Annotated in this window: 48 protein-coding genes (1 of these 48 only partly in view); 24 read left to right on the top strand and 24 right to left on the bottom strand. The window is 72.7% G+C overall.

Annotated features, from left to right (window positions below):
* The 3 genes in view from AB0F88_RS32765 to AB0F88_RS32755 are tightly spaced (at most 30 nt apart) and all read right to left on the bottom strand, a layout consistent with a single transcriptional unit that may run on beyond the window.
* Positions 1-397, bottom strand: partial view of a magnesium and cobalt transport protein CorA gene (locus AB0F88_RS32765; protein ID WP_362692983.1) — the 5' portion only. Its footprint begins 749 nt before the window's first position; 397 of the gene's 1,146 nt are visible here — the first part of the coding sequence; its start codon is at positions 395-397; its stop codon lies beyond the left edge, outside the window.
* Between the two features lie 30 nt (positions 398-427).
* Positions 428-904: a nuclear transport factor 2 family protein gene (locus tag AB0F88_RS32760; protein ID WP_362692980.1), complete on the bottom strand. Its 477-nt coding sequence runs from the start codon at positions 902-904 to the stop codon at positions 428-430.
* A 16-nt stretch (positions 905-920) separates the two neighbouring features.
* Positions 921-1,838 (bottom strand): amidohydrolase family protein, encoded by a 918-nt coding sequence (locus tag AB0F88_RS32755; protein ID WP_362693284.1) that lies wholly within the window; start codon positions 1,836-1,838, stop codon positions 921-923.
* 83 nt (positions 1,839-1,921) lie between these two features.
* Between AB0F88_RS32755 and AB0F88_RS32750 the strand changes: the two genes are divergently transcribed.
* The 12 genes from AB0F88_RS32750 (at position 1,922) to AB0F88_RS32695 (ending at position 15,337) form a co-directional block, all read left to right on the top strand.
* Complete coding sequence (locus AB0F88_RS32750) at positions 1,922-2,635, top strand: M50 family metallopeptidase (protein ID WP_362692978.1); 714 nt, start codon at positions 1,922-1,924, stop codon at positions 2,633-2,635.
* Between the two features lie 224 nt (positions 2,636-2,859).
* Positions 2,860-3,561, top strand: coding sequence for a histidine kinase (locus AB0F88_RS32745; protein ID WP_362692975.1), 702 nt, complete (start codon positions 2,860-2,862; stop codon positions 3,559-3,561).
* A 148-nt stretch (positions 3,562-3,709) separates the two neighbouring features.
* Entirely contained in the window at positions 3,710-6,358 is a 2,649-nt protein-coding gene (lanKC, locus tag AB0F88_RS32740) for a class III lanthionine synthetase LanKC (RefSeq protein WP_362692972.1), read from the top strand.
* A 4-nt stretch (positions 6,359-6,362) separates the two neighbouring features.
* On the top strand, positions 6,363-6,494 hold the full coding sequence (locus AB0F88_RS32735; RefSeq protein ID WP_350967049.1) for a SapB/AmfS family lanthipeptide: 132 nt from the start codon (positions 6,363-6,365) through the stop codon (positions 6,492-6,494).
* 74 nt (positions 6,495-6,568) lie between these two features.
* Complete coding sequence (locus AB0F88_RS32730; protein WP_362692965.1) at positions 6,569-6,703, top strand: SapB/AmfS family lanthipeptide; 135 nt, start codon at positions 6,569-6,571, stop codon at positions 6,701-6,703.
* Positions 6,704-6,761: 58 nt separating this feature from the next.
* Positions 6,762-6,893 carry a SapB/AmfS family lanthipeptide gene (locus AB0F88_RS32725; protein ID WP_362692968.1) on the top strand — a complete coding sequence of 44 codons (132 nt, stop codon included), beginning with the start codon at positions 6,762-6,764 and terminating at the stop codon, positions 6,891-6,893.
* Between the two features lie 74 nt (positions 6,894-6,967).
* Entirely contained in the window at positions 6,968-7,102 is a 135-nt protein-coding gene (locus AB0F88_RS32720; RefSeq protein ID WP_362692965.1) for a SapB/AmfS family lanthipeptide, read from the top strand.
* A 261-nt stretch (positions 7,103-7,363) separates the two neighbouring features.
* The gene (locus tag AB0F88_RS32715) at positions 7,364-9,256 is read left to right on the top strand and encodes an ABC transporter ATP-binding protein (RefSeq protein ID WP_362692962.1); all 1,893 of its coding nucleotides are present in this window, start codon (positions 7,364-7,366) and stop codon (positions 9,254-9,256) included.
* Positions 9,253-10,986, top strand: coding sequence for an ABC transporter ATP-binding protein (locus AB0F88_RS32710; RefSeq protein ID WP_362692959.1), 1,734 nt, complete (start codon positions 9,253-9,255; stop codon positions 10,984-10,986). Before AB0F88_RS32715 ends, AB0F88_RS32710 begins: the two co-directional genes overlap by 4 nt.
* A gap of 47 nt (positions 10,987-11,033) precedes the next feature.
* Positions 11,034-13,028 carry a prolyl oligopeptidase family serine peptidase gene (locus AB0F88_RS32705; protein ID WP_362692956.1) on the top strand — a complete coding sequence of 665 codons (1,995 nt, stop codon included), beginning with the start codon at positions 11,034-11,036 and terminating at the stop codon, positions 13,026-13,028.
* 336 nt (positions 13,029-13,364) lie between these two features.
* Positions 13,365-14,582, top strand: a complete 1,218-nt coding sequence (locus AB0F88_RS32700) for an FAD-dependent monooxygenase (protein WP_362692953.1) — start codon at positions 13,365-13,367, stop codon at positions 14,580-14,582.
* 35 nt (positions 14,583-14,617) lie between these two features.
* A complete protein-coding gene (locus tag AB0F88_RS32695) occupies positions 14,618-15,337 on the top strand; it encodes a helix-turn-helix domain-containing protein (protein WP_362692950.1) in 720 nt (239 codons plus the stop codon).
* A gap of 104 nt (positions 15,338-15,441) precedes the next feature.
* Here the strand turns inward: AB0F88_RS32695 and AB0F88_RS32690 are convergent, their stop codons facing one another.
* The 5 genes from AB0F88_RS32690 to AB0F88_RS32670 form a co-directional block, all read right to left on the bottom strand.
* Entirely contained in the window at positions 15,442-16,197 is a 756-nt protein-coding gene (locus AB0F88_RS32690; protein WP_362692946.1) for a GntR family transcriptional regulator, read from the bottom strand.
* Positions 16,194-16,376 carry a tryptophan synthase subunit alpha gene (locus AB0F88_RS32685; protein WP_362692943.1) on the bottom strand — a complete coding sequence of 61 codons (183 nt, stop codon included), beginning with the start codon at positions 16,374-16,376 and terminating at the stop codon, positions 16,194-16,196. The genes AB0F88_RS32690 and AB0F88_RS32685 overlap by 4 nt, the downstream gene beginning before the upstream one ends.
* A 259-nt stretch (positions 16,377-16,635) precedes the next feature.
* The gene (locus tag AB0F88_RS32680) at positions 16,636-17,118 is read right to left on the bottom strand and encodes a hypothetical protein (protein ID WP_362692940.1); all 483 of its coding nucleotides are present in this window, start codon (positions 17,116-17,118) and stop codon (positions 16,636-16,638) included.
* 260 nt (positions 17,119-17,378) lie between these two features.
* Positions 17,379-20,846, bottom strand: a complete 3,468-nt coding sequence (rpoB, locus tag AB0F88_RS32675; protein WP_362692937.1) for a DNA-directed RNA polymerase subunit beta — start codon at positions 20,844-20,846, stop codon at positions 17,379-17,381.
* Positions 20,847-21,079: 233 nt separating this feature from the next.
* Entirely contained in the window at positions 21,080-21,436 is a 357-nt protein-coding gene (locus tag AB0F88_RS32670) for an STAS domain-containing protein (RefSeq protein ID WP_362692934.1), read from the bottom strand.
* 279 nt (positions 21,437-21,715) lie between these two features.
* Between AB0F88_RS32670 and AB0F88_RS32665 the strand changes: the two genes are divergently transcribed.
* Together AB0F88_RS32665 and AB0F88_RS32660 are read left to right on the top strand one after the other, a co-directional pair.
* Positions 21,716-22,093 carry a helix-turn-helix domain-containing protein gene (locus AB0F88_RS32665; RefSeq protein WP_362692932.1) on the top strand — a complete coding sequence of 126 codons (378 nt, stop codon included), beginning with the start codon at positions 21,716-21,718 and terminating at the stop codon, positions 22,091-22,093.
* A gap of 354 nt (positions 22,094-22,447) precedes the next feature.
* A complete protein-coding gene (locus AB0F88_RS32660) occupies positions 22,448-24,037 on the top strand; it encodes a carboxylesterase family protein (RefSeq protein WP_362692929.1) in 1,590 nt (529 codons plus the stop codon).
* A gap of 33 nt (positions 24,038-24,070) precedes the next feature.
* Here AB0F88_RS32660 and AB0F88_RS32655 read toward each other — a convergent pair whose 3' ends face one another.
* Positions 24,071-25,093 carry a helix-turn-helix domain-containing protein gene (locus AB0F88_RS32655; protein ID WP_362692926.1) on the bottom strand — a complete coding sequence of 341 codons (1,023 nt, stop codon included), beginning with the start codon at positions 25,091-25,093 and terminating at the stop codon, positions 24,071-24,073.
* A gap of 159 nt (positions 25,094-25,252) precedes the next feature.
* On the opposite strand from AB0F88_RS32655, the gene AB0F88_RS32650 reads away from it, so the two are divergent.
* The gene (locus tag AB0F88_RS32650; RefSeq protein WP_362692923.1) at positions 25,253-26,212 is read left to right on the top strand and encodes a proline dehydrogenase family protein; all 960 of its coding nucleotides are present in this window, start codon (positions 25,253-25,255) and stop codon (positions 26,210-26,212) included.
* Positions 26,213-26,245: 33 nt separating this feature from the next.
* Here AB0F88_RS32650 and AB0F88_RS32645 read toward each other — a convergent pair whose 3' ends face one another.
* The 3 genes from AB0F88_RS32645 to AB0F88_RS32635 form a co-directional block, all read right to left on the bottom strand.
* Positions 26,246-26,902, bottom strand: a complete 657-nt coding sequence (locus AB0F88_RS32645; protein ID WP_362692920.1) for a response regulator transcription factor — start codon at positions 26,900-26,902, stop codon at positions 26,246-26,248.
* A 416-nt stretch (positions 26,903-27,318) separates the two neighbouring features.
* Positions 27,319-27,702 (bottom strand): hypothetical protein, encoded by a 384-nt coding sequence (locus AB0F88_RS32640; protein ID WP_362692917.1) that lies wholly within the window; start codon positions 27,700-27,702, stop codon positions 27,319-27,321.
* Between the two features lie 126 nt (positions 27,703-27,828).
* Positions 27,829-28,683, bottom strand: a complete 855-nt coding sequence (locus tag AB0F88_RS32635; protein ID WP_362692914.1) for a helix-turn-helix transcriptional regulator — start codon at positions 28,681-28,683, stop codon at positions 27,829-27,831.
* Positions 28,684-29,256: 573 nt separating this feature from the next.
* On the opposite strand from AB0F88_RS32635, the gene AB0F88_RS32630 reads away from it, so the two are divergent.
* From AB0F88_RS32630 to AB0F88_RS32610, 5 genes are all read left to right on the top strand, one after another.
* Complete coding sequence (locus tag AB0F88_RS32630) at positions 29,257-29,598, top strand: metalloregulator ArsR/SmtB family transcription factor (RefSeq protein WP_329083654.1); 342 nt, start codon at positions 29,257-29,259, stop codon at positions 29,596-29,598.
* A gap of 68 nt (positions 29,599-29,666) precedes the next feature.
* On the top strand, positions 29,667-31,295 hold the full coding sequence (locus tag AB0F88_RS32625; protein WP_362693281.1) for a SulP family inorganic anion transporter: 1,629 nt from the start codon (positions 29,667-29,669) through the stop codon (positions 31,293-31,295).
* Between the two features lie 148 nt (positions 31,296-31,443).
* Positions 31,444-32,661: a hypothetical protein gene (locus AB0F88_RS32620; protein ID WP_362692909.1), complete on the top strand. Its 1,218-nt coding sequence runs from the start codon at positions 31,444-31,446 to the stop codon at positions 32,659-32,661.
* On the top strand, positions 32,651-34,171 hold the full coding sequence (locus AB0F88_RS32615) for a hypothetical protein (RefSeq protein WP_362692906.1): 1,521 nt from the start codon (positions 32,651-32,653) through the stop codon (positions 34,169-34,171). The genes AB0F88_RS32620 and AB0F88_RS32615 overlap by 11 nt, the downstream gene beginning before the upstream one ends.
* A gap of 182 nt (positions 34,172-34,353) precedes the next feature.
* Entirely contained in the window at positions 34,354-37,737 is a 3,384-nt protein-coding gene (locus AB0F88_RS32610) for a chromosome partitioning protein ParA (RefSeq protein WP_362692903.1), read from the top strand.
* Positions 37,738-37,781: 44 nt separating this feature from the next.
* Here AB0F88_RS32610 and AB0F88_RS32605 read toward each other — a convergent pair whose 3' ends face one another.
* The 3 genes from AB0F88_RS32605 to AB0F88_RS32595 all read right to left on the bottom strand — a co-directional run bounded on the left by AB0F88_RS32605 (position 37,782) and on the right by AB0F88_RS32595 (position 40,158).
* The gene (locus AB0F88_RS32605; protein WP_362692901.1) at positions 37,782-38,240 is read right to left on the bottom strand and encodes a nuclear transport factor 2 family protein; all 459 of its coding nucleotides are present in this window, start codon (positions 38,238-38,240) and stop codon (positions 37,782-37,784) included.
* Positions 38,241-38,393: 153 nt separating this feature from the next.
* Positions 38,394-39,158, bottom strand: coding sequence for an SDR family oxidoreductase (locus tag AB0F88_RS32600; protein ID WP_362692898.1), 765 nt, complete (start codon positions 39,156-39,158; stop codon positions 38,394-38,396).
* Positions 39,159-39,198: 40 nt separating this feature from the next.
* A complete protein-coding gene (locus AB0F88_RS32595) occupies positions 39,199-40,158 on the bottom strand; it encodes an NADP-dependent oxidoreductase (RefSeq protein ID WP_362692895.1) in 960 nt (319 codons plus the stop codon).
* 158 nt (positions 40,159-40,316) lie between these two features.
* Here AB0F88_RS32595 and AB0F88_RS32590 point away from each other — a divergent pair, with 158 nt between their 5' ends.
* Positions 40,317-40,703 carry a helix-turn-helix domain-containing protein gene (locus tag AB0F88_RS32590; protein WP_362692892.1) on the top strand — a complete coding sequence of 129 codons (387 nt, stop codon included), beginning with the start codon at positions 40,317-40,319 and terminating at the stop codon, positions 40,701-40,703.
* Positions 40,704-40,888: 185 nt separating this feature from the next.
* On the opposite strand, the gene AB0F88_RS32585 is transcribed toward AB0F88_RS32590, so the two are convergent.
* Positions 40,889-41,791, bottom strand: a complete 903-nt coding sequence (locus AB0F88_RS32585; RefSeq protein WP_362692889.1) for an AlkA N-terminal domain-containing protein — start codon at positions 41,789-41,791, stop codon at positions 40,889-40,891.
* Between the two features lie 163 nt (positions 41,792-41,954).
* Positions 41,955-42,551: a hypothetical protein gene (locus AB0F88_RS32580; protein WP_362692887.1), complete on the bottom strand. Its 597-nt coding sequence runs from the start codon at positions 42,549-42,551 to the stop codon at positions 41,955-41,957.
* Positions 42,552-42,769: 218 nt separating this feature from the next.
* Between AB0F88_RS32580 and AB0F88_RS32575 the strand changes: the two genes are divergently transcribed.
* Positions 42,770-43,150 (top strand): VOC family protein, encoded by a 381-nt coding sequence (locus AB0F88_RS32575; RefSeq protein ID WP_362692884.1) that lies wholly within the window; start codon positions 42,770-42,772, stop codon positions 43,148-43,150.
* 111 nt (positions 43,151-43,261) lie between these two features.
* Here AB0F88_RS32575 and AB0F88_RS32570 read toward each other — a convergent pair whose 3' ends face one another.
* From AB0F88_RS32570 to AB0F88_RS32560, 3 genes are all read right to left on the bottom strand, one after another.
* Entirely contained in the window at positions 43,262-44,695 is a 1,434-nt protein-coding gene (locus AB0F88_RS32570; protein ID WP_362692882.1) for a serine/threonine-protein kinase, read from the bottom strand.
* 73 nt (positions 44,696-44,768) lie between these two features.
* Positions 44,769-45,428, bottom strand: coding sequence for a response regulator transcription factor (locus AB0F88_RS32565; protein ID WP_362692879.1), 660 nt, complete (start codon positions 45,426-45,428; stop codon positions 44,769-44,771).
* 99 nt (positions 45,429-45,527) lie between these two features.
* The gene (locus AB0F88_RS32560; RefSeq protein ID WP_362692876.1) at positions 45,528-46,637 is read right to left on the bottom strand and encodes a sensor histidine kinase; all 1,110 of its coding nucleotides are present in this window, start codon (positions 46,635-46,637) and stop codon (positions 45,528-45,530) included.
* A gap of 111 nt (positions 46,638-46,748) precedes the next feature.
* Between AB0F88_RS32560 and AB0F88_RS32555 the strand changes: the two genes are divergently transcribed.
* Entirely contained in the window at positions 46,749-47,810 is a 1,062-nt protein-coding gene (locus AB0F88_RS32555) for a DUF418 domain-containing protein (protein ID WP_362692873.1), read from the top strand.
* Positions 47,811-47,983: 173 nt separating this feature from the next.
* On the opposite strand, the gene AB0F88_RS32550 is transcribed toward AB0F88_RS32555, so the two are convergent.
* The 3 genes from AB0F88_RS32550 to AB0F88_RS32540 all read right to left on the bottom strand — a co-directional run bounded on the left by AB0F88_RS32550 (position 47,984) and on the right by AB0F88_RS32540 (position 54,934).
* Positions 47,984-49,087, bottom strand: a complete 1,104-nt coding sequence (locus AB0F88_RS32550; RefSeq protein WP_362692870.1) for an ice-binding family protein — start codon at positions 49,085-49,087, stop codon at positions 47,984-47,986.
* A gap of 465 nt (positions 49,088-49,552) precedes the next feature.
* The gene (locus tag AB0F88_RS32545; protein WP_362692867.1) at positions 49,553-53,806 is read right to left on the bottom strand and encodes an AAA family ATPase; all 4,254 of its coding nucleotides are present in this window, start codon (positions 53,804-53,806) and stop codon (positions 49,553-49,555) included.
* Positions 53,807-54,934 (bottom strand): exonuclease SbcCD subunit D, encoded by a 1,128-nt coding sequence (locus AB0F88_RS32540; protein ID WP_362692864.1) that lies wholly within the window; start codon positions 54,932-54,934, stop codon positions 53,807-53,809.
* A gap of 142 nt (positions 54,935-55,076) precedes the next feature.
* Between AB0F88_RS32540 and AB0F88_RS32535 the strand changes: the two genes are divergently transcribed.
* The gene (locus AB0F88_RS32535) at positions 55,077-56,594 is read left to right on the top strand and encodes a prolyl oligopeptidase family serine peptidase (RefSeq protein ID WP_362692861.1); all 1,518 of its coding nucleotides are present in this window, start codon (positions 55,077-55,079) and stop codon (positions 56,592-56,594) included.
* A gap of 119 nt (positions 56,595-56,713) precedes the next feature.
* Here AB0F88_RS32535 and AB0F88_RS32530 read toward each other — a convergent pair whose 3' ends face one another.
* Positions 56,714-57,652, bottom strand: coding sequence for an alpha/beta hydrolase (locus AB0F88_RS32530; RefSeq protein ID WP_362692858.1), 939 nt, complete (start codon positions 57,650-57,652; stop codon positions 56,714-56,716).
* Positions 57,653-57,671 lie beyond the last annotated feature (19 nt).

Below are 57,671 nucleotides of genomic sequence, written 5' to 3'. Positions count from 1 at the left end.
GGTAGCGGGCCGGGCGGAGCACCACGAACAGGGTGTCGCCGTAGCGGTCGGCCTTGGGCCGCTGGTGGGCGACGATGGCGTCCTCGACCGCCAGCTCGTGCAGGTCGAACTCCTCGGCGACGTTGAGGATGACACCGTCCTCGGGCCGGTAGAAGCCGATCCAGGCCATGCTGCCGGGGGTGTTCTTCAGGCGTTCGAAGGCGTCGGGCAGCGACTCGGGGGTTGCGGCGCGACGGCCGTTGACGTAGATCGCGTTGTCGATGACACGCGAGCGGGGCGGGACCGGCCGCCCGTCGCCGACGGACCTGGGGTCCATCGACCGCTCGGGAGACTCCCGGCCGGTGCCGGGACGCCCGCGCACCAGGCTCCGCAGGCCCCGCATTCGCCGGTCGGTCACGCGTCTCTCCTCATCGGGCGCTCATGAACTTCATCGGGCGCTCATGAACTCCTGCAGCGACCGCATCGCGGTGGTGCGGATCTTCGCCCTGAGCATCGGGGTCCAGCCGAGGACGATACCGACCGGCCGGCCCATTGCCATCTTGGACCAGCGTTTGAGGTCGAACTCGTCGTGGTGGCGGACGATCAGCCCGTCCTCGAAGCGGAAGAGCGCGTCGACCTCGTTGACGACCTTCCTGCCCGTCTTGCCGAAGGTGTAACGGCCGGTCCAGTGCGCCGTGCCCTCGTGCGGGCGCGCGGTGATGTCGCGGACGGTCACGTCGAGGTCGGCGCTGCGGCCGAGCAGCATCCGCCACATGCCCATGACCCTGTCGCGTCCTTCCAGGTCCTGGAAGACGGGGTCACCGAAGGTGACGTCGGGGTGGTAGCAGAGCTCCATCGCATCGGCGTCGCGGCGCGCGAAGGCGTCGTAGAACGTCTTGATGAGCTCGGCGTTCCGATCGTTCACGAGTTTCTCCCGGTCATCAACATCCTGCCGACCGAGTGTAGTGCGCGGAAAGGTCGAGGAGATTGTCCGCGTTGTGCCAGCACACCGCACGGAGCCAGCCGTCGCCGAGGCCGAGGCGGTCGAGCGCGTGGAGCTGGTGGGCGTACGGGTGGGGGATGTTCGGGAAGTCGCTGCCGAGCAGGATCTTGCCGGCCAGGCCGAGGTCGCGCAGGCGCGGCAGGAGGCGTGCGGGGAACGGCATGCCGCGCTCGGCGAAGTCGGTGAAGGTCATCGTGGTGTCGAGCCGCACGTTCGGGAAGGTCTCGGCCAGCTCGAAGAACTCGTCGTACTCCGGCATGCCGAGGTGCGCGACGATCATCGGCAGGGCCGGGTGGCGGTCGAGCACCCCGCCGATCGGCCCCGGTCCCGTGTGACGGCCGGGCAGCGGGATCGAGCTGGCGTGCACGACGACGGGCACGCCCCGCTCTGCCAGCAGCCCCCACACCTCGTCGATCTCCTTGAACCGGGGGTCGAAGTCGCCGACCTGGAGGTGGACCTTGAAGATCCGCGCTCCTCGGCCGAGCGCGTCCCGGACGTAACCGAGAGCTCCAGGTTCGGGGTAGAAGGTGGCCGAGGGAAGACATCCCGGGGTACGGCCGGCGAAGTCGAGCGTCCATTCGTTGAGGCTCTCGGCCATGCCCGGCCGGTGCGCGTAGGCCAGCGCGGAGAAGACCTTCACCCCCAGTGCCCGCAGCCTGGCGACCCGTTCCCCGGCGGGCAGCCGGTAGTGGATCGGCCACCCTTTCCCCATCAGGGGGCTGCCGTGCTCGAAATGGTGCCAGACTCGGCGTTCCATCCGATCCGGCAGGAAGTGGACGTGCACGTCCGCCAGACCGGGCAGGCCCAGCTCTCGCCACCAGGCGGGGACACCTGCGTCCGCGAGTTCCGGAATCATGTTCGGCACGGTTCCGACTTTATCGCCAGCACACCGGCAGTCGTGGGACGCTTTGCTCTCACGCCGCGAAGGAGAAACGAGCGTTGTCCGACCTCTGGGTGACCCTGACCACGACCCGTTCCGGGCCGCCCCTGTGGGTCGTGCTGCTGTCCGCCCTGGCCGCGCTGGGCGTGGTGTCGTGGTCCACCTCGTGGCAGCTGTCACGAGGGCTGATCACCATCGCCCACGAGGGCGGGCACGCGCTGGTGGCCCTGCTCACCCGGCGCAAGCTGGAGGGCATCCGGCTGCACTCCGACACCTCGGGCGTGACCCTGACCAGGGGGAAGCCCCGGGGGTTCGGCATGATCCTGACCGCCGCCGCCGGATACGTCGCCCCCTCCCTGCTGGGACTGGGCGGGGCGTGGCTGACCGCCTCCGGCTACGTGGCGGTGCTGATCACGATCGTGATCGGCCTGCTGTTCTGCATGCTGCTGCTGATCCGCAACCTGTTCGGCGTGGTGAGCCTGCTGGCCACCGGGGGCGCCATCTTCGCCTTCACCTGGTACGCCGCGCCCGACATGGACGCGATCCTGGCCTACCTGGCTGTGTGGTTCCTGCTGCTGGGAGGCGTACGGCCGATCGTGGAGCTCCAGCGCAAACGGCGTCGCCACCAGGCGCCCGACTCCGACGCCGACCAGCTCGCCAGGCTGACCTTCCTGCCCGGCGGGTTCTGGGTGTTCCTGTTCCTGGTGGTGGCGGGCGCGTGCCTGGTGGCCGGGTCCTACCTGCTGCTCCCCCCGGCGTTCGCGCTGTTCTGAACCCTTGACCACCGGGCGGCGCCCGGAACGGCGGCGCGGCACCCCGCCCTGTCCGCCTCCCCGGAATCCGACTAATTACGCGATTCATATCATGATGTCGGGGTAATCATCCGACACTTAACCTTCATATCGCTACACCCCGTAACCACGCTTCTCGATCGGCAGCTCGGGTAATCTTTTAATTTCATTATCGGGAATATCATTTCTCCTGCGAGAGGCGTTCCATGCCCCACCCCGCTTACCTCGTCGGAGCGGCCGGGGCGGGCGTCCTGGCGGTCTCGCTGGGCGTGACGTTCGTCCTCCTCCGGCGGCTCAGGCGGCTTCGCGCCGAGCGGGAGAGGGCGCTCACCAGAGCGTACGAGGGGTTCGCCCGCGACATGCACGACATCGTGGGGCACTGGCTCTGGCTGGCGTCCATCAAGGGAGAGCTGGCCCACCGCAGGGCGAACGGCGACACGCGCCTGAGCAAGGACCTGGAAGAGGTGCTGCAGGCGGTGCGGCAGGCCGCGCACGCCGTGCGGAACGTGTCGGAGGCCCGTCACCGGCTGTCGTTCTCCGGCGAGGCCGCGCGGGCCAGGGCCCTGATGGAGGGCTTCGGGGCCTACTGCTCGGTCCGGGTGGACGTGGACGAGCTTCCCGAGGTCGTGAGCGCCACGCTGGGCGCCGTGGTCCGCGAGGGCGTGACGAACATGCTGCGGCACAGCCAGGTGAAGCGGTGCGCGATCGAGCTGGTCGAGCACGGCGGCCGGCTGCGCCTGACCGTCGTCAACGACGGGGCTCCCCGGCGGGAGGCGCACTCCACCGGCAGCGGCGTGGACAACCTGACCCACCGCGTGGGCGAGCTGGGCGGCACGGTGCGGGCGGTCGGCGGCGCGGACGGGTGGTTCACCCTGATAGCCGAGGTTCCTGGTAATTTTTCCGAATAACCTTCACGTCCGCCGCGAAAGCGCAGGTAGCGCGCACCTTCACGGTCGGCACTGTGAGTTTCGCATATACGAGTGGTTTAATTTGTAACTAGTGGTTTCTCGGGTTATCCGTAATTCTCTCTTCTGGAAGACAGCAGGGGAGAATGCCGTGGATGACCAGTATGAACTTTATTGCCTGGCGGACCCGCTTTTTTACGACACGCTTGACGGCCGCCGGGGAGATCACCCCGATTTCGCGCTCGCTGCCCGGGACGTCCCGGACGGCTGGCAGCACCAGGCGACCGACACCTGGATGCACTACGCGCCGCTCGCCGGCCGCACTCCCGCCCAGGGCTGGAAGATCCACGTCTCCGCCCGCGCCGAGGACGCCGACCGCGCCATAGAGGCGGTCTGGGATTACTGCGTCCCCCGCGACATCGCGTTCAAGTTCCTGCGCAGCCTGCCGGTCATGACCATGCTGAACTCCAAGGCCGCCCCCCGCGGTGCCAGCGGGAAGCTCGTGACGATCTACCCGGTGGACGAGGCGCAGCTGGAGCTCACGCTCAAGGAGCTCGACGAGCTGCTGCGGGGCGTCGAGGGGCCGTACATCCTCAGCGACCTGCGCTACGGCCAGGGCCCGCTCTTCGTGCGGTACGGCGGTTTCGCCGGACGGCGCTGCCTGGCCGACAACGGCGAGCTGGTGCTGGCCATCGAGGACGGTGAGGGACGGCTCGTCCCCGACGTGCGGGAGCCCGCCTTCGGCGTGCCGTCCTGGGTGACGCTGCCCGCCTTCCTCGAACCCCACGTGGCCGCCCGCAACGCTGTCACCACCGAGGGACTGCCGTACCGGGTCGAGAGCGTCATGCAGTTCTCCAACGGCGGTGGCGTCTACCTGGGAGAGGACCTTCGCACCGGGGGGCGGGTCGTGCTGAAGGAGGCCCGCCCGCACGCCGGGCTGGACGCCGCCGGCCGGGACGCGGTGGCACGGCTGGCGCACGAGCGCGACATGCTGGAGCGCCTGGCCGGGCTGGACGCGGTGCCCGCGCTGATCGACTACTTCACCCTGGGCGGGCACCACTTCCTGGTCGAGGAGTTCGTCGACGGTAACCCGCTCCAGCGGCAGCTCGTGCACAAGTACCCGCTGACCAGGGCGACCTGCGACGACGAGGCCATCGCCGAGTACACCGCCTGGGTGCTCGACACGCTCCCCAAGGTGCGCCGGGCGGTTGCGTCCCTGCACGAGCGCGGGGTGGTCTTCGGAGACCTGCACCCGAACAACATCCTGGTGACCGAGGACGGCCGGCTGGCACTGATCGACTACGAGGTGGCGACCCTCATCGAGGACCGCGGCCGCGCGGCGCTCGCCCACCCGGCGTTCGGCGCGCCGGCCGACCGGCAGGGGGTCGACGTCGACCTGTACGCCCTCGCCTGCCTCTGCCTCGGGCTGTTCGCCCCGCAGCTCACGATCATGCTGCCGCTCGACCGCGCCAAGGTGACCGACCTGGCCAGGCTCATCGGCGAGACCTTCCCCGTACCGCGCGAGGTGCTCGACGAGGCGGTCCTGACCGTCACGGGTCCCGCGCCCGCGGCGGCCACCCCGTACCCGAAGCCGGGGCTCGACGACTGGCCCCGGCTCAGGGAGGCGATGACCCGGGCCATCCTGGCGAGCGCCACCCCCGAGCGCGAGGACCGGCTCTTCCCCGGCGACGTCGCCCAGTTCCAGCCCGGCGGGGGCGTCAACCTCGCGTACGGCGCGGCGGGCGTGCTCTACGCGCTGGCCGCCACCGGCGCCGAGCGCCGTCCCGAGTACGAGGACTGGCTGCGCGCCAAGGCGCTGGCCCCCGACCCGGGGACGGGGATCGGGTTCTACGACGGCCTGCACGGCGTGGCCTACGTCCTCGACCTGCTCGGCCACCGCCAGGACGCGATCGACACCGCCGACCTGTGCCTGCGCCAGAAGTGGGAGGCGCTGGAGCTCGGGCTGTTCGGCGGCCTGGCCGGCATGGGCCTGAACCTTCTCCATCTGGGCGGCACCACCGGCGAGCGGACCTTCACCGAGGTGGCCCTGCAGATCACCGGCATCTGCTCCGACAGGCTGGGCGGGCCCGACGACGTGCCGGAGGTCAGCGGCGGCGCCAACCCCCGGGCCGGGCTGATGTACGGCTCCTCCGGGCCCGCCCTCCTCTTCCTGCACGCCTACGAGCGCACCGGCGACGCGTCGCTGCTCGAGCGGGCGGCCGTGGCGCTCCGGCAGGACCTGCGGCGCTGCGTCACCGGCGAGGACGGCACCCTCCAGGTCGACCAGGGCTGGCGCACGCTGCCCTACCTGGACGAGGGGTCGGTGGGCATCGGCCTGGTCCTCGCCCGCTACCTGGCCCATCGCGAGGACGAGGACTTCCGCGCCGCGCTCGACGGCTGCCGGCGCGTCACGCGAGGACGCTACTTCGTGCAGTCCGGCCTGTTCACCGGCCGGAGCGGCATGATCGGCGGACTCGGCTGGGGCCTGGGGCCCGAGCCGCACGCCCTCCACACCGGCCACACAGACCTGGCCGAGCAGCTCCGCGGGCTGGACTGGCACGCGCTGCCCCACGGCGGCGGGCTGGCCTTCCCCGGCAACCAGCTGCTCAGGCTTTCCATGGACTTCGCGACCGGTACGGCCGGAGTCCTGTTCGCGATGAGCGCCGTGCTGCACGACCGGCCGGTGTTCCTCCCCTTCATCGAGCCGCCCGGCGGCACGAGCACCCCGGCAGGGGTGTCCGCGCACGGATCCGCCGGGTGGTTTGGCCCCCACGGCACATCGACATCGAAGGAGGTGTAACGACATGGTTCTTCTCGACCTGCAGTCCCTGGAGGCCCCCACCGGCGGCGGTGGCGGCGGCGGTGGCAGCACCCTCACGGTTCTCGGCTGCAACTCCGGCAAGCCCAGCAACCTGAGCGTCGCCCTCTGCCACTAGGCACCCGCTTTCCCGGATTTTCCCCGATATCGGTTCGGTTCCCACCGAGTTCTCATCAGAAGTGAGGCAATCCCATGGTCCTTCTCGACCTGCAGTCCCTGGAGACCCCCGACGGCGGCGGCCACGGCGGCGGCGGCGGTAGCACCCTCACGGTCCTGGGCTGCCAGTCCGGCAAGCCCAGCAACCTGAGCCTCCTGCTCTGCCACTAGTTCCTCCCGTTCCACACATCCAGAACCCGTAGAACCCCGTAGAAACGGAGCACCTCCCATGGTCCTTCTCGACCTGCAGTCCCTGGAGACCCCCACCGGCGGCGGCGGTGGCGGCGGCGGCAGCACCCTCACCGTCCTGGGCTGCAACTCCGGCAAGCCCAGCAACCTGAGCGTCGCCCTCTGCCACTAGGCACCCGCTTTCCCGGATTTTCCCCGATATCGGTTCGGTTCCCACCGAGTTCTCATCAGAAGTGAGGCAATCCCATGGTCCTTCTCGACCTGCAGTCCCTGGAGACCCCCGACGGCGGCGGCCACGGCGGCGGCGGCGGTAGCACCCTCACGGTCCTGGGCTGCCAGTCCGGCAAGCCCAGCAACCTGAGCCTCCTGCTCTGCCACTAGTGAGACCCCGTGCCCGGGACGGCCAGCGACGGCGGCCGTCCCGGGCACTCCCGTTCCGGGAGGGTCCGGTACGCCGAGGACGCATCCGGTACGCCGAGGACGCAGAGGACGCCGGGAGACCGGGAGACCGGGGAGGCCCGCGGCGTCGAGGACGTCCGGGGCGCCGGGAACATCGGGGAAGTTCGCGAAGTCGGAGAAGCCCGGGAAGTCGTAGAAGTTCGAGAAGTCGGAGAAGTTCGGGAAGTCCGAGGAGGAGCCAACGTGCGGGCAGCGGACCGGCTGGTGGCCGACACCGTGCGGCGTGGCGGACCCTGGCTGGCCGTCCTCGCGGTCACCTCCGTCCTGGGCGCGTTCGCGCAGCTCGCGCTCCCGCTCGTGCTGGGCAGGACGGTCGACGAGCTCGTGGCCGGTACGGGTGGCGGCACCGGCGCGGCGACCTGGCTCGGCGCCTGCGCCGCCGCCGTGATCCTGACCGTGCTCTGCGACACCCTCGGCGTCTGGGCCGCCGGATCGAGCGGCGCGCGCTCCTCGGCCTGGCTCAGGAACCGGGTCGTGCGGAACGTGCTCGGTGTCGGGCCGGTGATCACCCGCCGGTTCCCCGAGGGAGACCTGGTCACCCGGATGGGCCTGAACACCGAGGAGATCGGGCGCGCCCCCGAGTCGATCGTCACCGGGGCCGCGCTGGTCATCCCCACCGCGGGTGGCGTGGTGGCCCTCACCCTCATCGATCCCCTGCTGACCGTGACGCTGGTCGCCGGGCTCGTCCTCATCGCGCTCGTCCTGCGGGCCTTCCTCACCGTGAGCACCTCCATAGCGGGCGACTACCAGGCGGCGCAGAGCGACATCGCCGCCCGCCTGGTCGACGCCCTCGCCGGGGCCCGTACGATCGCCGCGGCCGGCACCGCCGACCAGGAGCGGGCGCGGGTGCTCACCGCCCTGCCCCGGCTGCGCGGGCATGCCATGGACATGTGGCGGGCCAACGCGCGGGCCGGCGTGCAGGCGGGAGCGGTGGTCCCGCTGCTGGAGGTGGCCGTGCTCGGGGTAGGCGGGCTGCGCCTGGCCGCCGGCGACCTCACGGCCGGAGAGCTGTACGCCGCCGCCCGCTACGTCGTGCTCGGCGCCGGTCTCGGCTCGGCGCTGGGCTACGTCAGCCGCCTGGCCAGGGCGCGGGCCGCCGCGGCCAGGGTGGAGGAGCTGACCGCCGAGAGCCCGCGGGCCTACGGTACGCGCCCGCTGCCTCCCGGCCCCGGCACGCTCGAGCTTCGCGGCGTCGACGCGGGCGGCCTGCGCGACGTCGATCTCGTCATCCCCGGCGGGCAGGCGGTGGCCGTGGTCGGCCGCTCGGGGGCAGGCAAGTCCCTGCTCGCCGCGGTCGCCGGACGGCTGGTGGACCCGCGGCACGGCACGGTCCTCCTCGACGGCGTGCCGTTGCCCGACCTCTCCCGCGAGGCGCTGCGCCATGCCGTCGGATACGCCTTCGAGCGCCCCGCGCTGCTCGGCGACACCGTCGGCGACGCCGTCGCCCTGGGACTCGACGCTCCCGCCGCCGCCCCCGGCACCGGCCGTGGCCGTCGCACCCGTACCGGGTCCGGCCACCACGAGGACCGGGACGACCGGGCGGGCGGGAGGGGCGAGGTCGTGCGGGCGGCGGCGCGGGCGGCCCGCGCCGACGCCTTCGTCCGGCGGCTTCCCCTGGGGTACGACACGCCGCTGGAGGAGGCGCCCATGTCCGGCGGTGAGCGGCAGCGGCTCGGCCTGGCCCGCGCCTTCGCGCAGGGATGGCGCCTGCTCGTCCTGGACGACGCCACCTCCAGCCTGGACACCGTCACCGAGCGCCAGGTCGCCCGCGCGCTGTCCAGGGAGCTGCGCGACCGCACGCGCCTGATCGTGACCCACCGGGTGGCGACCGCCGCGGCGGCCGACAGGGTGATCTGGCTGGACGACGGCCGGGTGCGCGCGTGCGGCGGGCACCGCGCGCTCTGGGCCGACCCGGCCTACCGCGCCGTCTTCCAGACGGACACGTCCTCCCCGGACGACGCGTCCTTCCCGTCGGGCGCCTCCTCCCCGGCGGGCGCGTCCTTCCCGCCGGACGCCTCCTCCCCGGCGGACGCGTCGTTCCAGGCGGGCGCCTCCTTCCGGGCGGGCACGTCGTGAGCCCTCCGGACGTGCACGTCGTCAACAGACCCCTCCGCCGGGCGCTCAGGAGGGACCCGTACCAGCTGGTCAGGCTCGCGGGCTGGTCCGTCGCGGAGACGGCGCCCTCCCTGGTCATCGGCCTGGCCATCGCGCGGGCGATCGACGACGGCTTCGGCGCGGGACGCCCCGCGACCGGGTTCGCCTGGCTGGCGCTGCTCGGCGGCGCGTGGTTGCTGGCCGCGGTCGGTGCGCGGCAGGTGGTGATGGCCGTCGCCGCGATCGTGGAGCCGTTCCGCGAGGAACTGCTCGCGCACGTCGTCGACGACGCGCTGCGCCACTCGGTCATGTCCGGACGGGGACCGGGGGCGGCCGCGGTGGCCCGCTCCAACCTGCAGGTCGAGCTGGCCCGCGACGCCTTCGCCTCGGTCATCACGGTGGTCAGGTCGTTCGCGTTCACCGTGGTGAGCGTCATGCTCGGGCTGGCGACCCTCGTGCCCGAGGTGCTCGCGCTGGTGCTGCCCCCCTTCGTCGCCGGCCTCGTCGTCTTCCTGCTGTCGCTGCGCGCCCTGGCCAGGCGGCAGCGGGACTTCATCCTGGCCGACGAGCGCACCGCCGGGTCGCTGGCCACCATGGTGGGCGGGCTGCGCGACATCACCGCCTGCCGCGCCGAGGAGCGGGTGGCGGACGACGTCGGCCTGCGGGTGGCCGAACAGGCCCGCGCGGCCCGGTCGCTGGCGCGGGTGACCGCGCTGCGCACGCTGTCGCTGGCGGTGGGCGGCTGGCTGCCGGTCCTGCTGGTGCTGGCCGGGACCCCCTGGCTGGTGGGTGAGGGCGCGGGCGCCGGGGTGATCCTGGGCGCCCTGGCCTACGTCACGCAGTCGCTGACGCCCGCGCTCGGCAACCTCGTGGAGGGGCTGGGCATCAACGGGGTCCGGCTGCGGGTGGCGCTCGGCCGGCTGCTGCGCGACGGCGACCCGCCCGTACGGGCGCGCGGGCGGATCGCGGCACGGGACGGCGGCGACGGCAAGGCGAGAGCGGCCGAGCTGCGCGGCGTGACGTTCGCGTACGGCCCGCACGCGGAACCGGTGATCGACGGCCTGGACCTGTCGGTCCCCGAGGGGGACCACATCGCGGTCGTGGGCCCCAGCGGCATCGGCAAATCCACGCTCGCCGCGCTCCTGACCGGGGTGCTCGCGCCGGGGGCGGGCCAGGTCCTGGTGTGCGGGGTGCCCGCCGACCGGCTCGACCCCGCCGACCGGGTGCTCATCCCGCAGGAGGCGTACGTCTTCCGCGGCTCCCTGCTGGAGAACCTGACCTACCTGGCCGACGCCTCGCCGGAGGCGGTGGACGACGCGGTGGCCGCGGTCGGCCTGACGAACCTGGTGGCGCGGCTGGGCGGTTACTCCACCGAGATCCACTCGGGGCTGCTGTCGCCCGCCGAGCGGCAACTGGTCGCCCTGGCCCGCGCCTATCTCGCCCCGGCCCGGCTGGTGATCCTCGACGAGGCGACGTGTCACCTGGACCCGGCGGCCGAGGCCCGCGCCGAGGAGGCGTTCGCCCGCCGGGGCGGCACGCTGCTCGTCATCGCCCACCGGCTGACCTCCGCCCTGCGGGCCCGGCGGATCCTCGTCATGGACGGCACCAGCGTCCGGCTGGGCACGCACGAGGAGATGCTCGCCGCCTCCCCGCTCTACGCCGACCTGGCCGGGCAGTGGAACCCGTCGAGTGCGCAGGAGCTGGTGCCGTGACTCCCGTCCGAAGCCCGAGCCCGAGGTCCTCACCCAGGAGGAATCCGATGATCTACCCTCCCGCCGAGCGGCAACCGGTCGTCGACCACCTCCACGGCCACGCCGTGCCCGACCCGTACCGGTGGCTGGAGGATCCGGACAGCCCGGAGACCCGGAGCTGGACGGCCGCCCAGGAGGAGCTGTGGCGCGAGCACGCGGGCACGCTGCCGGGCCGCGACCTGTGGCGCTCGCGGGTGGCCGCGCTGACCGGGGCCGGAACGGTCGGCACGCCGATGTGGCGCGGCGGCAGCCGGTTCTTCCTGCGCCGTACGGCCTCGCAGGAGCACGCGGTCCTCTACCGCACCGGTCCCGACGGGGTGGAGGAGACGCTGCTCGACCCGATGGAGCTCGACCCGAGCGGGCTGACCACGCTCGATCACTGGCAGCCCGACCTGGACGGCAGGCTGGTGGCGTACCAGCTGTCCAGGAGCGGGGACGAGCGGTCGGAACTGCGGGTCATGGACGTCGCCACCCGCCGGGTGGTGGACGGCCCGATCGACCGCTGCCGGTACGCGCCCGTGGCGTGGCTGCCCGACGGGAAGGCGTTCTTCTACGTCCGCGGCCGCCAGGTACGCCTGCACCGTCTCGGCACCCCTGCCGGGGACGACGCCGTGATCATGGCTGAGGAGCGCTCGTACGGGCTGGGGATCAGCTACAACGGGCGCTGGCTGACGGTCTCGGCGATGGCGGGCGACGGCAACGACCTCTGGATCGCCGACCTGTCGTCCTCCTCCCCCGAGCGTCCCGACCTGCGGGTGATCCAACGGGGGGCGGGCGCGGTGACGGCGCCCGCCGTCGGCCGCGACGGGCGCCTGTACCTGCTCACCACCCTGGACGCGCCGCGGGGGCGGCTGTGCGTGGCCGACCCGGCGCGGCCGGGCCCCGAGCACTGGATCGGCCTGGTCGACGAGGACCCGGAGGCGGTGATCGGCGAGTTCGCGATCGCGGGGCAGACGCTCCTTGTCGGCTGGACCCGGCACGCGGTCGGCGAGATCAGCGTCCACGACCTGGCGACCGGGAGGCGGCGCGGTTCGGTGCCGCTGCCCGGCCTCGGTTCCGCCGGGGGGATGACCACCCGCCCCGAGGGCGGCCACGAGGTCTGGTTCACCTACACCGACAGCGTCACGCCCGCGGGGGTACACCGCTACGACACGCGCACCGGGGAGACGTCGCCGTGGAGCGCCGCGCCCGGCGCCGTGGAGGTGCCGGAGCTGGAGACCCGCCAGCTGGTCTTCGCCTCGGCGGACGGCACCCCGGTGCGGATGGTCGTGCTGGCCCGCCCCGGCTCGGGTCCCAGGCCCACGATCCTGTACGGCTACGGCGGGTTCGGGCTCTCGCTCGCGCCGTCGTACTCCAGCTACATCCTGCCCTGGGTCGAGGCGGGCGGGGTCTTCGCCCTCGCCCAGCTGCGCGGCGGCGGCGAGGAGGGGGCGGCCTGGCACCGCGACGGCATGCTGGAGCGCAAGCAGAACGTCTTCGACGACTTCGCGGCGGCGGCCGAGAAGCTCGTCTCGGACGGCTGGACCACCCCCGCGCGGCTGGGCGCGTGCGGCGAGTCGAACGGCGGGCTGCTGGTGGGAGCCGCGCTGACGCAGCGCCCCGACCTGTTCGCCGCCGCCGTCTGCTCGGCGCCGCTGCTCGACATGGTCAGGTACGAGCGGTCGGGGCTCGGCCCGGTGTGGCGTTCGGAGTACGGTTCGGCCGACGACCCCGAGCAGCTGGGCTGGCTGCTGGGCTACTCCCCCTACCACCGGGTCGCCGACGGCGTCGACTACCCGGCGACGCTGCTGACCACGTTCGGCGGCGACTCCCGTGTCGACCCCATGCACGCGCGCAAGATGTGCGCGGCGCTGCAGGCGGCGACGTCGGGCTCGCGGCCGATCCTGCTGCGCCACGAGGGCGACGTCGGCCACGGCTCCCGCTCGGCGGGCCGCGCCGTCGACCTGGCCGCCGACATGCTCGCCTTCCTCGCCGCCCACACCGGCCTGGAAGCCGGCACCTGAGGGCTTTCGAGGTCTTTTCGATCACCGGCCGGCGTTCGGAGCCGGGGCGAACGTGATCCGCCGGAGATCGGCGGCGGGGAGGCGCGTACGCGCCCTGCCGGCGGATTCTCGCTTCTCCCGCCCCGGATTCTCGCTCCGCCCCGTGCGGCGCGGTCCGGCCCCGGCAGGACACGGGCAGGACACGGTGTGCCGCGCGTGGCCTCGCCTCCGTCAGGGCTCGGGACTCCCATGACCACGGCGGTCCAAGGGGTGCCCACCGAACTGAAACTGACCGGAATAACCAATCTGGTCAGTTCGTTCAGAACGGTGACAGGCAAGCACGCCAAAGGAGTCCCCATGAAGAACACCCCCACCGGCCGGCGCGCCCTGGTGGTCGGGCTCGGCATCGCCGGCATCACCACCGCGCTGCGACTGCGTCAGATCGGCTGGGAACCGGTGGTGGTGGAGCGGGCACCCACCCGCCGCTCGGGCGGATACTTCATCATGCTGTTCGGTGCCGGTGTCGCCTCCGCCCGGCGGCTGGGCGTACTGGACCGGATCGGCACCCGGGGCGGGTCGCGGATAGCCATGTACGACGTCGACCGGGCGGGGCGTCGCCGTCCCGGGCTGGATCCGGCCGCGCTGCAGGGAGGGCCCCGCCGGCTGCTGCGGGGCGACGTGGAGCGGGGACTGTTCTCGGCGCTGCCGGCGGACGTGGAGATCCGCTACTCCACCGTGCCCGTCCGCATCGTCCAGGACGGATCCGGGGTGGAGGTGTCGCTGCACGACACCGCGGCCGATGCCGTCGTCACCGAGCGTTTCGACCTGGTGGTGGGCGCCGACGGGACGCGCTCCACGGTGCGCGGGCTGGTCTTCGGCCCCGGGGACTACCTGCGTCCGCTGAACCACATGGTCGGCGCGGTCCTCCTGGACGGGCCGGTCGACGGCTTCGGCCCGTCCGACGGGGTGGTCCTGGCCGAGCCCGGCCGCTCGGCGTGGGCCTTCCCCTTCGCCGATCACGCCCCGAGCCTGCTGTTCTCCTACCGCACCGGCGACGTCGACGCCGAGTTCGCCCGTCCGCCGATCGAGTCCATCCGCGCCGCGTTCGGGCCCGAGCCCACCGGCCCCCTGCTGGAGGGCCTGTTCACCCGCTACGAGCAGGCCTCCGACACCCTGTTCGACTCGGTGCAGCAGGTCAGGATGCCGAGCTGGCACCGCGGCCGGGTCGTCCTGCTCGGGGACGCGGCCTGGTGCGTGACCCTGTACACGGGCATGGGCGCCTCCAGCGGCATCGCCGGCGCCGAGCTGCTGGGCACCATGCTGCAACGCCACCCGGGCGACCTGCCGGGCGCGCTGCGGGCCTGGGAGACGCGGATGAGGCCCTTCATCCGCGCCCAGCAGGAAGGCGCCCTGGCCGGGCGCCGGATGTTCACGCCGCGGGATCGCAAAGAGCTCCTCCTGCGTGCCGGGATGATGCGCCTGATGCGCGCGCCGGGCGTCGGAAGGGCCGTGGGCAGGATAATGCTCAACAACAAGCACATGCGGGCCAAGAACGTCGACGTCGCCGCCCCCTGACCAGGTCCGAACCACCGACAAGGAGGACAGCTCCGGTGAGCCCGTTGGTCGAACTCCACTCGCGCAAAGCCGCCCGCATCCTGGACAGCGCGCGCGAGCTGGTGCGCGACCACGGCGCGGGCAAGGTCACCGTGTCCGAGATCAGCCGGGCGGCCGGCGTCGGCAAGGGCACCGTCTACCTGTACTGGTCCAGCAAGGAGGACCTGATCCGCGGCCTGTTCGCCCGAGACCGGCTGACCTTCCTGGAGGAGGTCATCGGCCACATCGGCGCCGACCCCGCCACCGTCCGGCCCCGCCGCCTGGCCCCGCTGCTGGTTCGCGCCTCGAGCACGCTCCCGCTGGCACGCCGCCTGCAGAGCGACGACGCGGAGTTGCGGCGGCTGCTCGGCCAGGAACCCGGCGACCGTGAGCTGTACGACCGCACCCGGCCGGCCGCCATGTGCGAGGCGGTCCTGCCGATCCTGCGCCGCCACGACCTGATCCGCCACGACCGTCCCCTGCCCGCCCAGGCCTACGCCCTGCACGCCGTGCTCACCGGATTCCTCACCACCGTCTCCGAGCCGGCCACCGCCCCGTCCGGCGTCGACGACCCCGACGAGGTGCTGGCCGACACCGTGGCCGTGCTGCTGGAGCCCACCACCGTCCCCGGCCGGGCGGCCGTCGCCGCGGCCGCCGAGCAGACCCTCGCGGTCTTCCGCGAGCTCCGGGACGCGGTGCTGGGCCTCATCCAGGGCAGCCAGTCCTCCGACCGCTGAGGCGTCCGGCTGCGGGACCTGCCGGGGAGGCCGGTCCCGCTCGAACACGACGGCACTTCTCGGCGCCGCGGACGGGACCGCGGCGGGACGGACCACACAGGTCCTCAGCTGGTGGCGCCCCAGGTGAGAGAGAGACCGGTGGCGGCGCGTTCGGTGCGGATCTCCATCATGCTGCCGAGGATGGTGGCATGGTCGGACACCACGGGCGTGGCGTCGAGCGTGTAGGTGATCCGGTTGCTGACGAGCACCGGGCTGCCCTGCGGCTCGTGGAGGTGGCGAGCGGCGGCGGGGTCGAGCGAGCCGGGCCGGACCACCTCGGTCGCCCGGGCGACCGTCACTCCCGCGTCGGCGAGGGCCGTGTAGAGGGAGACGACGGTGAAGTCGCGGTCGCGGATCCGGTCGGCCACCGGCCGGCGGACCCAGGACACCTGGTGTACGGCGGGGCGTCCCGCGAACTCGCGGACCCGCTCCAGCCGCAGGGCGGTGTCGCCGGGACGCAGCCGCAGCTCCGCGGCGATCCGGGCGGGGGCCCTGCGCACCGCCCGCCCGGCCACCGCGGTACGCACGTCGTGGCCCTGTTTACGCAGGTCGTCGACCAGGCTGCGGAGCGAGTCGAGCTGGTACGCCAGGTGGGGCGGAGCGACGAACGTGCCCTTGCCTGGCTGCTGCACGATCAGCCTCTCGTCGCTGAGCTCCCGCAACGCCTGGCGCAGGGTCATGAGGGTCACCCCGTAGGAGGCGCTCAGCTCCCGTTGCGGCGGCAGCGCCTCACCGGGGGCGTAGTGCCCCGACCGGATCTTCGCGGCGAGGTCGGCGGCGATGGCGCGGTATCTCGCCTCGTGCCCGGCGTCGGGGTTCATCGTGGTCGGTCACACTCCTGGTCGAGGGCTTGCCGCAGGGTCGCGAGGAAGGCCCGCAGGTCGTCCGGCCCGGCCCCGTCGAGCACCCGCCGCACGACCGCGGCGCCGACCACCACGCCGTCGGCGTGCCGGCGGGCTTCGCGTGCCTGGTCCGGGGTGGAAATGCCAAATCCTAGCAAGGCCGGCCGGTGACGTGCCTGATCCGCTCGGCGGGCTCCGCCGCAGAGGCGGCGAGGACGGCCCGCTCACCGGTGGTGCCCGTCAGCGACACCCCGTGGACGAATCCGCGGCTGCGGCGTCGCCGGGTGTGGCACGGGCGGCGTGGCGACGCGCCACACCCGGCGTCGCCGTGTCGCCGGTGGAGCGTAGAAGGCATCGAGGAGGCGCCGGTGGAGCGTAGAAGGCCATCGAGGAGGCGACCGTGATCGCTGGGCTGGATCAGCTGTTCTGGAAGAGTTCCTGGAGGAGCATGTGGCCCGGCATGGTCGGGGCAGGACGCACGCCCACGGCGAACATCTCCGGGTCGCCGAACACCGGTTCCCCGCCGGGGCGGCGCGCGTAGGGGACGCGCCCGTAGTCCACGCCCTCGCTCTCGTCGAAACTCATCCAGGTGATCGTTTCCTGTTCCCCCTCGCGTAGAGGGAGGTTGGACACGGCGCGGCTGTAGACGACGTCAGGGGCGGTGACCCATACCAGAGGGACGGCGAAGACCCATCGCGTCGCCTGGATCTCCCGTGCCCTGGCGGCCGCTCGCGTCTCGAACGAGGTGGCGGACCGCGGATCGCGGAGATAGTCGTAGTCGATGAGCACGAGCCTCCGCTCTCCTTCGAGAGCGACGATCGCGGGGCGGTCGCGGGCGACGATGTTCTTCTGGAGACGCTCGACCACGTCGAAGAGCAGTGCGGCCGTCTCGGCGTTCATCGTGTCCTCCAAAGCTTGCGACACCGGATTCCGCCGTGGCCGGGGCGACCTCGGAGAGCCGGGCGGATTGTCCTGGCTGGAATGCGCGGCTCGAGGAACCCTCTGGAGCGGCGCGCGGTCGGCACTTCGCCCCGGACCCAGGCGGGCGCACCGTGTCCGGGCAGGCCGGTTCCGGTCCCGCGCAGCGTGCCCCACCCGCGCCGGAAGACGGCCGCCTCCCTTCCGGCGCGGGCCTGCACCCGCACGTCGCGCGGAAACCGTCAGATCTCGTCCACGGACATCGCGCCCTCATTGGGACGCCGGGACAGGTCGATGCCGAGCTCTTCCGCGGCGCGGAAGACGTCCTCGTCGGTGTCGCGCATCTCGATGGACATGCCGTCGCTGGAGAGCACCTCGACGTTCAGGCACAGCGACTGCATTTCCTTGATGAGGACCTTGAACGACTCCGGGATGCCCGGCTCGGGAATGTTCTCGCCCTTGACGATCGCCTCGTAGACCTTCACCCGGCCCAGGACGTCGTCGGACTTGATGGTCAGCTGCTCCTGCAGGGCGTAGGCGGCGCCGTAGGCCTCCAGGGCCCAGACCTCCATCTCACCGAAGCGCTGGCCGCCGAACTGGGCCTTACCGCCGAGCGGCTGCTGGGTGATCATGGAGTAGGGGCCGGTCGAACGCGCGTGGATCTTGTCGTCGACCAGGTGGAGCAGCTTCAGGATGTAGATGTAGCCGACCGAGATCGGGTGCGGGAACGGCTCCCCGGAACGGCCGTCGAACAGCTGGGCCTTTCCGTTCGCGCCGACCATGCGCCCGCCGTCGCGGTTGACCAGGGTGTTGTCGAGCAGACCGATGATCTCTTCCTCGTTGGCGCCGTCGAAAACCGGGGTGGCCATGTTGGTGCGCGGCTCGACCTCGGCGAAGCCCTTGTCGCGCAGCCGCTCGGCCCAGGCCTCCTGGATGCCGGTGATGTCCCACCCTCGGGCGGCGATCCACCCCAGATGGGTCTCCAGGACCTGGCCGACGTTCATTCGGCCGGGCACGCCCAGGGGGTTGAGGATGATGTCGACGGCGGTGCCGTCCTCGAGGAAGGGCATGTCCTCGACCGGGAGGATCTTGGAGATGACGCCCTTGTTGCCGTGCCGTCCGGCCAGCTTGTCGCCGTCGGTGATCTTACGCTTCTGGGCCACGTAGACGCGGACCAGCTCGTTGACGCCGGGGGGGAGCTCGTCGCCCTCCTCGCGGCTGAACACGCGGACGCCGATGACCTTGCCCTGCTCGCCGTGCGGCACCTTCAGGGAGGTGTCACGGACCTCGCGGGCCTTCTCCCCGAAGATCGCGCGGAGCAGGCGCTCCTCGGGGGTGAGCTCGGTCTCGCCCTTGGGCGTGACCTTGCCGACGAGGATGTCGCCGGGGACGACCTCGGCGCCGATGCGGATGATGCCGCGCTCGTCGAGGTCGGCCAGGACCTCCTCGGAGACGTTGGGGATGTCGCGGGTGATCTCCTCGGGGCCCAGCTTGGTGTCGCGGGCGTCGACCTCGTGCTCCTCGATGTGGATCGAGGACAGGACGTCGTCCTGCACCAGGCGCTGGGAGAGGATGATCGCGTCCTCGTAGTTGTGGCCCTCCCACGGCATGAACGCCACCAGCAGGTTCTTGCCCAGGGCCATCTCGCCGTCGTCGGTGCAGGGACCGTCGGCGACGACCTGGTTCACCTCGATCCGATCGCCTTCCTTCACGATCGGCTTCTGGTTGAAGCAGGTGCCCTGGTTGGAGCGCTTGAACTTGGCGACCCGGTAGGTCGTGCGGGTGCCGTCGTCGTTCATCACCGTGACGTAGTCGGCGGAGACCTCCTCGACCACACCCGCCTTGTCGGCGGTGATGACGTCGCCCGTGTCGGTCGCGGCACGGTACTCCATGCCGGTGCCGACCAGCGGCGCCTCGCTCTTGAGCAGCGGCACCGACTGGCGCTGCATGTTCGCGCCCATCAAGGCCCGGTTGGCGTCGTCGTGCTCCAGGAACGGGATCATCGCGGTGGCGACCGACACCATCTGGCGCGGCGACACGTCGATGTAGTCCACCTCGTCGGCGCGCACGAGCTCGGTCTCGCCGCCCTTGGTGCGGACCAGGACCCGTGCCTCGGCCAAGGTGCCGTCGGCGTCGAGCACCGTGTTGGCCTGCGCCTTGACGAAGCGGTCCTCCTCGTCCGCGGTCAGGTAGTCGAGCTGGTCGGTGACCCGCCCGTCGACGACCTTGCGGTAAGGGGTCTCGACGAACCCGAAGGCGTTGATGCGGCCGAAGCACGCGAGGTAACCGATGAGGCCGATGTTCGGTCCTTCGGGAGTCTCGATCGGGCACATGCGGCCGTAGTGCGAGGGGTGGACGTCACGGACCTCCATCCCGGCCCGCTCGCGGGACAGACCACCGGGGCCCAGCGCGTTGAGCCTCCGCCTGTGCGTCAGGCCGGCCAGGGGGTTGGTCTGGTCCATGAACTGCGACAGCTGGGAGGTGCCGAAGAACTCCTTGATCGACGCCACGACCGGGCGGATGTTGATCAGGGTCTGCGGCGTGATCGCCTCGACGTCCTGGGTCGTCATCCGCTCGCGGACGACGCGCTCCATGCGGGCCAGGCCCAGGCGGACCTGGTTCTGGATGAGCTCGCCCACCGTGCGGATGCGCCGGTTGCCGAAGTGGTCGATGTCGTCGACCTCCACGACGACCTCACCCGTCGAGGTCTCGCCGGCGTGCAGCCGGACGATGTACTCGATGGTGGCGACGATGTCGTCCTCGGTGAGCGTGCCCTGGGTGATCTCGCTGTCAACCCCGAGCTTCTTGTTGATCTTGTATCGGCCGACCTTGGCGAGGTCGTAACGCTTGGAGTTGAAGTACAGGTTCTCCAGCAGCGTCTGCGCCGACTCCTTGGTCGGCGGCTCGCCCGGGCGCAGCTTGCGGTAGATGTCGAGCAGGGCGTCGTCCTGGCCGGCCGTGTGGTCCTTCTCCAGGGTGGCGCGCATGGACTCGTACTGACCGAACCGCTCGAGGATCTGCTCGCTGGTCCAGCCGAGCGCCTTGAGCAGCACGGTGACGGCCTGCTTGCGCTTGCGGTCGATGCGGACACCGACGCTGTCACGCTTGTCGATCTCGAACTCGAGCCACGCCCCACGCGAGGGGATGACGCGGCAGCCGAACACGTCCTTGTCGGAGGTCTTGTCGACACCGCGGTCGAAGTAGACGCCCGGGGACCGGACCAGCTGGGAGACGACGACACGCTCGGTGCCGTTGACGATGAAAGTGCCCTTGCCGGTCATGAGCGGGAAATCGCCCATGAACACGGTCTGGCTCTTGATCTCACCAGTGGTGTTGTTGACGAACTCCGCCGTGACGAACATCGGGGCGGAGTAGGTCATGTCCTTGTCCTTGCACTCATCGACCGAGTACTTGGGCGGCTCGAACCGGTGATCGCGGAACGACAGGGACATGGTCCCGGAGAAGTCCTCGATGGGACTGATCTCCTCAAAGATCTCTTCGAGGCCCGACTGGGCCGGAACGTCCTTGCGCCCGGCCTGGCGAGCCGCCTCGACCCGCCCCTTCCACTTCTCGTTGCCGAGCAACCAGTCGAAGGACTCGGTCTGAAGAGCGAGAAGGTCAGGAACTTCTAGCGGCTCCGGGATGCGCGCGAAAGACACACGACGGGGAGCGGATGCGGATGCGGCGGAGGCGTTGCGCGAGGCTGCCAACAGATGTCCTTCCGGGGGCACCGATGGAATCGGACTGCGCGCATGCCAAACGCCCCGGAAGAATCCAGGGCGTCGAGCGGCATGCGAGGAGGCAGCATACCGCAAAGGACAAATGAGTGTCTACATCTACTGTGAGAGTCAACCCTCGGTGCCGCGTTCAGCATGCCACAGCCGCCTTGGACTCGTCAACCCGCGCGCTCGGAGACATGTTGAACCACGCCGGCCGGGCTCCGTCATGCGCACTCGTCGAGGACGTCCACCCGGTCCAGCAGGCCGAGCAGGCGGCGCATGCCGGCCGGCACGTCGGCCAGGTGGGCCACACCGTCGCGGCACAGGCCGGTCAGCATGCGCAGGCCCGCGAGGTCGACGAACTCCAGCCGGCCGACATCGATGACGAGGATGTCCTCGGCCGCCCGCACCTGGGCCAGGGTCCGGGCGGCCGCCCGGGTGTTGGTGGCGTCGAGCTCGCCGATCAGCCGGACCGCACCTCCGGGCGAGGCCGGGCTGTAGGTGATGCGCAGCGTGCGATCGAGGTAGAGCACGGCGTCGACCCAGATCGTGCCGGACACACCCCGCTTCTGGACGGTCATGACTTCACCGTCAGGCGTTCGTCGCGGGTCGGCGGCCGACGAGACCGGCAGCCGGTGCCACCGGGCGTGGCGAGCCGGCCGGTACGGGCCGATGCTGCACGACAGCCATGTGATCGATCCCCTTACTCGCCCCGGTGCATGCCGACGGACCTGAACGTCTCCACCTTACGTCGGAACAAAGATACACGAAAGATGTTTCCGGTATACTTTTTCCTATGGTGGTGCCTGTCCCTGCCCGTTCCGTAACGACCCGCTCCGGCGATGCTGGGAGAATGTGACGTGGCCGAAAACAGTCCCGACCAGCCTTCGTCCTCGTGGACCTTCCTGACCCACCACGCCCGGGTCCTGCTGGAGATCGCCCGCGACCCGCAGGCGCGGCTGCGCGACATCGCGGCCGTCATCGGCATCACCGAACGCGCGGCGCAGGGCATCGTGACCGACCTGCACCAGGCGGGCTACCTCACCCGCTCCAAAGTCGGCCGCCGCAACCACTACACGATCAACCCCGACCAGCGTTTCCGCTACCCCACCGAGGCGGATGTGCCCATCGGCATGCTGCTGGACATCTTCGCCCGCCACGACCAGGCCCGCCACGAACAGGCCCGCCACGAACAGGCCCACCACGAACAGGCCCACCACGCAGGCCGGCACCGCTGAAGGCAGAGCGGCAGCGAGTGCCCGGATCCCCTCGCCGGCGGGAACGGGCGGCGAGCGGGGCGCGGTCGCCGAGGTGTTCCTCGCGGTGCTCGACTCGGCGCACACCTACCGTCCCGACCTTGGCGGCGAAGTCGGCCGGCTGTACGGCGTGGCGCGCGACACGCTCTCCGCGGAACGACGCCGGGCGACGCGTGAACTCAGGCGTTCGACCTGGAGCCCCCGGCGGGCAGCTGACCCGTATCGGCTCCTGGCACCTTCCCGCGCAGGACGGTGCCAGGAAGAGGACATTTGTCCTGGGGGGTTCGGGATCGACGGATCTGCTGGAGCAGTCCGTCCGCTGACAGCGTGGAGGGCATGAGACGAAAAGCGACGAGTGCCGCGATGGCGGCGACGCTGCTGGTGCCGGCGTGCGCGGGCGAGCCCCCGGGGCGGGGACCGGGAAAGACCGGCGAGAGCGTGGTCCGGACGGACGCGGGAGCCGTACGGGGAACGGTGACGGGCGAGCACCGGATCTTCCAGGGGATTCCCTACGCGGCCCCGCCGGTGGGCAGGCTGCGGTGGAACTCGCCGGCGCCGGTGAGACCCTGGACCGGGATCAGGGAGGCCACCAGGCCGGGCAGCGTGTGCCCGCAGGTGGGAAGCGACTACGCGAAGGTGACCGGCTCCGACGAGGACTGCCTGTTCCTCAACGTGACGGCGCCGCGCACGCCGGGAAAGAGCCGTCCGGTGATGGTGTGGATCCACGGTGACGGGGCCCTGGGCTCCGGCGACCTCAGCGACGTGCGCCGGATCGCCGTCCGCGGGGATGTCGTCGTCGTCACGATCAACTACCGGCTCGGGGTGTTCGGGGGCTTCGGGTACCCGGGGCTCGCGGGGTCGGGCACGTACGGCCTGCAGGACCAGCAGGCGGCGCTGCGCTGGGTTCGCCGCAACGCCGCCGCGTTCGGCGGGGACCCGGCGAACGTGACGGTGTTCGGCGTCTCGTGGGGCGCGCTGAGCATCAGCGGGCACCTGACCTCGCCGGGCGGCGAAGGCCTGTTCGACCGGGCCGTCATGCAGAGCGGCGAGGGCATGATGGACATGCTCGCCGGCAGCATGGGTGAGGGCGTCCCCGCCTACCCGTCCTACGCCTGGCGCCCGGTGGCGGAGGTCGAGAACATGGGGACGTACGTGGCCCCGCGGCTCGGCTGCGAGGACCTCCGCTGCCTGCGGGCCCTTCCGGTGGAGAAGATCCTCGAAGTGCCGCAGATCATGAACATGTTCCAGACGTACGCCTACGGAGGCGAGACGCTGCCCGGATCACCGGCCGCGGAGTTGCGGGCAGGTCGTTTCCACCGGGTTCCGGTGATCTCCGGGGCGACCCGCGACGAGCACCGGATCTTCGTCGGGCTGTTCCACGACGCGGCGGGCACGCCGGTTACCGCCGAGCGGTACGGCAGGCTGCTGCGGACCGCGTTCGGCAGGGACGCGGCGCGGGTGCGCGCGGAGTATCCGGTCGCCCGGTACGGCTCGCCGGGGCTGGCGTGGGCCGCCGTGATCACCGACCGCATGTGGGCCAGGGCCACCTTCGAGCAGAACGGGCTGCTCAGCGGGAAGGCGCCGACGTACGCCTACCAGTTCGCCGACCGCCGGGCCCCGATGTTCCTGCCGTTGAAGACGGACTTTCCCTGGGGCGCCTACCACGCGGGCGACATGCCGTACCTGTTCACCGAGAAGGCGGTCACGTTCACCCCGGCCCAGCGGAGGCTGTCCGACCAGATGATCGCCTACTGGACCAACTTCGCCCGGACCGGCGATCCCAACGGAAAGGGGCTGCCCCGCTGGGAGCGCTTCGGCCGTGCCGCCCCCGTCCCGCACACCCAGTCCCTGGAGCCGGACGCGATCGAACCGGTCGACTACGCCGCCGACCACAACCTCGGCTTCTGGCCGGCGCCGGGCCGCTGATCCGGCCGCCGCGGCGAACGGGCCGTACGAGTCCTACCGCGGCAGGGTCGTCCTCGACGGTGTCGCCCCGGCCGTCCCCGAGGGAACGACGCGCCGCCCGCCTTCCTCGCGCGGGCCGCGGAAGGTGCGCCGGTAGGCGTGGGGCGTGGTCCCCAGCTGACGGGCGAAATGGTGGCGCAGCGTGGCGACCGACCCGAATCCGGCTCGTTCGGCGATCAGGGTGATCGGCTCGTCGGTGCTCTCGAGATGGCGCTGGGCCAGCAGGACGCGCTGGCCGGTGAGCCACTGGAGCGGCGTGGTGCCGATCTCCCGGTTGAAGCGGCGGGCGAAGGTGCGCGGTGACATGTTGGCCCGGCGGGCCATCCTCTCCACGGTCAGTTCCCGGTGAAGGTTGGCCTCCAGCCAGACCAGCAGTGACGCGAGGTGCCCGGAGGCCGGCTCGGGGTCCGGGCGCCTGACGTACTGGGTCTGGCCGCCGTCGCGGTACGGGGGCGCCACCATGCGCCGGGCGATGTCGCCCGCGACGGCGCTGCCCTGTTCCTTGCGGACCAGGTGCAGGCAGGCGTCGATCCCGGCGGCGGTGCCTGCGCCGGTGATGACGGGATCCTCGTCGACGTAGAGGACGTCCAGCTCCACCCGCGTCCGCGGATAGCGGCGGGCGAGCTCCTCTCCGTAGCGCCAGTGGGTGGTGCAGCGGCGGCCGTCCAGCAGGCCCGCCTCGCCGAGCAGGAAGGCTCCGGAGCAGATGCTGAGCACGCGGGCTCCGCGCCGTACCGCGGCCCGCAGCGCCTCGAACAGTTCCTCCGGCTGCCGTACGCCCGGGTCGGAGGCCGGGACGCCGATGAGGTCCGCCGACTCCAGCCGCTCCAGCCCGTACGGGGTCTCGACGTGGAAGCCGTGCCTGGTACGAACGCTCCTCCCCGTGGCGGAGACGACCGCGAAGTCGTAGGCGGGCAGGCCGTCGTCGCCGCGGTCGATGCCGAAGACCTCGCAGAACACCCCGAGTTCGAAGGCGTGCCCGCCGTCGAGGGCCAGGACGGCGACGTCGCGCAGCATGGGAGACCTCCTGGTGACGGTACGTGCCCGGCACGATGAGTGGCAGGAATTTCACCATATTAGTCATTTCTGCCACTTTCTGGGCCGGCGGGCCGCTGGAAAGCTGGCATCGGGCCGGCCGGACCGGCGTCTTCCTCACCCTCGAAAGCCAGGCGCGCGATGACCACCGTTCAGCTCACCGGTACCGACGAAGCCTCCATCGGGGCGGCCCAGGTCCTGCGCGCGCTCGCGCTCGACGAGGAGCTCAAGTGGCGGGTGCCCTCGGACCCCGTGCTCGGTCCTCTCGCCCGGCGGGTGGCCCGGCGCTTCGTGGCCGGCGAGACCCTCGCGGACGCGCTGGGACGCGTGACGGAGATCCTCGCGGGCGGCCACCGCGCGAACGTCGAGTACATGGGGGAGAGCTGCCGTGACCCGGAGCGGGCCCTGGCGGAGACGGCCGTGTTCGTCGACGCCGCCCGCCTGCTTCCGCCGCGGTGCTCGATCTCCCTCGACCTCTCGCACATCGGCCTGGCGATCGACGAGGAACTCGCCCTGGAGAACGCCACCCGTATCGCCCGGGCGACCGCCGGCACCGGACGGGAGATGATCATCTCGGCGGAGGGCTCCGACCGCACCGACGCGGTCCTGTCGGTGCACCGCAGGCTGTGCGAGCGATTCGACCACGTCGGGATCACCGTTCAGGCGAGACTGCACCGCACCGGCGAGGACCTGCGGGGACTTCTCGCCCTGCCGGGCAGGATCCGCCTGGTCAAGGGCGCCTTCCTGGAACCGGAGACCGTCGCCTACGCACGCGGGGACGCCGCGCTGCCCGCCGCCTACCTGCGCCACGCCGAGTCGCTGGCCGGCTCGGGGCACCTGTGCTCGTTCGCGACCCACGACTGGGACCTGATCCACCGCATCGACCGCCGGCTGGGCGGGACGGGCCGTGCCGACGCGCCGTGGGAGTTCGAGACCCTCCTGGGCCTCGGCCCCGACCGCCTCACCGCGATGGCCGAACGCGGCCACCCCACCCGCGAGTACGTCGTCTTCGGCACCGAGTGGTGGCTGTACGTGTGCAACCGGCTGGCCGAGGACCCGCGACGCCTGTTCCAGGCCCTCGTCGACGCCGCCGCCCCCTAGCCGGGGCGGCGCCGGGGTCCGCGGGGCGCGCGGTCAGTTGAGCGAGCGGTAGCGGCTCAGAGTCGGTTCGGTCAGGTCGTGGGACCACAGCCAGCCCGCCTCCCTGGCGATCCTGACCGCCTCGACGCGCGTGCGGGCGTCGACCTTGTTGAGGATTCGCGCCAGGTAGTTGCGTACCGTGCCGCCGGACAGGCAGAGACGGTCGGCGATCTCCCCGACCGGCGCCCCCTCGGCCGCGGCCTGCAGGACCTCCAGCTCGCGCGCGGTGAGCGGGTTCCTCTTCGCGTTGAGGGCGGCGACGGCCAGTTCGGGGTCGACGACCCGCTCACCGGCGGCCACCCGGCGTACGCAGCCCGCGAGCTGGCCCGCGGGAGCGTCCTTGACGACGAAGCCGCGCGCCCCGGCGTCCAGCGCCCGGCGCAGCGCGGCCGGGGTCGCGAGCCCGGTCAGGATCACCGTCCCGCACTCGGGAAGCCGGCGGTGCACCTCCGCCGTCGCGGTGAGACCGTCCGTGCCGGGCAGGCCGATGTCGATGAGTGCGACGTCCGGCCGGTGGAGCAGGCAGGAGCGGACCACCTCGTCGCCGTGACCGACCTCGGCGACGACCTTGATGTCACTCTCCGTGGAGAGCAGGGCGACCATGGCTCCTCGGACGAGATGCATGTCCTCGGCGATCAGGACGCTGATCATGAATCGTCTCCCCCTTGCTACACCGCGCGCTCTCATCTGGCCCGGGGACACTACCCAAGGAAGTCGGGTGACTACCGCAAGTCCGAGTTAAACACGAAACACGGGGCATTGAACCGTGATTCGCGCAGGTCGGAGACTTCACCGAGCACCCGATGAGGACCGGCGGCCGGCGGGCGCCCTCCAGAAAGGGCCGCGTGACCCGCGCGAGGCCCCCGGATCGGCCGCGAGCATCGGCCGCGACGGGCCGCGCGGCCCTCTGCCCGGAGCGACCGGCCTCGCGTTCGCCGGACGCCGGGGGCGGGCTCCGCGGAGGCGGTTCCGGCTGCGGTCCGTAACCGGGACGACAACGGCGAGTGCGGCTGAACCGTGACGAGCTCGGCGAGCACCATCGAATCAGGACAGGTTCGGCCGCACCGTCAAACCGGGGCGGCGGCCTCGTGGTGCTCCATCAGGACGTCGGTCAGCAGGTAACCGCCGCCTATCAGGTGGACCAGCGGGCGGGCGCGCAGTTCCCGGTAGTGAGCGGCTATCCGGATCGCCGCCGCGACCGGGGTGGTGGCACTCGTCCACAGCGGCCTGTCCCGGTCCGCGGGCACCGGGACCATCCACCAGAAGCGGCACGCGTCGTCCAGGCGGGCGACCAGGCCGTAGTAAACGGAGATGACGATCTTTCCGGAAGGCAGGCGATGGACGTCCGCCGGGATGTTGTGGGATCGGGCCAGCAGGGCCGCCAGTTCACGGGCCCGGAGTTCGGCGGGAGTAGGCGCGAGGTCTTCGGGGATTCTGTGATCAACGGTCACGCTGGCGAGGGTAAGGATCTTCGGCTGCCCGCCTCAACGATGTTGCGTGATGTTGCGCGTCCGCCCCTCGCGAAGCACCCCCTTCACGGACCTTCGCCCCCCGCGGGCGTCACCGCCCTCAGGACGTCACTTCCCGCGGAACCCGCCGGCCGCGGCCCGCAGCATGTCCCGGGCCTCCTTCCCGTACGCCGCGGCACCGCTCAGCGCCTGGAACGCCTTCTCGTACACGACCACGTCGCTGGGCGCCTTGTGCTGGATCTGGCCGGGAACGGTGTCGACGCGGACCCGGTTGGCGTCGTATATCCAGAAATTCTCCGGCGGCATGAGCGGCGGCCTGATCGTCGCGGGGACGATGCCGAAGGACACGTTCGCGGTGCCGGAGGTCAGCTCCGCCAGCCGGTCGAGCTGGGCGGCCATCTGCTCGGGGCCGACCAGCGGCATGCGGAGCGCCTGCTCCCCGACGATGAACGCGAACCGCTTGCTCCCGTTGCGCAGGATCTCCTGCTGTTTCAGCCTCGCCGCGACCGCGGCCTCGATGTCGTCCGGGATGCCGCGGAAGTCGATGATGGCGCGCAGGTGGCCCCGGGCGTAGTCACGGGTCTGGAGCAGGCCGGGCACGGCCGAATGCTGCCAGACGCGGAACTGGTGGGTCTTGTCGTACAGCGGCTGGAAGGAGCGCTGGACGTGGCCCAGGCCGCTCTCCTCCAGGCGGCGCCAGTCGGTGTACATCGCGTCGATGTTCTGGGCGGCCGCGATGAGGTCGACCACCTGCTCGTCCGCGTCGCAGGCCTCGCACCACGTGCGGATGTCCGCCTGGTTGGGCATCTGGACCGCGTTCTCGATCTTGGAGATCTTGGTGTGGTCCAGGCCGGTCTTCGCCGCCAGCGCCCGCCCTGTCAGCCCGGCGTCGGCGCGGAGCGCCCTGAGCCTGGCGGCGAGAATGCCTTTGGCCTCGTCGATGCGTGCTGTGGAGGTCGCCATCTCCATCACCTTGTCACCGCGGGGGGTTGGTTCTCCGACCGTACGTCGGATGTTGCGATCTGTCTTAAATGTTGCGAATAGTTGCCGGAGAATCGTGGGCGCGCTCCCATCGCGCCTTCCGGCCCGCCCAGGTCCCCGGCTCCGGCCCCGGCCCGTTTCCGCTCGCCGATCTCGCCGATCTCGCCGGCGGACCGGGCTCGACCGGGCGGGCCGGTGATGACACAGGGCGGCCTGGAAGGCGAGTCAGGCCGGCGAGGCGGTGGGACCGTGACCGCGTGCTCGCGATACCCTGTTCGCGTTTCCGTGAATTGCGAACTTACGCAATTAAGTACATGATGGTGCCGTTGGATGAGACCGAGATCAGGGGTGTGCCATGAACGGGTCTTTCGCCACCGCGGTCAGGGAAAGAGCACGCCGGGCGGCCGCGGCGTTGGAGGCGGCCCGCCATGGCGATGACGTCGGCGAGCTGATGTCGGCCGAAGCGGAATGGGACCACGTGACGCGATTGGCTCGTACGCACGGTGTACCGATCGGCCCGGGTGAGGCCGGTCCGGGCGAGAGGGCCGCCCTGTGATGTCGGTCCCACTGTACGAGGCCAAGGCGGAGCTGTTTCGGCTGCTGGGCCACCCTGTCCGGATCCGGGTGCTGGAGCTGCTGCAGGAGGGGCCGATGCCGGTGCGGGACCTGCTGGCCGCCATCGAGGTGGAGCCGACGGGGTTGTCGCAGCACCTGGCCGTGCTACGCCGTTCGGGGATGGTCACCGCGCACCGCGACGGTTCCACCGTGGTCTACGCCCTGGCCGGTGGTGATGTGGCGGAGTTGCTGCGCGCGGCGCGCAAGCTGTTGACGCAGATGCTCACCGGGCAGCACGAGCTGCTGAGCGAACTGATCAAGACCGAGACCGGCACCTCGTGATCCCCCTGCTTTCCTCGGGCTGGGCCCGCCTGCGCGACGTGCTGCCCGAGGGCGGGGAGTTGGCCGCGATGGGCCGCCGTCCCCGCCGTGACCTGCTGGCCGGGCTCACGGTGGCGATCGTGGCGTTGCCGCTGGCGCTGGGGTTTGGCATCTCCTCGGGCATGGGCGCCGCGGCGGGTCTGGCCACCGCGGTGGTCGCCGGAATACTGGCGGCGCTGTTCGGTGGTTCGAGCCTGCAGGTGTCCGGCCCGACCGGGGCGATGACGGTGATACTGGTGCCGATCATGCATGCTCACGGCGCCTCCGGCGTGCTGATGGTCGGCGTGCTTGCCGGGCTGCTGTTGATCGCGCTGGCGCTGGGCCGCGCGGGCAAGTACATGGCCCTGGTGCCGGCCCCCGTGGTGGAGGGCTTCACCATCGGCATCGCCTGCGTGATCGGACTGCAGCAGGTTCCGGCCGCCCTGGGCGTGCCGGTCCCGGAAGGGGACAAGGTCCTCGCCGTGGCCTGGCAGGCCGCACGGGACTTCCTCGCCCAGCCGCTGTGGTGGGCCCCGGCCATCGCCCTGACGGTGGCCGCGGTGATGCTGCTGGGGGCGCGATGGCGGCCCGCCGTGCCCTTCTCCCTGCTCGCCGTGGCCGCCGCCACCCTGCTGACGCAGCTGGCCGATCCGCCGGTGGCACGCATCGGGGACCTGCCCGCCGGGTTGCCCGCTCCCTCGCTGGCCTTCATGGACGTGAGCGCGCTGAGCTCGCTGCTCGCCCCCGCGGTCGCCGTCGCGGCCCTGGCCGCGCTGGAGTCGCTGCTGTCGGCCGCCGTCGCCGACGGCATGAGCGTCAACCACAGGCACGACCCCGACCGGGAACTGTTCGGCCAGGGCCTGGCCAACCTCGTCGTCCCGCTGTTCGGCGGCGTCCCGGCCACCGGTGCCATCGCCCGCACCGCGGTCAACGTCCGCTCCGGCGCCCAGTCACGGCTGGCCGCGCTGGCCCACGCGGGCATCCTGACCGTGATCGTGCTCCTCGCCTCCGACCTGGTCGCCCGGATCCCGCTCGCCGCGCTGGCCGGCGTGCTGCTGGCCACCTCGGTGCGGATGGTGGAGGTCGGCTCGGTCAAAGCCATGATCCGCTCCACCCGCGGCGACGCCGTCGTCCTGGTACTGACCGCGGTCGCCACCTTGGCGCTCGACCTGGTCCAGGCCGTCATCCTCGGCCTGGTCGTGGCCGGTGCGCTGGCGTTGCGCTCCATCGCGCGCGACGTCCGCCTGGACATGACGCCGATCCACCCTGAGCTGCCCGGCGACCACAGCGAGCAGGAACACGCCCTGCTCGCCGAGCACATCGTCGCCTACCGCCTGGACGGACCGCTGTTCTTCGCCGCGGCCCACCGTTTCCTGCTGGAGCTGTCCGAGGTCGCCGCCGTCTCCGTGGTGATCCTGCGCATGTCCCGCGTCACCACCATCGACGCCAGCGGCGCCCTGGTCCTCGGCGACGCCATGGAGCGGCTGCAACGCCGTGGCATCACCGTCTACGTCTCCGGTATCCGCCAGGGCCACCACCAGCCCCTGCACGCCCTTGGCGTCATCGCCCACCTCGACCGGGCCGGCCGTGTCTTCGCCACCACCCCCGAGGCCATCGAGGCCGCCCGCGACCGGCTCCGGCAGGCCGGAGTCCTGCCCGCGACCGCCGCCACCCCGTGACATCCGGCCTGGGTGGCCACGACCGCGGGAGGTCCGAGCGGGCAGCCGGCGCCGGACCGGGCGCCCCGTGTTCAGCTGCGCCTCTCCGCGAGGCCCTTCTCGGCGGTCCGGGTCGGGATTGTCGGGCGCAAGCCTTACGGTAGGGCGCGTGCCAGAGACGAACCACGAGATCACGCTCGACTCGGCCCTCACCGAGGAGGCCGTGCTCTCGACCTACCGCCGCATGTTCGCGGCGCTCGCCCGCGACAGCGGCGCGGTGGTGGACGACCCCGCGCTGGTCGACATCGCCGAGACGCTGTTCGCGGCGTTCGCCGAGGCGGGCGAGGAGTGGCTGACCCACGAGCAGATGCGCCACGTCTGCCGGGCCTACCCGCTCGACCGGTTCGAGAACCGGCTCCGGGTCCTGCGCGGTCTCGGCGCGATCCGCGAGGTGTTCCCCAAGCCCAACCAGCTCCGCTACCGCGCGTCGTTCACCAGCGTGGTGGGGCTGATGTTCATCCGCCGGATGATGGACGACGGCGGCCAGTCGGAGATGCACCGCCTGCTCGCGCTCGAGGACCTCAACGTGGCCGACCCCCGCACGACGATGGAGGAGGCCCGCGCCAGCGCGCAGAACCTGTCGCGCGCCTTCCGGCTGTGGGCGCTGGAGCTGATCACGCTGACCGGCGGCACCATCGAGGAGCTGCGCGAGCAGGCGCCCAAGCTGTGGGGCACCGAGGAGATCGCCCGGCGTGCGCAGAGCCTGCACGCCACCATCCTCACCCGCTGGCCCGACCTCGACCGCACCTGCACCGAGCTGCGCGCCTCGATCTACTCCTACAGCGACGCCTCGCGCCGCGCCGCCGGGCGCCTGGCCGACTCCGCGGGCACGACGAGGAACCTGACGCTGCTGCCCGCGGAGACCTGGCGCACCTTCGCGCAGACCGCGAGCAGGGAGCGCCTGGCCGCGGTGCTCGACGGGTTCGTCTTCGACGCCCCCGCCCCCTGGCACGACCCGGCGGCGATCGTCAGGGCCGTGGACGAGAGTCCCCGCCCGGCACCCGCCCAGCCCACTCCCCCGCGCTCGGCCCTGCCCGACCCCGGTCCCGCCGGCACCCACGAGCCCGGCACCGACGGCCTCGACCACCTGACCGCGGTGGCCGAGGCCGCGCTCGCCGGACGCTCCACCGCCCGGCTGGAGGAGCTGCTCACCGCCGACGGCGAGTGGGTCTCCGCCCGCCGCCTGCTGGCCGACCTCGTCTCCGCCGACCTGCGTCCCGACTCCCCCTACCGGCTGCGCTGGTCCGACGGCCTCACCGCCGACCCCGGCGGCGAGCCCGCCTGGCTCTCCCACGGCCTTCTCGAAAGGACCGTCGGTGCCGGCTGATCCGCGACACGCACCGGCCGCGACGGCCCCGGCGGACGAGCGAGCGGGGGCGGCGGGAGCGGCGTACGAGCAGGTGGCCGCGGGACCGGCGGACACCGGGGACGGCGCGCGGCGGCGAGCGACGGCGGCCGGTCCGGCAGGGGCCGACGCCGGGACCGGCGCGCGGATCCCCGTGACCGGCGCCGAGCCGTCCCGGGCGGCGCACGTCCGCGCCAGGGCGGGCGGTCCTCTCCCGCTCGGAGCCGGAGAGGCGGCTCCCGCCGGGATGGCGCGGCTGGGGCGCGGCGACGGGACGGGCCTGGCGTTGCCGGTCTGGCCCGACGGGGCCACCCCGTCGCTCCTGGAGGAATACCAGGTCGCGCCGATGGCGGTGGAACGATCCGGGGAGACCCGGCGGGTGCTGGCCGCGGCGCTGCGGTGCTGCTGGACGGACCTGTCCGCCGACCCCTGGCCCGGCACCACGGCCACGGTGGACGACGTGCTGTCGACGTACCGGGCGCTGATCGGGCGCGGCGACGACCTCATGCGCAACTGGGCGGTCGGCGCGCTGCGCCGCCTGCACGACTCGGCCTGGCTGGAGGTCACCGGCGGTCTCGTACGGCTCGGCCCCCGGTGCGCCTCCTGGCCCGCCGCGTCGCACGCCCAGTTGCGGGAGCTGATGCGCCGGCTGCCCGCCGGTGAGGAGGTTCCGGGCGGCCCGGAGGTGCTCCCGGTCGTCGAGGGCGTCCCTGACGGCGCGGAGGCGGGGGCCGGTGTCGCGGTTCCCGAGGAGGTGGACGAGGATCTGCTCGGCCCGTTCGACGAGCGGCGCAGGGCCGAGGTCGTGGCGGCCTTCATGGCGGTGGAGCACGCGGCCGAGCCGGTGCACGAGGCCCGTTTTCCCGCGTTGCGCGACCCGGTGCTGCGCCGCGCGCTCGCCGAGATGCTGGAGCGCCGCGGCCGGGTCCTCATCCACGACCGCGACGCGTGGACCTCGGGCTACGCGGCCGAGACCCTCGCGGGAGGGGGCGTGCTCCCCGGGCCGGGCCCGGGATCGGGACCAGGCGCGGGATCGGGACCGGCGCCGGGAACGGCCTCGGGAGTGAAAACGGGAACGGCCTCGGGAGCGGGAACGGTCCCGGGGACGGGTGCCGCCTCGGGGGTGGGCCCGGCTCTGGGTGAGTCCGAGCGGGCGGTTCTGGTGCTCGTGCTGATCCACTCGGTGGCGATCCCTCGGGCCGACGGCCTGCTGCCCGCCGACAGCTGGCTCTCGCCGTTCCCCGCCCAGGTCGACGAGCTCCGGCGGCACACCAGGCTGCCGATCGGTGAGCTGGACGCCGCGCTGCGCGTCCTGCGCCACGCGGGTCTGGTGACCCAGGTGAAGGCGGGCGAGGAGGCCGGGGGTTACGTGCCGGGGCCGCAGTTCCACCGGCTGACCCCGCAGGCCAGGCGCCGCCTGCAGGAGGAGCTGATCCTCGCCGCGGGACCGCACACCCCGCTGGCTGCGGCCGTACGGGCCAACCGGCGGTGAGCGGGTCCGGAAAGACCGCCCCTCGCGAAGGCGGGGCGCCGGAGCCCTCGGCGGGCCCGGCGCCCCCGGTGCCGAGCGGACGCGAAGAGACCGTCGCTCACGATGAGCGGAACCCGGGGCGGGGTGCCGGAGACCCGGCGCCCCGGGCGCCGGAAGCAGGATGGAAGAAAGGAACGACGGGGTTGACCGACCAGCGGAACCAGGCCGCGAAGAGCTCCCGCGGGAGCCGAGCCAGGGCCACGGAGAACCGCACCGGCACGGCCGGGGCCGGAACCGGGGCCGGAAAGGCCTCCCCGGCCGAGGTCACCGGAGGCGCTCGCGCCGGGAACATCCAGGCGGGGGGCACCCGGAGCGGGAGGACCAGGGATTCCGAGACCGCCGGGGACCCGGGCGGGACGCAGGCGACCCTGGTCCCCGTGGAGACGACCCGCGCCACCGCCCCGAGCGAGAACGTGGTGGGCGACCGGGTGCTGATCGCCGTGCAGCCGGTCAACATCTCCCGGCTCTCGACCCACCCGGTGCCGACCGTGCCGGGCACGCTGATCGTGGTCGCGGGCGCGGGGCCGAAGGATTCCAACGGCGCGGGCAAGTCGTCGTTCATCGCGATGATCACCGCGCTGCTCGGGGACGAGCAGTGGCGGTTCGCCTCGGGGGCGAAATCCGTCGCGGAGCTGCTGTTCAACGCCGAGCTCGCGGCGGGCGGCGGTGGCCGGACGTGGGCCAGCGCCGACCACGGCTACATCGTCGGCGTCTTCGCGGCGGCCGGCCCCGCGCACACCGGCTCCGGCCCCGCGGGCTCCGTCTCCACGGGCTCCGTCTCCACGAGTCCCGCGAACACCGACCCCGCGAGCACCGATTCCGCGAACGCCGGCCCCGTGGACGGCGGCCCCGTGGACGGCGGCCCCGTGGACGGCGGCTCCCTGGGCACCGGTTCCCCGGACCACGCCTCCATGGACGACGCCTCCCTGGACGACGCGGTGACCGTGTGGTTGCGGGTCAACCAGGAGGCCCCGCATCTGGAGATCAGGTGGATCCAGGGGGTGCACCTGGCGGCGGCGGCCTCGGAGGCGGAGCGGGTGGCGCGGGCCGACGAGCTGTGGGCGGCGCTGCCCCGCTCGGCGGGACGCCGCGACGTGGTGGCGCGCGACCTGACCAGGTTCCTGTACGGCGACCGCGTCAGGTGCGTGTCGTTCCTGTCGACCTCGGTACGGAGCAAGGTCGCCACCAACCTGCTCTCCCAGCCGCTCAACGAGATCTCCCCCGAGCGGGTCTTCGAGGCGATCGCCGCGCTGACCGGCCTGGACTCCGAGCTCGACCAGGAGCGGGAGGCCCGCCGCGACGAGCACGCCAGGCGGGTGCGGGCGACGCGGGCCGTGGAGCTGCTGCGGGAGTTCGAGGGCGAGTCCCGCACGCTCCTGGAGACCTTCGACAGGCGTGACCGGGCCCGGGTCCGGCTGGCCGACGCGCTGCGCTGCTGGCGGGGGCGGCTGGCGCGCCGGCTGACCGACGCCGGGCAGCGGGACGAGGCGCTGGCGGCCGAGCTGGAGCGGGTCCGCGCGGCGGGCGACCGTGCCACGGGGGCGATCGCCGAGGTCAGGGCCGAGATCGCCACGCTCAAGGACGACACCCTGGAGCGCGGGCTGGCCGAGGCCCGCAGGGAGCTGACCACCCTGCAGGCACGCGCGGCGAAGCTGGACGCCGACCGGGCGGTGGCCGAGAACTCGGTCGACGAGCTGCGCGGCTGGATTCCCGGCCTTGAGGAGCAGCGCCGCCTGGCCGACGGGCGCGACGTGGCGGCGGCGGGTGCCGAGCTGGCCGAGGCCAGGACGCGGCTGAACGAGGCGCTGAAGGCGCTGGGCGTGGCCGACCGGGAGGCCGAGGGGGCGAAGGCCGCGCTGGACGACGCCGAGGGCGGCCCGGCGGCGGCCCAGCTCAGCGCGCTCGCCGGGGCGGGTGTCGGGGCGACCGGCCTGCTCGACGCGATCGACGTCGCCGAGCAGGCGCGCGACGACGAGGCCGCGCAGCGCCGAGGTGGTCAGGCGGCACCGCTGGGAGCCCGCGGGTGGCCGCACGAGCACGCGGTGATCGTCGACGCGGCCGACCTGGAGGCCGCCGCGCGAGCCCTGGACGCGCTGCCCGGATCGGTGCTGGTCAGCGCGGCGGGTGTCACCGTCGTGGGATCGTTCGAGGTCGCGGTCACCGGCAGGGAAGCCCGCATCAAGGCGGCCGAGCAGCGCCTGCACCGGGCGCGTGACACCCAGGAGAGCGCGGCGGCGGTCGTACGGGCCGCGGAGGACGCCGTGGCCGAGGCGGGCAGGAGGCTCGAGGGGGCGAAGGCGTCCGTGCAGCTGGCCGACATCGAGCGCCGGCTGGCCGAGCGCCGGGGCGCGCTCACCGAGCTGTCCGAGGCGCTGGCCGGGATCGCGCCGAAGGTCGACGAGGCCGAACGCCGGGCGAGCGCCCTGGACTTCCGCGCCCGTACGAGAAACATGGAGATCGAGCGTCTGGAGGGCCGCAGGGCCCGGCACGAGTCCGACCGCGACCAGGCCGCGGAGCAGGCGGCGAGGATCACCGCCGACCGCGACGCGCTCGGGCTGGACACGCTGGCCGGTGACTGGGGCGGCACCGTCGACGGAGCCCGCGAATGGCTGGGAGCCCTGGACGAGCAGGAGCGCCCGCTGACGTCCGAGGAGTGGTGGCGGGCCGCCGAGCGCCGCCTGGACGAGGCGCTGCGCGACACCTTCCCCGGCGAGGACGAGGAGATGCCCGAGGAGCTGCGCTTCCTGGTCAGGGAGCGGACCGCGCCGGGCGCCGGGCGCACCGCCCGCGAGCAGGCGACGTTCCCCGGCGTGTGCTCGGCGCTCGCGTCCTACCTGCGCGGCCAGGAGGACTACGAGCGGCACCGGCGCCGCCAGATCGAGACGCAGATCGTCACCCGGCAGCGCGACCTGACGGCCGCCGCCAGGGGTGCCGAGGAGGCGGCCCAGTCCACCGCGGTGCACCGGTCCGCGCTGACCGCCGCGATCAGGGCGCGGCTGACCCGGGTGGCCGAGGAGTTCGACAAGCTCGACACCTCCTACGGAGGTTACGGCGCGACGCTGGAGTTCCCCGTCCCGCCCGCGCCCGCCGACCCCGAGCAGCGCTGGGCGTGGCGGGTGACGCCCAAGTGGCGCAGGGGCGAGGGGCAGGGGTTCGTGCCGTACAACCGGCGGGCCAACACCGCGCTGATGGACGAGAAGGCGGTGAAACTGGTCTGCGCGGCGGCGATCGCGTCCTCGGGCGGCGGGCACCTGTGCCTGGTCCTCGACGAGCTGGGCCGCAACCTCGGCAAGGAGCACCGCAGGGAGGCGGTGGCGCTGTTCCGCCGGATCGGCGAGACGTACGGGATCACGGTGATCGGCGCGCTCCAGGACGACATGGAGCCCTACGCCGTCGACGCGTGCGGGCAGTACGTCAAGCTGCGCCGCTCCTCCGACGCCATGCCGTACAACGAGCCGCCGGTCGTCATCGGCCACGACCGGCACGCCGAGCGGGTGCGTGCCCTGGCCTCCGCGGTGAGCCGGTGACGAGCCGGTGACGAGCCCGGGATCGAGCGCTCAGGGGATCGCCCTCACACGGGAGGCAGGCCGCCCTCGAAGACCTCGAGCTTCAGGCGGTCCAGCCTCAGGCGGCTGATCAGCCACCTGCCGTCGATCTTCCGGTACTCCTCGTGGTAGTGCCCGTAGCCCCGCATCCCCTGCGGCAGGCCGTCCTTCTCGGGCCATTCGAGATAGTCGTCCATGCTCCAGATACCGGTGGCGGTGTCGGGACCGGTGATGTCGATCTCGGGCATGAAGCCCCGGTGGACGGCGATCGCGTTCCCGTTCCAGCCGCTGGTGACGCGGGCCAGCTCGACGGGATCGCGGAGCACCGTCCCATCGATCTCGAGATGGATCTCCGGCGTGAACAGCCTGACCCATTCGTCCCACTTCTTGGTGTCGTGGAACCGGAAATAGCGCGCCTTGAGCTGCTTGATCTCTTCGATGTCGAGAAGGCGCCGCAGCGCGTCGTCGTTACCCACGGTGTTCATGTGGCGCTCCTGAACAGTCGTCCGTGACGGGGTCACGGAGAATGAGATGTCGATCGTTCGTTGAGTAAGGTCATGCGACGGCGCCGTGGCCGGCGGGCCCCGTACCGTCCGCGCCCCCGCGGCGGCCGGCGCCCGCCACGGCGGGATCCGTCGTCAGGCGGCGGTCATCCCGCCGTCGATCGCGAGCGCGGCTCCGGTGATGAACCCGGCCTCGTCGCTCAGCAGGAACGCCACGAACGCCGCGATCTCCTCCGGCCGGGCGATCCGCCCGAGCGGGTGCATCGCCCTGGCCGCACTCAGGGACTCCTCAGGTGTCGGGCCCAGGTTGGCGCGCAGCAGGGGGGTGTCGACGCCGCCGGTGATCAGGGCATTGATCCGTACGCCGGCCGCGGCCTCGTCGAGCGCCGCCGACCGGGTGAGCCCGACGACGCCGTGCTTGGCGGCGCTGTAGGAGGCCATGCCCGCCGCCCCGACGACGCCGAGGTTGGAGGCGTTGTTCACGATCGCGCCGCCACCGGCGTCCCGCACAGCGGGGATCTGGTGCTTCAGGCCGTAAAAGACGCTGCTGAGGTTGAGCGCCAGGTCGGCCTGCCAGGCGTCGCCGTCGATGCCGGTCACCGGGCCGATCGCGGTGGCGGCGCCGACGTTGTTGAACGCGCCGTCGAGCCGGCCGTACCGGCTCACCGCCTGCCGGACCAGCTCGGCGGCCTCGGCCTCCACCGTCACGTCGGCCGGGACGAAGGTGGCCTCGCCTCCGGCGGCGCGGATGCCGGCCACCAGCGCGTCGCCGGCCTCCTTGCCGCGGGCGGCCAGGACGACCTTCGCGCCCTCGGCGGCGATCCGCTCGGCGGCGGCACGGCCCATGCCGGAGGTGGCGCCGGTGATCAGGATGACCTTCTCTGCGAGGCGTGCGGACATGACCACTCCTTTGTCGGTGAGGTTCGGTGAGTTCGGAAGGTCAGAAGGTGAGCACGAGCCGGCCGCGGACGCCGCCGGCCGCGAGCCGCCGGTGCGCGTCGGCCGCCTCGGCGGCGGGCAGGGTCGCCGCGACGCGCGGGACGAGCACGCCCGCCTCGGCGAGCAGGCGGATCTGGTCCAGCTTGTCCGTCCGCCCCGCGTAGTCGGGGACGAACGTCGTCTGCACCGTGATCGGGCCGTCGCCGTCGAACTCGTGGCCGCCGGGTTCATCGCCGGTGCGGAACCGGGCGTACACGCCGCCGTCACGTACGGCGCCGAGGAGTCGCGGCCCGACCAGCGCCGTGTCGGCGACCGCGTCCACGCCGTCCGGGTACCGGGCCCGGATACGGTCGGCGACGTCGGACCCCCTGGCCACGACCTCGGTCGCGCCGGACAGGCGGACCAGGGCCTCGTCGGCGGGCGCGGCGTCGGCGATCACGGTCAGCCCCGCGTGCGCGGCCATCTGGACCAGGTAGCCGCCGAGTGTCCCGGCGGCCCCGATCACGGCGAGGACGGAGCCGGGCGCGAGCGCCAGCTGGTCGAGTGCCAGCCGCGCGGTGAGCCCGTTCATCGGCAGCGTCGCCGCCGCCGCGTGATCGACGCCCGCCGGTGCGCGGACGACCCAGCCGGCCGGCAGCACCACGTACTCGGCGTAGCCTCCCGCTGCCGGGCCGATCGGCATCACCATCGCCATCACCGGCTCCCCCGGGGACAGCTCGGTCTCCGTCCCCGGGCCGATCTCGTCGATCACGCCGGCGATGTCCATTCCGGTGACGTACGGGGCCGGCACCCCGGCGAACGCCTCCGCGTGCACGCCGGCGCGCAGCAGCGTGTCCGCCGGATTCACCGCGGCCGCGTGCACCCGCACCCGGACCTCACCGGGTCCGGCATGCGGCTCCGGAAGGTCGACGACCCGCAGCACGTCGGGTCCCCCGAACTCGTAAAACCCAATCACTTGCATACCCGCAGCTCCAAGGCAGTTCTCTTTAGATACCAGGTCCGTTGTTCGTACCATTGCATCGAAGTGGAGGAGGCGGCAAGAGAGCACTTCAACGTGCCCAGGTATCCCCGGGAGAACCGTCCAGGACAGAACCAGGTATCTCTCGTATACTGACGACCATGGCGCATCCGACCACCGAGACGGACGACCTCACCCCCGGCCTGTGCGAGCAGGGCCGCGCCCTGATCCGCGACGTGCTCGAGCGGATCGGCGACAAGTGGTCGGTGGTCGTCATCTGCCAGCTGGGCGACACCACCCGGCGGTTCAACGAACTGCGCCGGATGAGCGAGCCCATCACCCAGCGCATGCTCAGCGCGACACTGCGAGGGCTGGAGCGAGACGGCCTGGTGACCCGGACCGTCCACGACACCACCCCGCCGCGCGTCGACTACGCGCTGACCCCGCGCGGGATCGACCTGCTCGAGGTCGTCCGCGGCCTGGCCGGCTGGGCGGAGAGCAACGCCGCCGGCATCCTGGAGTCCAGGACGACCTTCGACGCGCGGTGACCCGGAGGCCCGGCGTGGCCGGCCGGCCGGGCTCACGTCTCCCGCGACCCCCGGCGGCACGATCCGGACCGGCGGCACGATCACCCGCGGTACGGGCGAGGTCGAGCCGTGGCCCGCGCCGGATCGCGAGTTCGTGTTCGTCGCGGAGCGCACGACCTGAACCGGCGGGACGGTTCCGGCTGGTTTCAGGCCGCGGGCAGCCGGTTGACGGGGTGGTCGCCGGTGGCCCAGAGATACTGGACGGCGTAGGCGCGCCAGGGGCGCCAGGCGGCGGCACGGCGGGTGAGCGCCGCGGGGGTGACGGGAAGGCCGAGCCTGCGGGCGGCGACGCGGATCCCCAGGTCGGCGGGTATGAAGGCGTCGGGGTCGCCGAGGGCGCGCATCGCGATGGTCTCGACGGTCCAGGGCCCGAGCCCGGGAAGCGCCGAGAGCTGCGCCCGTGCTCGACACCGGTCGCCTCCGGCGCCGAGATCGATCTCGCCGGCCGCCAGGGCGGCGATCAGGCCGGTGAGCGTCGCGCGGCGCGTCCGGGGAAGGGCGAGCCTCGCAGGATCCAGCGAGGCCAGCGCCTCCGGGGTGGGGAAGAGATGGGTGAGACCTCCCTCGGGGTCCGTGATCGGCTCGCCGTGGGCGGTGACCAGCCGGGCGGCATGGGTGCGGGCGGCGGCGGTGGACACCTGCTGCCCGAGCACCGCGCGTACCGCCAGCTCGGACGCGTCGACGGTACGGGGCACCCGGCGGCCGGGGTGCTCGTCCACGAAGGGTGCGAGCACCGGGTCGGCACGAAGGACGTCTCCGACGGCGACGGGGTCGGCGTCGAGGTCGAGCAGGTTCCGGCACCGGCCGATCGCGGTGGGGAGGTCACGGCGGTCGCTGAGGGTCAGGCGGCAGCCGACGTGGTCGGGCATCGGCCACAGGGTGACGACGCCGTGGCCGTGCGGCAGGCGCAGCGTGCGGCGGTACGCGCCGTCGCGCCACTCCTCCACCCCGGGCACGGAGGTCGCGGCGAGATGCCCGAACAGGTTGCCGGGGCACAGCGGAGCCCGGAACGGCAGCCGCAGCGACACCGTCCCGTGGTCGTCGGCCACCGGCCGTCCGCTGGACGGGGCCGGTATGGGAAAGGCGTAATTCTCACAGTCGAATCTCGCCCGGGAGTGATCCACACAGCCAGACCCCGCCCGGGCGGCACGATCCCCCGACCTGGAGTTCTCGTCATGCATACCTGCAGTGTCCAGGAGAGCGACGACCGTCCTACCCGCACACCCCGCGAAGGGCGCAGACCTTCTCCGCCATCTTCCTCACCTGGCCCGCGATCTTCTCGCTCACTCCCCTGTCGGCGATGTCATGGGTGTAGAGGAAGAGGGCGGCGCCCCGGCGGCCGACGCCCCACAGAGAGCTGGGTTCACGATCACGCTTCCCCTTCCTGGAGGAGTGGCTTCCGACGATCATGGCCTCGTCCCCGGCGCGCAAAGCCCTGCCGACGTGAACACGCCCGGGACGGGCGGCGGTCTCCTGCTTCGCGCACCGTTTCATATCCGTACTCAGCCTGAGGAACGCGGCATGGGCGGATCCCGCGCTCGGGTACAGCGCGAGCTGCTCGCTGTCGTAGGAGGGACCGCTGGTCAGGTGCGTGATCGTTCGCATCGCGACGCGGCCGTCACGGGACTTCCCCTTCGTGCCGCAGGGGTTGAGTTCGAACTGCCGGGTCGTACTGTCGCTGATCTTCCACCACTCCTCGCCCACCGCCACGGGAGGAAGCGGCGCCCTCGCCGTGGGTTCGGTCAGCAGGAACCCTTTGGGAATCCTGGTGGAGCCCACCTCGGCCGCACCGATTTCGCCAAGGATCAAACAGGCACCGGTCCCGCCCAGGAGCAGACAGATCGTCACCATCGTCACCATCACCCGGTTGATCACAGGACACGAGTCTGCGAGCTCCGCGAAGGCCCTGCAACCCGAAAGCACAACATGTTCTGAAATATCGCCTGACGCCTCCGATAAGCGCACAAGAACCTCGGTGATGCCCGCGCGCCGCGTGATCCGAGCGGCTTTCGGGGCAGGACGCAGCCATGCGCGGACGAACGGACTCTCACTACTGGGGTGTGGTACTCGACGCACCCGACGCACAGGAACTCGCGCGGTTCTACGCGCGCCTTCTCGATTGGAAGATCACCAAGGACGAGCCCGGCTGGGCCACGGTCGCACCGGCCGGCGGGGGCACGTACCTGGGTTTCCAGACGTCCAAGGACTACGTACGACCGGTCTGGCCGAACGCCGACGGCTCGCAGCAGATGATGATGCACCTCGACCTGGAGGTCGGTGACCTTTACGGCGCGGTCACCCACGCGATCGAGACGGGCGCGACACTCGCCGCCCACCAGCCGCAGGACGACGTCCGGGTCCTCCTCGACCCCGCGGGGCACCCGTTCTGCCTCTACGTGGACGAGTGACAGAACGCCTGAGGCGTACACGCCGTGCCCGGTGAGCGTCCGGGGCGGCGTGTCAGGCAGCGACCGGCCGGTAGCGGTGCGGAACGTCGCCCGAGTCGAAGGTCCCGGTCCTCAGTGATTTTTGCCGTTCCCCTGGCCGTTGCCCTGGCCGTTCCCTTGGCCGTTGCCGTGCCGCGCCGGCTTGTCCTTGTCCTTGTCCTTGCCGGAGTTGGGATTGGGCTCCTTCGCGGAGGTCCCGGACGTGCCGGTCCCGGGGGATCCGGTGGTCGCCGCCCTGGGGGCGACGTCGGTCCGCCCGCTGCGGCGAGGCGCGGCGGTGGGGTACTCGTCGTCGATCACCTGCCGCGTCTCGGGGGTGCGGGTGGTTTGTGGCGCCGTGACGGGAGCGGTCCCGGAAGGGGCGACCCGCTCCGGCCGGCCGGACTCGCCGTCGCGCCATCCGGCGGTGAGGGCCGCGCCGGCGAGGACGCCGGCGGCCAGAACCGCGACACCCGCCGACAGGCGCCGGCGCCCGATCATCCGCCGGTGTGCCGAGGTGGGCCCGGCCTCCTCACGAAGGTGGTGCGCCGCGAAACCACGACCCGCGTCTTCGTGGAAGTGGTGACCGGTGGAGCGGCGGTCGGCCTCGATGGGCCCGGTGGACCGCTGGTCCGCGGCCGACGCCACGACGCGGGCGGCGAGGAAGGGCGCCGCGGTGACGTCCGCGTCCCGCTCCCACAGCGTGGCCACGTCCTCCAGCTGTTTCCGGGCACGGGCGGCGCCGGTGCGCCGGGCGGGGTCCTTGTCGAGCAGGCCGGCGATGACGGGCGCCAGGGGGCCGGCGTGCCGGAACGGTTCGGGATCGGCCGTCAGCACGGCGGCGAGGGTGGCCAGTGCGGTGCTGCGCCCGAACGCGGAGCGGCCCTCGGCTGCGGCGTACAGGGTGGCCCCGAAGGACCACATGTCGCTTTCCACGCTCGACGCGACGCCACCGGCGCGCTCGGGGGCGATGTAGGCGGGCGTGCCCACGACCATCCCCGTCCTGGTGAGAGACACGTCCTCGTCGACGGCGGCGGCCAGCCCGAAGTCGGTCAGGATGGCGTGCCCGTCCTCGGTGAGCAGGATGTTCGCGGGTTTGACGTCGCGGTGCATGACTCCGGCCGCGTGGGCGGCCTCCAGCGCCGACAGCACGTCCAGCCCGACGCGCGCGAGGGTGGTCGCGGGCATCGGCCCCTCCTCGGCGACCACCTCGGCGAGGTTGCGCGAGCGCACGAGCTGCATCACGATCCACAGGGAGTCGTCGGCCCGTACCACGTCGTACACCGCGGCGATGTTGGGGTGGTGCAGCCGCGCGGCGAGGCGCGCCTCGCGCATGGTGCGTTCCAGCAGGACCTCGCGCTCCGGCCCGGTCAGGTGATCGGGGAGCTCGACCTCCTTGACCGCGACCTCACGGTCGAGGAGGTCGTCATGGGCGCGCCACACCGTCGCCGTGCCGCCTCTGCCCAGTCCGGCCAGGAGACGGTAGCGCCCGGCCAGCAGCCACCCTTCGTAGCGCAAAGAAGACATTGGGCATGCCTACCCGATGATTGAGCCCGTATGTCACTGATATCACTACATCCGATGCCTACCGGTTACCGGATCATCCTCCGGGGGGCGGCCCGCCCCGGCCTCGGCTCTCCCAGACCCAGGCCACGATCTCGACCCGGTTGCGTACGCCGAGCTTGGCCGTGATGCCCGACACATACCCCTTGACCGTGCTCAGCGAGATGAACAGCTCGTCGGCGATCTCCTGGTTGGTGCGTCCCCTGCCGATCGCCTGGACGATCTCGGTCTCCCGCGCGGTCAGGGGCTGTGCCGGTACGCGGGCCCCGGTCCGGGTTCCGCGCTCGGCGAGGTGGCGCAGCAGCCGCAGTGTGATGGACGGTGAGATGAGCGCGTCCCCCGTGTACGCGGCCCGCACGGCCTCGACCAGCAGGCGGGGACCCGCGTCCTTCAGCACGAATCCGGCCGCGCCGCAGCGCAGCGCGCCGTAGACGTACTCGTCCAGGTCGAACGTGGTGACCATGACCACCCTAGGCGGGGCTCCGGCAAGCGCGCGGGCGACCTCGATCCCGTCGAGGCGGGGCATCTGGATGTCCACCAGGCACACGTCCGGGTGTGTCCTGCGGGCCTGTTCGATCGCCTCGACGCCGTCGCCCGCCTCGGCGACCACGGTGATGTCGGGCTGGTCTTCGAGAATGATCCGCAGGCTGGCCCGGACCATCGCCTGGTCGTCGGCCAGAAGCACCCGGATGGTCATCGGCGCCCCCTGACGGGCAGGGTCCGCGCCATCCGGCATCGGAGCTCCGTGACGGGTACAGGCGGTCTCATCGGTGTCCTCCGGTGGGCACAGGCCGTCTCACCGGTGCTCGCCGGTGGGGACGGTGGCGCGGACGGACCAGCCGGAGCCGGGGCGAGGGCCGGCGGTCAGGGTGCCGCCGAGGGCTTCGAGGCGTTCGCGCATCCCGATGAGGCCGTATCCGGCGCGGCGGTAGCGGCGGGCGGGCGACCGAGGGGCGTCGTCCTCGACCTCGACCGTGACGGCCCCCTCGTGCTGGGTGATGCCGATGGTGACCTCGCGGGCGTGCGGGGCGTGCCGGGAGACGTTGGTCAGCGCCTCCCGCACGACCCGGTACACGGTGCTGCTCACCTGGGGCGGCCAGCCGGACGGCTCGGCGTCCAGCCGCAGGTGCGCCCGGCGGCCGTGGCTCTCGAAGTCCTCGATCAGCTCGTCGAGCCGTTCGTGGCCTTCGGCGGCGGGAGCGGCGTCACGCAGGAGGCCGACCACGCGGCGGGTGGCGGCCAGGGCCTCCGAGCCCGCGGTCTCGATGCCGGCGAGAGAGCCGGCCGTCCTCTCCGGGTGCTTGGCGGTGACGAGCTGGGCGGCCTGGGCCTGGAGCACGATGCTGGTGATGTGGTGGGCGACGACGTCGTGCAGCTCCCTGGCCAGATCGAGGCGCTCGGCATGCCGTACCCGCTCGGCGACGGTACGGCGGTGGGCGGCGAGCAGCCGGAGGCCGCCCCCTGCCGCCAGGGCGGTGAGCCAGAGCAGGCCGCTCACCACCGGCACGGCCGAGCCGGGGTTGGCGAGAAGGCCGCCCGCCACCACGGCCAGCCCCGCGGCGGCCACGGCGCAGGCCGTGCGGGCGGGCAGCGTCCTGACCGCGGAGCCGACGAGCACCGCCGCCCCCAGGGACGCGGCGGGGCTGGGTTCGGCGGGCAGGTGGACGAGGCGGGTGACGAGGACGGCGAGCGCGGCCACGGCCAGGCCGGCGACGGCGGTCCACAGCGGGTCGCGGCGGCGCACCAGGGCGAGCGCGCACACCCAGGCGGCGACCGCCGCGCCGAACGGCCAGTACCCGGCGCCCCAGCTGCCGGCGACCTGGTACGCCTGGAAGGCCACGGCCACCGCGAACACGGCGCCGAGCCCGGCGCCGGCCGCCACCCTGAACCGATCGGGAACACCCACGGCCTCCAGGCTAGGGGAGGCGCCCCACCGGCCTGTACCGGCCGAAAGTACTGTTCCCTCCCTGCTTTCCGCCGATGTGGGAGCGGGCCGGGGTCCGCAGGATGAGGTTCCATGCCACATGAAACGCTTCCCCCGTCGCCGGAGGCCACCGGGCCGGGACACCCCACGACGACCTTCTCCGGCCGGCCGCGTGTCGCCGCGCTCGACGTGCTGCGTGGGTTCGCCCTGTGCGGGATCCTGCTGGCCAACGTCAAGCCGATCGCCCACATGATCTACGCCACCGAGGTCACGAGGTCCGTGGTGGTGGAGAGCCAGGACGGCACCTGGCTGGGGTTGGGGCTCTTCGTCGACCAGCGTTTCTTCCCGATCTTCTCCCTGCTGTTCGGCGTCGGTTTCTCGCTGCTGCTGGAGTCCGCGGGACGCCACGCCCCGCGCCCGCGGGTGCTCCTGGCGCGCCGGCTCCTGGTCCTGCTCGCCGTGGGCCTGGCTCACATGTTCCTGCTGTGGCGAGGCGACATCCTGACCGTCTACGCCGTCGTCGGCCTGGTGGTGCTGCTGCCCTCGACCTGGCTGCCGCGCCGGGCCGTCGCGGGGCTCGCCGCCGTCCTCGTCGCGACGCCGCTGATCCTCGACAGCAACGGCGTGCCGCTGGTGCCCGGACTGTTCCTGCTGGGTTCGGCACTCACCCGGTACGGGGTGATCGACCGGATGGAGCGCTCCGTCCGCGTTCCGGCCACGCTGGGCCTGCTCTTCGCGGCGGGGGCGGTGCCCGCCGTGTGGCTGCAGGTCGGAACGCGGCCCGGCGACCCGTACTTCAACTCCTGGTTCGGCCTCGCCGGATCGCTGATGGCGGGCGTCTACGTGTGCGCCCTGTTGCTCCTGCTCAGAACGCCGCTCCGTCCGGCGCTGCAGAGGGTTTTCGCGCCGCTGGGCCGGATGGCGCTGACCAACTACCTGTCCGCCACGGTCCTCGTCCTGGTGGCCGCCCGCCTCGTCGGCGGCCCGCCGGACGGCTGGTCCGAGGCGACGGTGCTCCTGATCGCCGGGGCCGTTCTCGTCCCCCAGTGGCTGGTGTCCACGCTCTGGCTGCGCCGCTACCGCCAGGGCCCGCTGGAATGGCTCTGGCGCTGGGCCACCTGGGCCCGCCGCCCACCTCTGCGCCGTACCCCCTGACCGCCGGGTTCACATCGGGGAGCAGGGAGCGGCGGCCGGGCGGCTCGCCGAGCCCGCGTGCGCCGGACGCGTTCGGTGTTCCGGGACAGCCGGGCCGGCCGGGTCGGAGGAGCCGGAGGGGCCGGCCGGGCCGGAGGAGCCGGAGGGGCCGGACACGGCGAGGTGGCCGCGGCTCAGGTGACCGAGTGGGTGATGGTGGCGGTGTAGGTGCCGACGCGGACGCCGACGGGCAGGGTCACGGTGATCGTCGGGTTCCAGGTGGCGGAGTTCTCGCCCGTGCCCTCGGAGGCGGTGAAGGCGGTGCGCGCGGAGCCGAGGCCGCCTGAGGTGCCGGGGGTGAACTCCGCGACCCCGGCCGTGGCCGTGGCCGCGCCGGGCGCGTAGTCGATGAGGCTTTTCGCGATGGTCTCGGAAGGGGTGGCGCCACCGGTGGTGAAGGTCGTCGAGCTGACGGTCGCGGTCCAGGCGGCGTCGGAGGCGTAGCGGGTGTCGGTCACGGTGACCGCGCCGAGCCGGGCCGAGACCTCGGCGCCCGGTTCCGCGGAACCCAGGTTCGCGTTCTGGGGCGCGCTGATGGACAGGGTGCCGGTGGGGCGGGTGATGGTGTCGCTGTCGAGGGTGACGGTGCCGTCGCGGGCCAGGAAACGCCCGTCGACGACCATGCCGGCGCCGGCGGTGATCGAGGCCAGCGCGAGGACGGTGCCGGAAAGGGTGGAGGCGGCTCCCAGCGTGGCGGAGGTGCCGACCTGCCAGAAGACGTTGCGCGCCTGGGCGCCGCCGGTGAGGGTCACCGTGCTGGCGCCCGCGGTCAGCAGGGTGGAGACGGCCTGGAAGATGAAGATCGCGTCCGGGTCCCCCTGGGCGTCCAGGGTGAGGTCGCCGGTGTTACTGAAGGTGCCGGAGAGCGAGCTGTAGACCCCCGGCGTCAGCGTGGTGGCGCCGAGGTCGGTGGGCACGGTGGCGGTGGGAGTGCGGGAGGCGACGTCGTTGTAGGCGAGGGCGAAGTCACTCTGAGCCTGGACGGCGGCGGCGTCGTTCACGTGGATCGTCCCTGTCACGTCCCCGGGCGGGAAACCGGACACCGTCATGCCCGGGGTGACCCCGAGGTCACCGGTGATGATGCTGGCACCGGTGTTGACCACGGAGTCGCCGGCCAGGACGGCGAAACTCCCGGCCGCGCCGAGAAACACCGGCGGATCCGCCGCGCTCGCGCCGGACAGCCCGGCCGGGAGCACGATCAGGAGAACGGCCAGGAGGCAGGCCAGGAGCACGCTCACGGCGGGAGACGACGCCGGACCCGCCACCGTGGGCCCTGCCGGCCGGTATCTTCCGGCGTGGCGCGGCCCGGCCCAGATGAGGCTCCTCATACGTCCCTCTCCTCTACCTCCGAGGTCACGGCGGCTCAGGGTCTCGACTCGTGAGAGCCGTCCGGTGAACCGTGCCGCCGCGGATCGGCCACGCCCCGCTGCGCTGCCACGACCGGGCGTGCCGTCGACGGTCGTCACCGGATCGGGGATCCAGGCCGAGGGCCGAGACGGCACAGGGGCGCGACCGGGTGCGTACCGGCCGCCCTCTCCCCTGTCACGCGCGACGGCACCTCTGCCCGTCGCGGCCCGCGCCCCGTCCGAAGACCGTCTCGCAGTCACGCGCCGCCCGAATGACGATCTCGCTGTAGCCGAGAATAGAGGGTCCTCGCGGTAATGGCCGTGAAACCACCGGCGTGTCGCTGACCTGCGAACAGGTCACTGGCGGACGGTCGAACCCCGGCGCTCCTTGCGGATGTGCAACTGCGCGGGCACCCGGGTGCGCAGCTCGGCGACGTGGCTGACGATGCCGACCGCCCGGCCGCCGTCGCGCAGGCCGTCGAGGATGTCGAGCACCCCGTCGAGGGTGTCCTCGTCCAGGGTGCCGAAGCCCTCGTCGACGAAGAGCGTGCCGATGTCCGCTCCCCCGGCCTCGGCGGTGACCACGTCGGCCAGGCCGAGGGCGAGGGCGAGGGAGGTGATGAAGCTCTCGCCGCCGGAGAGGGTCGCCGGGTCACGGCCCACGCCGGTCCAGCTGTCCAGGATGTGCAGGCCGAGCCCGCCGCCGGACCTGCTCCGGTCTCCGGCGGAGCGGTCGCGGTTGTGCTCCAGGAGATAGCGCCCGCCCGACATGTGGTCGAGCCGCTCGTTGGCCGACTCGACCACCTGGCCGAGGCGCTCGCCGAGCACGTAGGACGACAGCCGCATCTTCCACCGGTTGTCGGTGGAGTTGCCGCCGGTCAGGGTGGCGAGCCGTTCGGTCAGCCGGTGCCGCTCGTCGGCGGGCTCCCAACGTCGCAGGCAGGCGGCCAGCTCGGTGCGGAGCGCGGCCAGCCGGGCCAGGCGGGCCTCGCCCCGGTCACGCTCGGACAGCAGGCGGGCGTGGGCGGCGTCGGCCGCGTCCCGAGCCTCGCGCAGCCCCGCGAGGTCGGGTTCCGGCTCGGCCGCGGCGGCGACCAGCTCGGGGTCGGCGAGCATCGCGGCGACCGCGGCGCCCTCCTGGGCGAGCTCGCGGAGCCGGGCGGTCTTCTCCTCCCGTTCGGCGGGGGAGCGGACGGCGGCACGGGCGTCGTCGAGCCCGAGGAAGCCCGCCTCGACGACGGCGCCCAGCGCCCGGTCGCGGGCCGTCACGAGCTCGGCGGCGGTGACCCGCTCGTCCCTGACCGCCTCGACGGCCTCCCGCAGCAGCTCCGCCTCGTCGGCCAGCCGATCCAGCCTGGCGGCCAGTGTCGGGTCCTGGCCGCGTGCCTCGTCGAGGCGCGCGGCCAGCCGCTCGGCGTCGGCACCGAGCCTTTCGGCGTTCGTACGGCGGGAGGCGAGCCCGACGGCGAGCTCGCGCGAGCGCTCCCCGAGCCGCTCGGACTCGGCGGCGATCCGTCCGGCCTCGGCCGCCAGCACCGGCTCGGCCCCCGCCGACTCGCGGAGCGCGGCCAGTGCCCGCTCCGCCTCGGTGAGCTCGCCCGCGGCGTCCCGTACGGCCAGGTCGGTCCGGTCTCGCGCCTCGCGGTGGGCCGCGGCGGCCTCGATGGCGCGGGTCGCGGCGGCGAGCGCGGCGGACAGGAGCGCGACCTCCCGTGCCAGGCGCTCGCGGCGGGCCCGCACCGAGGGGTCGGCGCCCCGGGCGCCGTCCAGGCGGGCGGTGAGGCGCTCGCGCTCGGCCTGCCAGCCCGTACGGCGGGCGTGACCCTCGGCGAGCCGCCGGGCGATCTCCGCCGCCCGGGTCCTCGCGCCGTCCAGCTCGGCGGCGATCCGCTCCACCTCGGCGGCGATGGCCTCCTCGGAGCTCGCGGCGGAGGTCAGCGCCTCCAGCTTCCGGCCCGTCTCGGCGAGGATCTCCCCCGCCTCCTCCCCGGTCACCTCTCCCGCGACGGCGAGTGCCTCGTCGAGGCGGGAGACCAGCGTCGTGACGGTGTTCCCCGCGGCCTGGCGCCGTTCCATGGCTGCCTCGTAGGCGCCCTGGGCGGTGCGCTCGTCGTCGGCGGTGGGCGCCTGGTCGGCCGGGGCGGCGGGGGCGGGGTGGTCGGGTGAGCCGCAGACCGCGCAGGGGTGACCGGGGGTGAGCTTGGCGGCGAGTTCCGCGGCCATGCCGTCGATCCTGGCCTGCCGGATGTCCAGGTGCCGGTCGCGGAGCGTCTGGGCGAGGTCGGTGGCCTCGGTCTGCGCGGCGCGCGCGGACTCCAGCTCGACGCGGAGTATCTCGCGGCGCCGTGCCGCGGCGAGCACCGCGGCGGCGGTGTCGGCGCTCGCCCGCGCCGCCGGGATCCCCGCCGCGGCGGCCCTGGCCTCACCGAGCCGGGCGGACGCCTCCGCCGACGCGGTGGGCAGCCCCTCCAGGGTCTCGCGGACCTCGGCCTCCTGCCGGACCACCGCCGGGAGCTCAGCGTCGAGCGCGGCGATCAGCCCGTCGAGCTCGGCCAGCCGGGCCTCCTCGACCCGCAGCCCCTCCAGCCCGGCCAGCTCCCGCCCGCGCTCCCTCTCCCGGGCGGTGAGGGTCTCGCGGACCTCCCCGGGGTCGGAGGTCTCGCGGACCTCGTCGGAGTCGGGGGTCTCGCGGACCTCGTCGGAGTCGGAGGTCTCGCGGACCTCGTCGGAGTCGGAGGTCTCGCGGACCTCGTCGGAGTCGGGGGTCTCGCGGACCTCGTCGGGGTCGGGGGTCGCGTCGGGGGCGGAGGTCTCGCGCACCTCCGGAGGTAGGGCGGCCAGCCTGGCGGCGAGGTCGGCGCGGGCGGCGGACAGGTCGGCGGCGAGGCGGTCGCGGTGCTCGGCCGCCCGGAGACGGGTGACGGCGCCCTCCACCGCCGACTCGGCGGCGGGGAGGCGGGCCGCGTCCAGGCGGGCGGCGGTGAGACGTTCGTCCAGCTCCCGGCGGAGACCGGGGAGGGCCTCCAGGCGGGCGTCGGCCTCTGCCTGCGCGGCGGTCAGCTCGACGATCTCGCGAGCGGTCCTTTCCCGCTCCCGGACGATTCCCGCCAGGCGTGACTCCTCCGCGCGCAGCTCGCCCAGGCGGGTGATCTCACTCTGGCGGTCGCGCTCCAGCGCGGCCAGGTGGCCGAGTACGGCGTGGCGGCGGTCCGCACCGGTATCCGTGGGGTCACGGACATCCTCGTGGGCGCCGGCACCCGCAGGGTCACGGGCGTCGTCATAAGGGTTGTCACCCGCAGGGTCACGGACACCGTCATATGCGCCGGCACCCGTGTGGTCACGGGTGTCGTCGCCGTGGGCCGTGCCTGCCGTACCGGTGCCGGTGTGGGCGGTGCCGGTGTGGCCGCGGACGGCGTCCCACCGGCCGAGGGGGGCACCGAGGAGAGGGAGGGCGCGGGCGACGGCGTCGGCGGCCAGCTGGTGGGCCTTGGACGCGGCCTCGGCGCGCTGCTCGGCACCCTGGATCAGCGGCAGCACCCGGTCGGCGGCCGCCGCCTCCTCCAGGATGGTCTCCAGGTCGGCCCGCTCCTCGGCCGTCTCCTCCAGCGCCCGGCTCCTGGTCAGCGCCTCGGCGTGACGCCGTCGCCGGTCGGCCAGCGCCGCGCCGCGTTCCAGGCTCTCGCGCGCCCGCCGTACGGCGGCCTCGCCCTCGGCTCCCTGCCCGTCCAGCCGCGCGGCCTCCAGGCGCGCGAGGTTCTCAAGCGCGTGGGCCCACCCCAGCGGGTCGTCCTCCACGGACCGCGCGGACTCCACGGACTGTGCGGACTCCGTGGACTGTGCGGACTCCGTGGGCTCCACGATCTTCACGGACTCTCCCGGCTCCGTGACCTCCGTGGGGACCCGCGGCTCGGGGAGAACGGCCAGCGCGGTCAGGAGGGCCGGGCCCGCGGCCTCCTCCAGGCGCTTGACGGCGAAGTCGACCTCCTTGCGCAGGGTCTGCTGCTCGCGGTACGCCTCGGTGCGCTGCTCGGCGAGCCAGGACTCGGCGGTGGCGTAGACCTTCACCGAGAACAGGCGCTCCAGGACCTTGCGGCGGTCCTCACCGTCGGCGCGCAGGAACTTGGCGAAGTCCCCCTGGGGCAGCATCGCGACCTGGAGGAACTGCTCGGCGTTCATGCCGAGCAGGGTGCCGACGAACTCCCCCGCCTCGTCGACCCTGGTCGTCAGCCCCACCCATTCCCCGGAGGGCGCGAGCTCCTGGAGCAGGGCCTTCTCGTTCTCCCTGGTCGTGCCGGTGCCCCTGAGCTTGGGGCGCTGCCAGGCCGGCGACCGGGTGATCTTCAGCCTGCGGCCCCTGACCGTGACCTCCAGTGCCACGCTGGGCCCCCGGCCCGGGGGCGCGTGGTCGCAGCGCAGGCTCTTGGCGCTGTCGCGCCTGCCGGGCACCCTGCCGTACAGGGCGTAGCAGAGCGCGTCGAGCACGGTGGTCTTGCCCGCGCCGGTGGGGCCGTGGATCAGGAACAGCCCCGCCTCGGCGAGGGCGTCGAAGTCGACCTGCTCCTCACCGGGGAAGGAGCCGAAAGCGGTGATCCACAGACGGTGCGGGCGCATCTACGCCTTCGCCTCCTTCATGCGGGAGAACTCCACGGCCTCCCGCAGCAGCCGGGTCTCGGCGGGGTCGGCGGCCTCGCCGCGCACCTCGCGGACGAAGTCGAGGGCGACGTCGATCTCGGGGCGCCCGGCCGCCCTGGCGCGGGTCACGGTCTCGTGGACCCCGCCCTCGGGTTCGAAGGACAGGGCGAGCGTGTGCGGGAAGCGGGACCGGAGCCGCTCCATCGCGCCCTTGGGCCGGATCCGGTCGACGAGCGTCACCTGGAGCCAGTGGTCCTCGTGACGGGCGTGCTCGGGCGCGGCCAGCAGCTCGTCGATGCGTCCGGTGAGGCGGCTGACCGGCCTGGGCACCGGGGCCTCGACGAACTCGGCGCCCTCGTAGCCGCCGGGGCCGATGTCGACCACCCAGGAGCCCTTCGTCTGGCCGGCCTCGGAGAAGGAGTAGGCGATCGGGGAGCCGGAGTAGCGGGCGGTCTCGCTCATCCGCTGGCGGCCGTGCAGGTGGCCGAGCGCCACGTAGTCGACGCCGTCGAAGGCGCGCACCGGGACGTGCGCGACGCCTCCCACGCTGATGTCGCGCTCGCTGTCGCTGCCCTGCCCCCCGGTCACGAACGCGTGGGCGAGGACCACCGACCGGGGGCCGCGCCGCCCGAGGTCGGCGCGGACCAGGGACATCGCGTGCTCGATCGCGGCGGTGTGGGTGCGCTCGGACAGCTCCCAGGGGACGCGTACCAGCTCGGGCTCCAGGTAGGGGATGCCGTAGAAGGCGACGTCGCCGACGACGACCGGCTCGCCGACCCGCTCCGGGTCGGTGCGCAGGTGGACGCCCGCCGCGTCGATGAGGTCGGCGCCGAAGCCGAGGCGGCGGGCCGAGTCGTGGTTGCCGCTGATCAGCACGGTGCGCACCCGGGCGTCGACGAGCCGGCGCAGCGCCTGGTTGCACAGGTCGACCGCGTCGACCGAGGGCAGCGCCCGGTCGTAGACGTCACCGGAGACCACGACCACGTCGATCCGCTCCGACCTGACCGTCTCGATCAGGTGGTCGACGAAGACGCCCTGGGCGGCCAGGAGACTCTCCCGGTGGAACGAGCGGCCCAGGTGCCAGTCCGATGTGTGCAACACCCGCATGTCGCACGAAGCTAACAGGACTCAGCGACAAATGTGGCCACTCGCGTCACGCGAATCCCCCACTCTGGTGGGGACTTCCGGTGGTGAGTACGCTTGAAGATCGGATGGAACGATACCGGAACTACGACGATCACGGAGGCGAGTGACCATCGGGGATCGCGTCGGTGTCCAGGTGGGCCGCGGTGTCCTGAGTGTCGCCTCCGGCCTGATCCTGGTGGTTCTCGCGACGGTGGGCTACACCCTGCCGCCGCCGTTCGACCCGACCCCTCTGCACGTCGATCCGGTCTTCCAGACCCTCCCTCCCCAGCCGCCGGCCGAGCTCAGGTACGTCCCCTCGAACAGGCAGATCACCACGCAGGACGTCACCGTCACGGCCGAGGACGGCACGTTGCTGGGAGCGACCATCCGCGCGCCGATGACCCCGGGACGGCACCCGGCGCTGGTCTTCGTGCAGGGGGCGGGCCCCGGGGTGCGGGGTGAGTTCACCACCCAGGCCGAGTGGCTGGCCAGGACCGGGATCGTCACCCTCGTCTACGACAAGCGGACCGTGGGCTACGACTTCATGAAGCGCGACTTCGGCCTCCTCGCCCGCGACGCCCTGCGCGTCCTGAGGGAGCTGCGTTCGCGCGAGGACGTCGACCCGGCCAGGGTGGGACTGTGGGGGGTGAGCGAGGGGAGCTGGGTGGTGCCCCTCGCCGCCAACGACAGCGGCGCCGTCGGGTTCACCGTGCTGGTGTCGGCCCCCAACGTCTCCCCCATGCGGCAGGTGACGTGGGCGCTGGGCGAGCAGCTCCAGCGGCTGTACGCGCCCAGCGGAGTGCGCGAGCTGCTCATCCGCGCGATCGGCGCCGTGGACGCGGACTTCCTGCGCTACGACGGCCTGCCCGCGCTGCGCGAGCTGCGGCAGCCGGTCCTGGCCCTGTACGGCACGCGCGATCCCTCGATCCCGTTCGTGGAGAGCAGCAAGGCGCTGACCGGCGCGCTCGCCGAGGGCGGCAACGACGCCTACACGATCCGCTACCTCGACCGCGCCGACCACGGCATGCGCTTCCACGGCGGCCCCCTCGTCCCCGACTACCTGCGGACGCTGGCCAACTGGGTGCTGGGCCTGCCGGGCACGGCCACGCCGTCGGTGCACATCGCCGGCGCCACGCCGGTCCAGCGCCTGGAGGCGAGCGACGTTCCGGCCGCTCCCTGGTACGCCGGGGGCACGGTGATCGGCCTGACGCTCTGCCTGGCCGTGGTCGGTTACGTGGTCGGGCCGGTGGCGGAGATGGCCGCGCGGCTGCGCGGCCGGGCGGCGGCCGCGCAGGCCGACGTCCTGATCTGGCCGCCGATCCGGCGGCGGTTCCGCCGGATGGCGTGGACCGGGGTCGGGCTGCTCTTCTCGGTGGTGGCGTTCATCACGCTGCTCGTGCTGTTCTCGGTCAACCAGGCCGGGGCGTGGCCCGCGGTGCTCGCCGGGTGGCTGGTCATCAGGATCCTGGCGCTGCTGATGCTGCTGCAGGAGGTCACGGGCGTGGCAGCCGTCGTGTCGGGGCTGCGGGAGGGCTGGCAGCCCTCCCGCCCGCAGAGCTTCGCGGTGGCCGGGGTGCTGGGCAGCACCGGCCTGCTGCTGGTGGCCGCGGCCTACTACGGCCTGTTCTCGTTTCCCTGGTAGGGCTTCACCGGTAGGGCTTCACCGGCGGGGCTTTTCACCGGTGGGGCCGCGGCGTTCCCTCCCCGTGCGTCTCCCGGCAGGCCACGACGGCCGAAGGCGGCGTCACGTCCCCGTGACCGTCAGGGGCGGCCGTCGAGCCAGCGGTCCATCTCGGCGAAGACGCGCTTGCGGACCGGCTCGGGTGACAGCACCAGGTCGTGCATGCCGCCCGGCACGCGGACGCACGTCACGTGCGAGCCGATGCTGGTCGACCAGCGGGCGATCCGCCGGGGGTCGAGCACGACGTCCGCCTCCCGCGCCTCCGGCGCGAAGGCGCGCAGCCGCAGGCCCTTCTCCGCGCAGAGCACCAGCACCGGCACGTCCACCCGGAGGCCGTCGTGCAGTCTGCGCTGCGCCCGGCGGACCGCCCCGATCCAGGCCGCGTGCACCGGGAACCCGCCGATGGGCTTCCACTCCAGGTCGAAGTCCCACTCGCCGTGGTGGCTGCGGTGCAGGCTCGTGCCGTACGCGGTGGCGGTCACCATGGGCAGGACCGCGCGGGTGGGCAGCCGGGACAGCTGCACCCGCAGCAGGTCCGCGGCGATCCGCACGGGGGCGGGGACGTTGAGGTCGAGGAAGGGGCTGTTGAGCACCAGCGCCTGGACCAGTCCCCGGCCGCGGACCCGGTCGGCCCAGAGCGGGGCGATCAGGCCCCCGGTGGAGTGGGCGTTGAGGACGACGTGATCGTGCCCGTCGCGCTCGCGGATGATCCGTACCGCCTCGTCGATCTCCGGGAAGTACTCGGTGAGGCTGCGCACGAACCCGCGGGTCTGGTGCGGCAGCAGCGAGCGGCCGTACTTGCGCAGGTCGAGCCCGTAGAAGTCGAAGCCCCTGGCGACGAAGTGGTCGGCCAGGTGGGTCTGGAAGAAGTAGTCGGTGAAGCCGTGCAGGTAGAGCACGGCTCCGCGGGCGGGCTCGGCGGCACGCCGCCGCACCAGCGAGGCCACCACCGCGCCCTCGTCGTCGTCGGCCATCGGCAGGACCGTGAGCTCGTAGTCGGGACCGAGAACGTCGGGCATGACGGCCAGGGTAGTTCGT

The sequence above is a fragment of the Streptosporangium sp. NPDC023963 genome (assembly GCF_040639135.1).
GTDB lineage: Bacteria > Actinomycetota > Actinomycetes > Streptosporangiales > Streptosporangiaceae > Streptosporangium.
The sequence above is the reverse complement of the archived record's forward strand: the minus strand, read 5'-3'. Positions and strand labels throughout refer to the sequence as shown.

Coding starts and splice junctions, on each gene's coding strand:
- AB0F88_RS32680 (WP_362692940.1), bottom strand. CDS start 17,118: ATGAACGCCGAGACGGCCGCACTGCTCTTCGACGTGGTCGAGCGTCTC.
- AB0F88_RS32625 (WP_362693281.1), top strand. CDS start 29,667: ATGGGCCGCCGTCCCCGCCGTGACCTGCTGGCCGGGCTCACGGTGGCG.
- AB0F88_RS32655 (WP_362692926.1), bottom strand. CDS start 25,093: ATGCTGCGCGACGTCGCCGTCCTGGCCCTCGACGGCGGGCACGCCTTC.
- AB0F88_RS32605 (WP_362692901.1), bottom strand. CDS start 38,240: ATGAACACCGTGGGTAACGACGACGCGCTGCGGCGCCTTCTCGACATC.
- AB0F88_RS32745 (WP_362692975.1), top strand. CDS start 2,860: ATGCCCCACCCCGCTTACCTCGTCGGAGCGGCCGGGGCGGGCGTCCTG.
- AB0F88_RS32690 (WP_362692946.1), bottom strand. CDS start 16,197: ATGAACCCCGACGCCGGGCACGAGGCGAGATACCGCGCCATCGCCGCC.
- AB0F88_RS32635 (WP_362692914.1), bottom strand. CDS start 28,683: ATGGCGACCTCCACAGCACGCATCGACGAGGCCAAAGGCATTCTCGCC.
- AB0F88_RS32600 (WP_362692898.1), bottom strand. CDS start 39,158: ATGTCCGCACGCCTCGCAGAGAAGGTCATCCTGATCACCGGCGCCACC.
- AB0F88_RS32595 (WP_362692895.1), bottom strand. CDS start 40,158: ATGCAAGTGATTGGGTTTTACGAGTTCGGGGGACCCGACGTGCTGCGG.
- AB0F88_RS32700 (WP_362692953.1), top strand. CDS start 13,365: ATGAAGAACACCCCCACCGGCCGGCGCGCCCTGGTGGTCGGGCTCGGC.
- AB0F88_RS32545 (WP_362692867.1), bottom strand. CDS start 53,806: ATGCGCCCGCACCGTCTGTGGATCACCGCTTTCGGCTCCTTCCCCGGT.
- AB0F88_RS32705 (WP_362692956.1), top strand. CDS start 11,034: ATGATCTACCCTCCCGCCGAGCGGCAACCGGTCGTCGACCACCTCCAC.
- AB0F88_RS32530 (WP_362692858.1), bottom strand. CDS start 57,652: ATGCCCGACGTTCTCGGTCCCGACTACGAGCTCACGGTCCTGCCGATG.
- AB0F88_RS32755 (WP_362693284.1), bottom strand. CDS start 1,838: ATGATTCCGGAACTCGCGGACGCAGGTGTCCCCGCCTGGTGGCGAGAG.
- AB0F88_RS32645 (WP_362692920.1), bottom strand. CDS start 26,902: ATGATCAGCGTCCTGATCGCCGAGGACATGCATCTCGTCCGAGGAGCC.
- AB0F88_RS32730 (WP_362692965.1), top strand. CDS start 6,569: ATGGTCCTTCTCGACCTGCAGTCCCTGGAGACCCCCGACGGCGGCGGC.
- AB0F88_RS32670 (WP_362692934.1), bottom strand. CDS start 21,436: ATGACCGTCCAGAAGCGGGGTGTGTCCGGCACGATCTGGGTCGACGCC.
- AB0F88_RS32555 (WP_362692873.1), top strand. CDS start 46,749: ATGCCACATGAAACGCTTCCCCCGTCGCCGGAGGCCACCGGGCCGGGA.
- AB0F88_RS32590 (WP_362692892.1), top strand. CDS start 40,317: ATGGCGCATCCGACCACCGAGACGGACGACCTCACCCCCGGCCTGTGC.
- AB0F88_RS32735 (WP_350967049.1), top strand. CDS start 6,363: ATGGTTCTTCTCGACCTGCAGTCCCTGGAGGCCCCCACCGGCGGCGGT.
- AB0F88_RS32720 (WP_362692965.1), top strand. CDS start 6,968: ATGGTCCTTCTCGACCTGCAGTCCCTGGAGACCCCCGACGGCGGCGGC.
- AB0F88_RS32660 (WP_362692929.1), top strand. CDS start 22,448: ATGAGACGAAAAGCGACGAGTGCCGCGATGGCGGCGACGCTGCTGGTG.
- AB0F88_RS32570 (WP_362692882.1), bottom strand. CDS start 44,695: ATGTCTTCTTTGCGCTACGAAGGGTGGCTGCTGGCCGGGCGCTACCGT.
- AB0F88_RS32630 (WP_329083654.1), top strand. CDS start 29,257: ATGTCGGTCCCACTGTACGAGGCCAAGGCGGAGCTGTTTCGGCTGCTG.
- AB0F88_RS32650 (WP_362692923.1), top strand. CDS start 25,253: ATGACCACCGTTCAGCTCACCGGTACCGACGAAGCCTCCATCGGGGCG.
- AB0F88_RS32540 (WP_362692864.1), bottom strand. CDS start 54,934: ATGCGGGTGTTGCACACATCGGACTGGCACCTGGGCCGCTCGTTCCAC.
- AB0F88_RS32565 (WP_362692879.1), bottom strand. CDS start 45,428: ATGACCATCCGGGTGCTTCTGGCCGACGACCAGGCGATGGTCCGGGCC.
- AB0F88_RS32575 (WP_362692884.1), top strand. CDS start 42,770: ATGCGCGGACGAACGGACTCTCACTACTGGGGTGTGGTACTCGACGCA.
- AB0F88_RS32725 (WP_362692968.1), top strand. CDS start 6,762: ATGGTCCTTCTCGACCTGCAGTCCCTGGAGACCCCCACCGGCGGCGGC.